The organism is Candidatus Nitrosopumilus sp. (genome assembly GCF_040878665.1).
GTDB lineage: Archaea > Thermoproteota > Nitrososphaeria > Nitrososphaerales > Nitrosopumilaceae > Nitrosopumilus.
Map to the genome: position 1 here is coordinate 227481 of NZ_JBBDLU010000006.1, position 48471 is coordinate 275951.

Consider the following 48471-nt stretch of genomic DNA (forward strand, 5'->3'; position numbering starts at 1 on the left):
AATTTCCTGAAGGTTATTCATTAGAATGTATTGCCATAGAAAATCCAAACGAACTTTCTGTATTGATTACAAATCAACCAACAGAATCTACGAAATGGATGAGTGAATCAGTTAACCCTTCTGAAGGAAACATCTTCTTACATCAAGTAAATGAAGGTGCCATTATTTCAGAAGATAAGATGGCTAAATTGGGTACTGCTGAAGAAAGAATTCGAACAACCATAGATGGAATCAACAAAGCAAATCCTTCTAGAAATGCACAATACTATTCAATTAATGGTATGTCTGCATACGGTGTAGAATCTTGTGAAGGTTGTGGCACTCAAATTGCGGACTTTGGTAATGGTGAAATCATTACTGCGGCATATGATACAAAATCCAAACTAAAAATCATTGGTGAAAATGGTGAAAGATATTCCTTTTACGGAAATGTTCCACTTGATGATTTAGTGAAATTAGGGAATTCACTACAATAGCCCCTTTCCTTTTTTTCTAAATTGAACTGGAGTTCTTCCACAGATCATAAAATACTTCTAATTCTTTGGCCTATTTTCCGAGAATACACATCATTAATCTTGTTTTAATTCCTTGAGTTTCTGTTAAATCTATTTTTATGTGTACGGGTTCTGTTTACAATCACAATCATCTTGAATGATGCATTCTATCATAGATTCTATGGTTTTGTTTTTCTTGATTCTGTTTCTGATTCTTCTTACACCTTCCTCTTCAGTAGATGCTGTCTTGTATTCAATTACAGAAGTGATTGCAGTTAAGAAGATGTTAGCAAGTGCGACCTTACATTTGTCCATATAAAAAAATATTCATACGTTTATTTAAGAATTTGAAACAGGTAACTTGAGTTACCATATAAGTACATCTAGATCATCAAAAATAAAATACTTTTTTTCAGGAGAGGGCTTCAATTAAATGTCTTTGAAAGATTTGCAAGAAACGTTTCAATCAATACTTTCCTTCCATCTTTTTCGTGCGGATAGATTCCCCAGATGTCTCCCTCCAACAAAAGCGCAGGTTGCTCTTTGCCAAAAAAACATCCACTGTTTCTATTGGTTCCAAAAACTGTTCTTATCCTGTACTTGTGCCATACAGATGGAAGCAGTGCTTTTGTGTATGATTCTGTTAATTCTGCGTTTGTCATGTCTGCAGTGTCTATAATGCTATACTCTAGACTGTTCTGTTCAGAAAGCTCTTTGAGAGTAGATTCTACAAAGTTAAGATCTGTCCTTACGTTTGACTCCTTGCTGCTTCTGTACAATGTTGCTTTCAGAGGCATACTATACCCATACCACACATACACTACACTGACTGATAAGTTTTACTGAGCAGGAATTGGCTCTTCTATTGCCTTTTTCATGGCATGCTTCCCAAGTTCATTATCCAAATCTTTGAATTTCTGGATAAGTGCACTGTTTGGATTTAATGCATACAGTTGTGCCTTACCATATTTTCTTGTAGTTTTTAGAAACTCAAACTCTAAAATTCCATCCCAGACCTTGTAAAATGTGGTTTTTGAAATGCCTGTTTGCTCTATGATCTCTTTTTTAGAATAATCACTCTCTCTGTTATCCAGAAAAAAGTCTATTATTCTGAGTTTAGGGGTATCTCCCATATACTGTAGGAGTAGTGATTGATCTTTCATAGTAATATTATGATTTTAAATGTATTTAAATGTGAACCAACAAAGGTACTGTAAGTGAACTAATGCTAACCGATGAAGAAATCAAAGGTAGAATAATACGAAAACTCTACAGACGTGGAAACTGGGGTGCAAGCCACACATCATTTGAGAATCTCAAAAAAGGATTCACACAAAGAGATACCGGAAAACAAGGTTCCAAAAAAGTCGACAAGATGGGAGAAGTTCTGATCAAAGAAAACCTGATTTTATCAAAACCTACCGGATACGGATTAGAAGTCAGTCTAAATCCAAAAATGAAAGACAGAATCCAGGCGTATTTGGAGGAATAGTATAATTTTCAAGAAACAAGCCAGCCAAATTGTAGGAGAATTGAAAGAACAGCGAAAATATGACGATGAGGAAGTTTTAGAATATTTGAAAGTACATGAAATTACTGAATCCAAAGACATGCTGAAAATAATGATCCACCAGTATGCTTTACAGGTATGACCATGTATATGGTTACACTAGATGCAACAACTGTAATAATTATGAGAATTATCAAAAGTCTAGTTTTCATTTTCTTTAATCATTTACCTCCAAGATATCCAAATGCATTACTTTCTGGTGGAACAAATCCCCAGTTTCTTTCAATTAGTTTTGCACCAGTGTCTTTTGCCACACATGCAGGATAGTTATCAGCTCTTGGTTTTGTGTTGTCATTTTTTAGAATTAAAATCAAATTATCTCGGCACCAAGTGTCTTGTCCATGAACGCCCGCTTTATGTTGCGCCAACGGAGTTGAACCGTAATCAATTATAGATATTCCATAAACGCCCTCAGAGCCTGCATTAAAGCCATATGTTCCCATCACTGTTGGAACAAACGAAGTGGTAATCATCTTAGACCCTACACATTCATTGACAGTGCCATTTACCACATTAGAATATTCAAATTTGGCAGAATTTGCAGAGAACATAACCGAATAGTCTTTTTCTGTCATATCTCTATTGTTTACATTATAGTGCATGTCGATTTGTTTTCCAGTAAAGAATGTCTTTGACTGTCCATCTTGCGTCCAGAAAAAGCCATACTCTAAACCTCTGTAATTTGCAAGAAATTCCTTTGAAGTGCAATTGAGTTTGGAGACTTGGGAGTAAAAAGACACTTCATAGTTGTTATTGCCTACAAGTAGGAACAGTCCCCTGTCACCGATCTCATATGATGGACAAGGAGTACCAAGATGCATGATGTTTTGATTACATCCAATTGCCAAGACAGATTTAGACATTCCAAAAGAGTCTTGTTTTACAACTTCTTCAATTTCCATTGTGTATAAAGGGGCATTGCCTTCAGATTGTTTTTTGTCAGTTATAGTACCAAGAACAATCATGTCAAATTCATCAAGTACTTCCTGAGCAGTCATTGGCATGACAAGACCATATGCAACCGATGAGAAAATAACAGTGAGAACAATTGCAAGCAATATCAAAAGACTAGTTTTCATTTTCACCGCATCTTTTGCATCTGTAGTCAATATCTGATGGTTGTTCTCCTGAAATTAACTCAAAATCTTCTGAACCACAAACTTTGCATTTTCTTGGATTATATTCAATGTCTAAAAATTCTTTTTTTCTTTTCAGATATTCTTCTTTGGAAATTTTTTCTTCAATGTATTTTTTTTCTAAAATTCTTAATGCCTCATCATTTTGTAGTTTTTCTTTTTCGTTTATTGGATCTATACGTCTGTAATTTAACACCGAATCTTTATGAATTACGGTATATTTTTTTGCATACTTTATGATTAACCAAAGAATTATGAACCATATGACTAACCCGTATGGAAACGGAAGTGTCATTTGCAACGCAAAGAAGCTTGCAATACCAAGTAAAATTCCAATTATGATAGTTTTCATTTTCTTATTCTCTGTTTTCGCCTATAAACGAAAATAATTCCAACTGCCAGACTTGCAATTATCACTATGATTATCAAAATTGTAATGTAAATTAATCCAAAATCATATAAAATTGAAGGCATCATGTTTGGAAGGGGTAACTCAGCATATTGTGGTGCATTATCTTCATTGACCTTAATTACATCAAATTGACCGTTATATTCTCCAGTATTGGGTGCTCTTCCTGAGAAAAAATAATACTCGTACACATTTCTGTGTGACATTGATTCATCAACCCATTCTTGCAGGTTATTGTCTTTAATTGCTTGATTTAGTTCCAAATGTTTTTCCTCCATGAATGTAGAACCTTTGTAAGAGTAATAGTCAGTCCATTTGTCTAATTCGTGCTGTTGATATTTTCCATTAATAATTAGATCAAGACATGGCGCATCAGACCAATCAGTATTGACAGTACAATCAGCAAAGACATAAGGAATTATAGGTACAATAGAAACTACAATAATTACCAAAAGACTAATTTTCATCACATATTTTTCTAAATAAGACATTCATAAAAGATTCGAAGAACTTATGAACTTGTGAATTTTGAAATTATGTGTGAATCAATGCAGGAATATCTGCAAAGACCATCCGCAGGGAAACAAGAGCACCATATACCAAGATGGCGGAAGTTTTTGCAGAAACTGTGACTATTATTTTGAAGAATGGATAATCAGATGCCCGTGTTGCAATACCTTGGTACGGCATTCCACTAGAAACAGAAAAGGTCAGGAAGGATTGCAGAGAATATGAAATATTTTATGATTTTCTTGGTTTTACTAGCTCTTCCTGTAATTATCCCGACTGCATTTGGAAATTGTATATCACTACCATGTGACGATTCTGGGATGAAGTTAGGAGAGCCAAATTACAGATTCATTGATTTTTCATATGCAAATACGTTTGAAGATTCTATCAAATTCATTTTGGAAAAAACTGCATATGGACATTGTACATCATTTAATGCTGAAATTACTGACGAAGATGGTAATCTTGTATGGGGTGAAAAATCGTTTGCTCTCTGTGATTCAATCACAAGCCCTTCTTTAATTACATCACAAATCAAAATTGGTTACAATGAAGATAATCCTATAATCATAAATAAGTCTGGAAAATATTTCATCAAAGTACAAATCGATGATGGAAGTATAGAACGAGAATTTGTGGTAAGGCAAAATCATTCAGGTATTTCACTTGATCGTCTAGGTTATCCCGTTCCGTGGGAGCTTAGCCCATTAAAACAATTCAACGCAGGAGTTCCATTTGATGAAATACAATGCAAAGATGAATTGACATTAATCCAAAAATATGACGGTTCACCTACATGTGTAACGGAACAGACCAAGCAAAAATTGATTGAGAGAGGGTGGGCAAAAGAAAATAAAACAATCCTTACCTTCGATTATATAATAAAAAAAGATGACGTTACTTTTGGAAGCCAATATCAAATTTCAGGTGGGATAGTTGATGCGATTACATATAATAAAAATTCTAATTCATTAATTATTGCATTATCAGAATCTGATAAAGGATATATTCAAATTATAATTCAAACTGGAATTTTGCATCAGCATAGACAATTACCCTTTGATTATTTTGTTCTTGTAGATGGTGAAGAGGTATCTTTTGAACAATTTTCTCCCATTATTTTGAAAATTCCTTTTGAGAAAGGTGTGCAACAAATAGAAGTTATCGGGGTAAATAACACATAGAAAATGAAAACTAGAACCAAGTTAACAATAATTGGAATTATCACAGGTTCCATTTTAGCAACTTTTGCAGTAATTCCATCCTTGGGAGTTTTGTGGTGGTCATCATACGATCCAAGAGAAAATCAGAAAATGTTTGGAGATCCAACAAACCCCAAAATCAGTTACGAGGGAGAACCATCAAGCAGAACATTACTGCCATACACTGAAAATTACAACGTTCCATTTGATTACGAGGGCAAGATAGACTATGATGTATTGATCAAGAAACTACTCCCACCACTATTCCAAGAAAAACTGCATGAGATTGGAGTTGATGTTGAGACGTCTCATATGGTTTTGTTGCGTGGTGCTCAGATATCCATGTATCAGGAACAAAGCTATCAGTGTGGTTATGTAATTGATGATGACAAACAGGTGTACTGGCTTGAAGGGAGAATAGACAAATCAAGAATATACGATGTAGATGTGTTTACAGAAAACCCAATGCCCTGCAAGCCAAATCATGGAAGTTGCTTCTGTGATGCGCAGACACTGGCAGAGGAACAGTTACTGGACTGAGAAAACACCGTTGACTCCAATAGAGGAGACCATTGTAGTAAATTACATTCATGACTATCTCAAAGACAATACCAATCTTAATTTTTACAAATACCAAGTAGGAAAATACCACATGGATTATGGCGATAACGATGTCATTTCTTTTTGTGGCGTTTTTGATGGAAAGAGTCGCAGTAACTATTTTGTTGGCTCTGTAAATATGGTAACAAATGACAATGATTTTGGCATGGAGAAGACTTTCACCACTATGCATAATACCCGATGATGCAAAATGGAATTCTTTTGATTAAATGAAAACTAGGCTTGATACTGTTGGCACTACATACACATTCTCACTAGATGATGTTGATGCTTATAATTGTAAAATAGGTCAAGATCACATGAAATCCCCTCCAAAATAGGCACAAATATCTGGTTTTGTACAAACTTTTTTCGCTATTATACTGTGATTTTGCTGAAAAATAAAATGAATCTATGGTATGATATGTTCGAAGCACTTTTCAATGATGAATAATTGCATTTCATACAGTATGAAGTATTCTGTCCTATTCTTGATTGGATTTACTCTCTCATCGTTTCTTATCTCAGATATTTATGCAGACTCTGTTCCAAATGATGACTATCTAAAGTTTGATCTTGATGATTTTTACATATATGCCGATAACAGGCACATTACAGACATCATACTTGATTGGAACGGTGAAACTTTACCTTATGGCACTATTTCATTTGATGATACAGTAAACACTGACATCAACATAATGATTCCAAAAAATATCCCACGTAAGACAAATCTTGATTTTGGCTCTTCTATGGCAGTATTTTATTCAGATACATTGATAGTGTCAATCAAAGAAACTGAAACGGATTGCTTTATTCATCTCAGAATACCTGTCAATAATGCAGATAAAATAAACATTGATAGTATTTCTGTAGCTGCTGGTAGATTACAATCAGTAACTGTAAATGATCCTAAATGTGAATCTATTTACAAAAATTATTCTGATACCTACAAATCAAAACTAATCCCATCTCAACTTGATGTATCTGTTAAGATTCCAGAACCTGAACAGGATATCTCAGTGTATGAAACTTGTGGGGCAGGAACAATACTGCAAAACGATATTTGTGTAGTTGATGAATCACAAAAACAAATCACCGATTCTTCTGGAAAATGGGGAGCAAGTTCATATAATCATATGCTTGAACCGCCACTAAAACAGTTCAAGTCAGGGCATTTAGCTGATGACATTCAATGTAAAGATGATTTTTTCCTAATTCAAAAGTATGACGGCTCCCCCGCATGTGTCACGCCAAAATCAGCTCAAAATCTGTACGAACGTGGATGGACTCTTACTCTGCATATCGCTGTAAATCGAGGGGCTCCCACGATATATCTAGGCCCTACAGACATTCCTAGTGCAAACAATCAGTTTGCATTTAGATTCTATTCTCAAGTGTCACAAGACAAAGAACACAATGTGTTTTTCTCACCTACAAGTATCTTTACTGCGTTTGCAATTGCATATGAAGGTGCTAGAGACCACACAGCAGGCGAGATAAGAGATGTGTTTGGGTTTGAAGTAGATGATGCAAAACGAAGAGCAGGCTTTGCAAGCATGCAAAAACAGCTCAACATAAAAGAACAAAACAACACCCTGTCATTATCAAATGCATTGTGGATTGCAGAAAACTTTGAGGTGCTACCACAATATGTTGATACTGCAAAGACATACTATGGCAGCGAAATAGAATCAGTTGATTTTTCATCCAAAGAAAAGAGTCTTGACATCATAAACCAATGGGCAGACACAAAGACCCGTGGGAAAATAAAAAAAATCTTTGATGCATTGGATCCTAATACAAAATTGGCAATAACTAATGCCATTTACTTTAAGGGAAACTGGTCAGAACCATTTGACAAAGAAAAAACAGTAATGAGTGATTTTCATGTCACTCCCAAAGTAACAGTTCAAGTACCAATGATGGAATCAAAAACTACATTTTACAACATTGCAATAAATGATCTAGTGCAAATTCTGGAATTGCCATACTATGGAGACAGACTATCCATGATTATCTTACTGCCAAAAGATCCAACTGGAATGACTTCTTTGGAAGGAGATCTGTCTGCAGACAATCTAAACAAATGGAAAGAAGAGATGCACAAAAAGAAAATCAAACTGTACATGCCAAAATTCAAACTTGAAACAACATATGATTTGAAATATCTGCTGCAGGAGATGGGCATTCATGATGCATTTGATGATGCAGACTTTGGAGGTATTTCGAATTCTGGTCTGTATATTGACAAGGCAGTTCACAAAGCAATAGTTGATATCAATGAGGAGGGAACTGAATCTGCAGCGGTTACAGGAATACTTGTGGCAGAGTCTGGTCCATTAGAATTTACATTGGATCGTCAGTTTATTTTCTTGATTCAGGACAATGAAACTGGAAGTATTTTGTTTATTGGTAAGGTTGTAGACCCGTTACAGTAGAAAATGAAAACTAGACTTTTGATGATCACTGGAATACTTGTTGTGATACTGGTATCTTTACTAGCATCTGATCAATACTATTTGTCATTACAAGACCAAGAGATAAAGAAATCTGATTGGGTACAAAACTGTGTTCCTCCCAAAGATAATCAAGTAGTTCCTTCAATTGGATTATACAATCACACTCATTCTTTTGATTTGTTAACATGCACTTGGAATCCTACAGAGCATGGCACTCCTGGATTTTTGGAATCGCTTTACACTAGTTTCCTAGAGCCAATCTTTTTGGGTGTTGCAGATACTTTGGAAATCAAGTATGCCTATGCAGGTTGTGTTGCAACAATTCTGCCAGAACCGTGTTTTGATTCCTTTATGGTAAGTACAGAGCCACTAACTGAGAAATCCATCATGGAACAGTATGCCAGAAACATTGAGTTAAACTTTGGAGACTGGGAAATTCCAAATAGAAATTGGAGTACTGAAAAAATACAATTAAATCCACCTGCAACACTTTGTACTGAATTTATTTCAGATGGACAAACTCATTATAGAATGGCAAAATGGGTGGATGCTTACAAAATATCTTCATGGGAAGACCATTACAATCCATTACTTTGTGACAAATGGTTACCGCCAATTGATGATGGAATTAAATTGAAATGGGACAAAGATCTCTATTCATCAGATGATATAGCTAAAATTCAAGTTATTGACAAAGACATGAATCTAGATCCCACGATTAAAGATTCATTTGATATTCATGTATTCTCTGATACTGATCATACCGGTATTCAATTAACTGTAACTGAAACTTCGCCTGACACTGGATATTTTTATGGTGATGTTTTTTTGACAACTACAGGTGAATCAAGTGGCACTAGGCTACTAGTGGAAGATGCTATTTGGGCAGATTATAAAATGAACAGGGTATTTTCAAAAATAATCAACGAACAAAGAAATTCTAATGAGTTAGATATTCCATCTGAATCGAGCATGAGTTGGATTAGTTATGGTCATCAATGGATTATAACTATAATTTTCATAATCTCAGTTTTAATTGCAATATCTGCTGGAATAATTTTTAGTATTAAAATTTGGCGAAAAAGAAAATGAAAACCAATCTATTGATAATAATTGGAATGACTACAATGATTACAATCTCTGCATTGATAGTTGTTGGCATTGACCATGATAAATCCATAAATCAAAACAGTTCCAGCCATTTTGATTACAAATTCACGCATTCAGTTACATCTGAGGTTTATCTTGGAAAAACAATTTCTGAATGGCAAAATGAAAGTTTTGATTCTTTGATGTCTTTTCACAAAATTTATGGTGATGCCTTTTTTGAACAACTAGGATCACTTATGGTAAAAAATGAAATGCTAAATGAACTTGACAAACAAAACATTGATGTAATTAATCCTGATTTTAAGGTGCATTCAGGAATGATGCTTACGTCATTACCTCCACATGTATCCTTTGAAGCATTTGTAAACGATACTGATGGAAATACTTACAGATTATCTGGCATGACCAATCAAGCTAAGGTGTCAAAAATTGGAATTACACCACTAAAGTTTTTTGACACTAGTCAAGAATTACCATTTGATTCTATACTTAGTCAGAACAATACAATTGTAATTAAAAAACAAAATGATGACTCTGTTGCAATTCCACGTGACTTGATAATTTCTGGCAATAATGACATTACTGTAAATTTTCAAAATGATTTGCTAGTTCCAATTAGAATTCAAAGCGATGGCGGTGGTTGGAAAGATCCTGTTTGGTATGGCCCTGTTGTTTTGCCACTTACTACGGCATCTATGACTTTTGATAGATATGGTGTCTATGAATGGCATGCACGAACACTGCCTGTATCCGGAAGTATTGCATCTGATCACATGGGAGGAGGGCAAATCGATATTATTCCAGATAATACAAGTAAACTGACCTTTCATGATAAACAGCAAATCGGTGCTGCCATACTGAAAAATTCGGAAATCCCTTGGCGGGCAATGGGCTCTGGTAATGACAAAGGAATCACACTTGACTTTAATCGTGCAATCTTAGATGCATTACCAAATGCTAAAGAATACTACAAAGCAAGAGCAGAACAACTAATTCCATTTGATGTACCAATTATAATTGAAGAGCCAGATTATAACGATAATAGAAAATGAAAACAAAACTTTTGATAATTATTGGAATTTCAGTAACCGTATTTTTGATTGGCACAATAATTTATCCCTACATTAATGAAACATCATTTGATGATGACAATCCCCATGACATTCCAACTGCTTTGTCCAATATTCCTCAAATTCATCAAAATGATATGTTTTGTTGGACACAATGGCACATGCAAAATACCATAATTGATGAAGAGAAATTAATTTCATCCTTAAGATCCACAATTTCCATGTTTGGTTCTGATTTTGATGTTCCAAATAGAGAAATTACAATTAAAAATAATGATGAGGAAACTATCATTTCCATTGGTGGCTCGTGGACAAAAGATCAAATCCATCATGAAAAGTTGACCTCAATTATAAAAGATCATATTGGTGATTCTCAAATAATTCGCGATGATATCGTCATGTGTACATGAAATATGGATTATCTGGGTTTTTGATCGGATCGCTGAAATAAATAAGCTCGGAAAGTACAACACTTTAATTATAAAGTTTATTATATCAAAAACATTAGAAAAATTTCAGAAATTAATACAAAAAAACTGTATTTTTCATTAATTTGCTATTTATAAATAAAATCTCAAAAATGGACAATATTGGTTTATTTCGGTAAAGATATAATGAAACAAATTTTTTGATTAAATATGTCATCAGGACAAATGCCACCATGGCTTCAAGAACAACTTATGAAACTACAACAGTCTCAACAAAACCTCCAATCAGTAATGACTCAAAAACAACATCTTGAAATTGAGAAAGCTGAAACAGAAAAAGCTCTTGAAGAATTAAGAAAGGTTACAGATGGTGAAGCAGTATACAAACAGGCTGGAACAGTTTTAATTAAATCCAAAAAACAAGAACTAATTGATGAATTAGAAGAACGAATTGAATTGACTAAAACACGTGCTACAGTTCTTGAAAAACAAGAAACACGTCTTAAAGAATCTCTCAAAGAACAAGAAAGTAAAATTACTGAAATGATGAAAAGTGGTTCTCAAAAACCTTCCTCAGCAGAGGATAATCCTAGAAAATAATTTTCACGCCCATTTCATATAAGATATTAACAATTCACTTCAAACATTATGTGTGAAATTAGACCAACTTCGAATTATTGTAGATGAAAGAGAACGTAAAAGCGGTATCCCAGATCTTCTCAAATCTGTTGGTTTGAATCTAGAGATGAAAACATTGCCTATTGGAGATTACATTGTAGCTCCAGAAACTGTTGTTGAAAGAAAGAGCATTCGTGATCTTATGGCATCTGTTTTTGATGGACGACTCTTTGATCAATGTTCTAGATTAAAGGAACATTTTGAACATCCTATTGTTCTCATGGAGGGAAACGTTGATGAAATTGAGGAAATTACTGAAAATCCATTGATCTTTTATGGGGCTCTTTCTACTGTTGTCCTTGATTTTAAAATTCCAGTTATCCCAACTCCCAGTGCATCTCATACTGCTAAATTGCTAGTATCAATGTGTTCAAGACAAGATTCTCAAAAAGGACCATTTTTGAAAAAAATTAAAAAATCAAACGATTTAGAAAAACAACAACTATCTATTCTTTGTAGCTTACCTGGAGTTGGAGAAAAATTTGCAGTAAGAATGCTTACAAAGTTTGGAACTCCTTTGAATGTTTTTAGTGCAACACTGGCTGAATTATCAAAGATTGAAGGTTTAGGTGAAGCCAGAGCAAAAAAGATCAAAAAGACTATGGACACTCAAAGTAAATTTCAAAAATCTTCAAACCAAAAAACTCTGCATGATGTATAATATCATTACATAAATTAACAGATCAAATTTTTCATGCTAATTTACTCTTGAGTAATTTCCTTTTTAATGGCGTTCCACATATTGGGCATTCTTTTCCTGAAGTATGGTTAGTTCTACATCCAGGACAATAATGGATCCACATCCCTATGTCTTCTATTCCTTTTGTCATAATCGGTGATATCTTCAAGCCTAAATTCTTGGATACATTTGAGATTGCATAATCATCGCTAATTATTTCACCATTCAACTCTATGCATAACGCAATAATTGAAATATCTTGTTTTGATAATTGAGGAAAATCGCCGGTGTTCTTTGAAGCTTTTATCGCAGTTTTTGTTGATTCTGGATCTGGCTCTCTAATTTTTAATCTGTTGGTCTCGAGTAGAGTTCCTAATGCATCGTGATTTTTTTTAATATGTTTTATTTCGTCATACACTAATGATGTTGTATAACAGTCCTCAGATGAACTAAATGGAACTCCTGCATAAAATGCACTTGCATCTAAAATCCTAAAACCCAAGCTTGCTCATCTGTCTCAGTCCTCGTTTTTTTAATCTTACAAAGACTGCTGGTTTTTTGTATTTTTTGATAGTAATTGGCTCTTCATATCCTACTGTTTTTACTACCTGCGCATCCATTGCTATGTTACAATCATGAGAACATGTTATTTCAATTTTCTCATCTGGTACAACTAACGATGCTAATCTATACACTGGTGCAACAGGGGTGAGAATTAAAACATCTAAACTTTCATGTAAAATTGGACCTCCTAATGAAAATGAGTGTCCCGTAGATCCACTTGGAGTTGCAATTATCATTCCGTCCATTTTTTGTTTTACAATATCATCTTGAAATTTTATTTTAATCTCTGCAGTTTTAGTTAAATTTGTTCTAGTGATGTAAATTTCATTTAATGCTGGTGGAAATTCTTTTCCTCCACACGATGCAACAACTCTTGTCCTTTTATCTAAAAAGAAATTATCTTTTAAAATTTCATCTATTGCTTTATCAATTTCTTCAATTGTAATTTCTGCTAAAATACCTCTGTTTCCACCTACGTTAATTGTTAGAATAGGTGTTTCATTATCTAAATTTCTAAAAACTCGAAGAGTTGTTCCATCTCCCCCAAGAGTTATAGCCAAATCTAGTTTTTCTTTTTTTAATTCTTCTAGTGTTTCTATTTGTTTTGCTCCTTCTACCTGAATTGGTGAAATTGTAAACACTGTTACTTTTTTTGCCAAAAGCTTTTTTGTGACATCTATTGCTGCTTGTTCTGAATCTTTAGAACCAACCTTACTTACAACTGCCACTTTTTGTAGTTTCAAGCAGTTCTTCTGAATCGTATTTACATAAAAATGATATTTTTCATCGAAAAACAATTAAGTATGAAAACAAATCAGTACAAAGCATGGATTATGCACATCCTGAAGTATTAGTTGACACTGAATGGGTATCAAAAAACCCTCCTAATGAAAAAAGGAAATTAGTTGAAGTTGATTATGACCCTGTAAATGGATATCAAAAAGGTCACATCAACGATGCCAGTTTAATCTGGTGGAAACGTGACATCAATGATCCTGTTACTAGGGATATTATTGGTAAAAAAGCATTTGAAGCACTAATGTCAAAAAATGGAATTACTGCCGATACTGAAGTAATTCTTTATGGTGATTTTAATAATTGGTTTGCAGCATTTGTGTTCTGGGTTTTCAAAATTTATGGTCATGAAAACATAAAGATCATGAATGGTGGACGAAAAAAATGGGAATTAGAAAATAAAAATTATACAACAGATGAACCTAAAATTGCACCAACAAATTACATTGGACAACCTCCAGATGAAGGATTGCGTGCATATCTGTTTGATGTTAGTAGAGCATTAGGGAAAGAAGATACCGTAATGGTTGATGTGAGATCTCCTGCAGAATTCTCTGGTCAAATAACGGCTCCTCCAGAATATCCAATGGAGCATGCACAAAGAGGAGGTCACATACCTCACGCAAATAATATTCCATGGGCAACTGCAGTTAATGATGCTGATGGCACATTCAAAACTGTAGAAGAGTTGCGACAAAACTATGAACCAAAAGGTGTTACTCCTGATAAGGACGTAATTTGTTATTGTAGGATTGGTGAAAGATCTTCACATAGTTGGTTTGTTCTAAAATATTTACTTGGTTATCCAAAGGTTCGAAACTATGATGGTTCTTGGACTGAATGGGGTAACATGATAGGAAATCCTGTGGAAAAATAAATTGCTTTTAGACCTTCCCGTTCTTGAGAAAGGTACTTTTTATTTTATCAAAGACGGCGAATCTGATATCATAATGGAAGATAAAACAAAACGTGGTCTTGAAATTAAAGAAACATCTATTGATGAAAAATTAAATGTCAAAGCTGATAAAGGAATGATTCATGATATGGACGGTATTGGTCATTGGGTTCCTATACGATGGTATTTTTCAAAAAACGAATACAATTTGCCTCAAGTAGTTATTCATGCAGAAGCTATGGAGAAAAAATATACCGAACTTCGAGAACTCACATGTCCTGACGATGACTGATAACCTTTTTATCTAAAATCAAGTTAGATACGTTAGATGTCTTTACTACTAAAAGATCGCGTCTGGTCAATGGAAGCACCTACAGCTAAACGTGGTGTATATCCATTACATGGATTCAAACTGGGACTATACAGATTGCCAATTAAACTTGAAGAGCCTGTAGAACTAAAATCGGTTCATGACGGTCTTAAAAAAGCATTTGAAATGGATATGTATGCTGACAGAATTTTTGCAACATATCGCTGGAAGGAGCAAAACATGGATGATCCTGATGCAAAAGGGTATGAAGAAGTTGATTTATCAGTTACCGTAGAAATTGTTACTGGTGAAGTTGTAGATATTATTTACCAAATTTTCCCCATCGAGAAATTTGGTGATCCTAATTGGGTTAAAGATTATAGAAAAAAGGCTGATCATTTTGCAAAAATGGTAATTGATACAATTTTACGAAATACAATTTTGGCAGACAAGATGATTTCATATCTTGTAAAGACAGAAAAAATATCTGAAGTAGCAGCTATACAAAAACTTGAAGAAATTACTCCTTTAGCTAAAATTGTTCTTGGCGCAAAACCAAAACCTGTTGAAGCCAAAGATGAAGATGCTGTAGAAGATGACGAATCAATTGAAATCCCAGACGGTGCTAAACCAGGCCCAATTGACGTTGATTTCAAATCCAAAGTTAAACCATCTGGAACATATGAAGCTCCTGAACATACAATCAAAACTTGGGGACGGAAAGGTACCAATAATGGAATCTTGGGTGTTTGGGGTGAATTTGTTTCAGTAGATTATGATATTTGTGTTGCTGATGGTGGATGTATTGAAGCATGCCCAGTTGGCGTCTATGAATGGTTTGATACTCCTGGAAATCCTGCATCTGAGAAGAAACCATTAATGTCAAAAGAACCTGATTGTATATTCTGTCTTGCATGTGAAGGCGTTTGTCCTCCTCAAGCAATCAAGATTTTTGAGCAAAAATAATCTGAATCTTTTACAAGTATAAATAGCGAATAATGATTCTGTGAATTTGGGACATGGTATTAAACCCCTTCACTACATTTGTATTTGATCTTTTTATTTTTTCGGCAATCATAATCACTGCATACACTGTTAATTTCTATTATCTTGCTTTTCTCTCTCGAAAAAGAAAAGATATCCCATCTACTCTTGATTGGGGAACTCCGTCTGTAACCATTCAATTACCAATATACAATGAAAAATATGTTGCAAAGAGACTTGTGGATGCTGTTTGTAATTTGGATTACCCCAAAGACAAAATGCGAATAATGGTTTGTGATGACTCTGATGATGATACTGTTGAATTACTTGAAGAGGTAGTTAATGATCATCAAAAACAAGGATTTCAAATTGAACACATAAGACGTGGAACAAGGAAAGGGTACAAGGCAGGTGCATTAAAACATGCAATGCAAACAACTGATACTGATCTTGTTGCTATCTTTGATGCAGATTTTATACCTCCAACATGGTTTCTTAAACAGGCAATCCCACACTTTTCAAAACCTGGGATTGGTTTAGTACAGTGTCGATGGGGACATGTGAATGAAAACTATTCCACTATTACTCAAGTTCAGGCACTTAGTCTTGATTTCCATTTTCTTGTAGAGCAAAAAGCAAAAAGTAACTCTCATTTGTTTATGAACTTTAATGGCACTGCTGGAATTTGGAGACGCGGCTGCATTGAAGATGCTGGAGGATGGCATACTGCTACTCTTGTTGAAGATCTTGATTTGAGTTATAGGGCACAAATGAAAGGATGGAAATGTGTATTTTTACCTGATATTGTAGTTGATGCAGAACTACCTGCACAAATGAATGCTGCTAAAAGACAACAATTTCGTTGGGCAAAAGGCTCTATTCAATGTGCTGTAAAATTACTCTCTGATGTTATGTTACAACGTAAAATAGCTATTGAAGCAAAAATTCAAGCATTCATCCAGCTCACTCGTCATATTGTTTATCCTCTCATGCTGATACAATTCTTAGCATTGCCTATTCTCTTGGCTGGTCAAATCAATCTTTATGTGGTAAGTTTTCTTCCTGCATTAACTATAGCAACATATCTTGCAATGGGTCCAGGTGCATACATTGTCATAATACAGAGCATGTATGATAAATCATGGAAATCAAAAGCAAAATTACTTCCAGCATTATTGGTCTATAATGCAGGAATGTCTGTTAACAATACTGTTGCAGTCTTTGACGCAATTATTGGTAAGAAGAATGAATTTCTGCGAACTCCAAAATATGGAATTGTTACAAAAGACGATGATTGGAGAAATAAAGCATACAATTTACCATTTACACAAACCACACTTTTAGAAATATTTTTTGGCGTTTATGGGATTATGGGAATTTTCGTCTCTATATTTTCAAATAATCCTATTTTTGTACCTATTATTCTTCTGCAAACTATTGGCTTCTTCTACATTGCTTACATGAGTTTGTCTCATACTAGATTTAAGAAAAATAACTCTCATAATGTTAAACGTTTAACAAAGAAAGAAAAAACTGCTAACCGTATTTACAAACTTGCAATGGTTGGAATCCTTGGGATAATTGTTTTTGGTGGATACATGGCAATTTCTGGTTACAATACTGACATTTACCCTCTAGATAGAATTCGAGGAAATCTTGATGGTGCCAGATCTTCTTCTGATCCTGATGTAATACGTAATCATTTGGTATCGATTCAGACTGATTTGAATATAGTGATGAAAAATATTCCTGAAACAACTGACGCAAGTGGAAAAGTTATTGCAAAAAACCCTGTTTGGATATTTGGTACTGAATCTACTAATTTTCTACGAATTCAAAATGATGTAGATGCAATGTTTGCAGGATTGGACGAAATCGCTTCTGTTTCTAAAGATAATGCTGCCTATCATACAGGAATGTTAGATATCAATGACAGAGCACTATTACTGAAAATCAATATCATGGATGCAACTCCTTACATGTATGTGAGCCCTGCAAATATGATGTTTAGTGCCATTTGGATTGCAGCAATTATTGGAATCTTTGCTATATTGAAAAGAAAGAAAGAGCAACTTAAGAAAATTGATGTAATTAATAATGTCCATTTAGAAACAAATTAGTTTTATTTCTAAAAATTCCATTGAATTTTTATGTATCTGATAGATACTCTAATTGATGCCTGAATTTGGTACACTTGCCATGGTAATATTGGCTGTTGCAATTATAGGCATCATAGCCGTAACTGCAAAATCGAGATTAACTTCAAATAATACACATATGAACGTCAGTGATAAAACAACAATGTCTCCTAATCTCTACAAACTTGCAATGGTTGGAATCCTTGGGATAATTGTTTTTGGTGGATACATGGCAATTTCTGGTTACAATACTGACATTTACCCTCTAGATAGAATTCGAGGAAATCTTGATGGTGCCAGATCTTCTTCTGATCCTGATGTAATACGTAATCATTTGGTATCGATTCAGACTGATTTGAATATAGTGATGAAAAATATTCCTGAAACAACTGACGCAAGTGGAAAAGTTATTGCAAAAAACCCTGTTTGGATATTTGGTACTGAATCTACTAATTTTCTACGAATTCAAAATGATGTAGATGCAATGTTTGCAGGATTGGACGAAATCGCTTCTGTTTCTAAAGATAATGCTGCCTATCATACAGGAATGTTAGATATCAATGACAGAGCACTATTACTGAAAATCAATATCATGGATGCAACTCCTTACATGTATGTGAGCCCTGCAAATATGATGTTTAGTGCCATTTGGATTGCAGCAATTATTGGAATCTTTGCTATATTGAAAAGAAAGAAAGAGCAACTTAAGAAAGAGGATGAAATTGGAATTTAAGAAATGTTTAGATCTTGTCTAATCTCATCCACTGCTCTGATTCCATAAATGTCTCTCACTTGCTGAATTCTGATTGATTCTTTTAGCATGTCTCTTCCTATGGCGTTTGTCAAAATAGAATAAACATCACTGAATCTAACTTCCCATTTGTCTGCACAATCTAGTATTTTACTTACTGCCCACTGTCTTACTTCATGAGGCAATGGAATTTTTTCTCCTGATTCTATTGACAATCTATCAAATAGATTAACAATATCTGCAGTTTGTGATGCCATTTTTTCAATATCTTGTATTGCGCCATATTTTGATTCTGCATTCATTCTGATATTTGATTGATATTCTGACAGTTTCAATAGGGCCATCACTTCTTTTGATGAATCATTAGATGCCTTGCTTGTTACGTTTTTAATTTTTTGAATTTCATCAAATAATTTTTCAGATTTTTTATGAAATTCTATTGTTGATTCGTCTTGTCTTTTTAACGTGTCTGAAACTGAAGATATTTTTTGATCAATACTATTTGTTTTATCAAATACATTTTGTTTGAAATTGGAAACTTCTTCTTGGACTGATTTGAGTCCTTCACCTACAAATGCAGTGGAATCTGCTCTTTTTGCTAGCGTTCCTATCTCTGTCTCAATTCTGTCAATTTTTCCGTTTAAATCTTTGATTGATTCTAGGCTCAAATTGTCTACTGAAATTGCTTTTGATGATACTGTATCGAATTGCTGTTTTAGCCCATCAATTATTCCTCCTAACGAATCAATTTTTGATGCTTTTGATGATATCGTATCAATTGTAATTTTTATTGCATCTAGTTCTGAACTGAGATTTGAAGTAGATGATATGCCATCTGTAATTCTTCCTAGTTCTTGTTTGAGACTTTCAATTATTTGAGAGCTTGTGTCTAATTTTGCAGTTTTTCCTGAAATCTCCTCTATGTTGTTTTTTAGATTATCTATTTCGGAACTAATTCCTACAAGTGAATCTGCTTTTCCAGATACTTTTCTGAGATCATCTCTTACCTCATCAATTCTTTGAGCAATTTTGATTATCATCTGCGAATTATTTTTTATTGAATTCATGCTATCCTCTACCTGTTGTGATAATTCTTGAGGTTTGGTTGTTTTCTGTAATTCTGAAATTCTATTGATTTCCTGTTCTAATTTTGAAGTTTGATCATTGATTTTGTTTACTAGATTTGATTGGGCCCTTACTTGATTTAATCCTGCATATAGTTTCTGAGTGTCATCTTCAATTATGTTGATTTGTTTTGATTGTTTTTGTATGTATTCTAATGTTGATGTTAGTGCGTCAATCATGCCTTTCATTGATACTAGCACTTTTTGGTTCTCTCCAAAAATCTTTGACATTACTTTGATCTCTTTTTGTAATGCTTTATTGGAGTCTGAAACTGATGCTACTTTTTTGAGTAATATTGATGGACTAGGTTCTTTTTTCACCTGTTTTGATGTTTTTTTCTTTATCCCACTAGTAGCCATGTAAACTCAATTAAAAATTTAAAGATAAAAAAGTTGGGTCTAAAATAAAACATGTAAAGAGTTACTTGTTTACAACTTCTGGTTCGTGAAGTAACTCATGAAATGTCTTTTCAGCTAATCCGTTGGCTGTGTCGATAAATCCTCTTGGACAATATTCACATTGAATCATATAGTACGGTATAGTACCGTACTATTAATAATAAGGTGATTACTCAATAACCATTATACAGTCAGATACCCCAGGTCATATCTCTACATTTTATTCAGTTTGACCTAATCATCATTCTGCATTTGGACTATTGTATTTGGGCATAAAGAGGTTAAACATTACGAAAATTATTGAGCCTATTATCTGTACAATTAATTGATAATTATTTTTAAATCCATAATTAATCGTTTTTAAATGAACTTGATAATTTGATAATGTGCAAAACATCCAACTTCAATTGGATTCAAGTGAAATTCAGAATTCCATTAGTAATGTTGTAACTCGCTTAACTGAACAATTTACTCCTGAATTACATCAAAGTTTTGTAACTGATTTAGCATTCATTATGATCATTGGCGCAGTTGTCACACTTGCTTTTTTCAAAATCAAACAACCTTTGATCATTGGATATCTTTTTGCAGGAATGCTCATTGGACCTTTGTCCCCATTTTGGGCTTGGATTTTACCTGAAGGCGGTTCTACATCCAATGCTTTGGATAGTATTGGGATATTATCTGATACAACGGCATTAAATCTTTTTGCAGAAATTGGAGTTATTTTACTTCTTTTTGTAATTGGTATAGAATTTCCTTATGGAAAAATCAAAACCATCGGTCGTATAGCAATTGGAGTTGGGACTGTTGGATTATTCTCTACATTAGGTGTTTTATTTTATGCTGCTAGTGCACTTGGATTGAATTTTATGGACTCATTATTTATTGCAGCTGCACTATCTATTTCTAGTACTGCAATAATTGTCAAACTTTTAGAAGAAACTGGAAAAATCAAAAATCAATCATCTCTCCTTGTACTTGGTATTTTGATTGTAGAGGACGTTATTGCAGTAATTCTGATATCTTCATTACAATCTATCGCTCTAGTAGGTACTGTATCAGTTGAGGCTATTATTATAGTTGTATTGGTAGCATTTGGTCTAATTATTGGAACATTTACTGTGGGTACTCGCATAATTCCTCCATTAATAGATAAAGTTGCTTCTGCAGAACGTCGTGAAATTTTGTTACTTAGTGTTCTAGGTGTTTGTTTTGGCTATGCATTACTTGCAAATCTTGTAGGATTGTCTGTTGCAATAGGTGCGTTTCTAGCTGGAGTGCTTATTGCTGAATCTAAATCTGCTGAAGTTGCCAAATTAATTTCTAGTCCAATAAAAGATATGTTTGTGGCTATTTTCTTTATTTCAGTTGGTGCATTGATGGATGTTTCACATGTTGGAAATTATATCTTCATAGCAATAGCTCTGATTGCAGTTGCTACCGGTATGAAATTTGGAGGCAACATGATTGGAAATCTGATTTTCCGACAAAAACGTAGTAAGGCTCTACGCTCTGCATTTACATTGGCCGCTCCAAGAGGGGAATTTTCAATTGTTATAATCAAAGTAGGTGTTGATGTTGGAGCAGTCAGTGCTTTCCTATTCCCACTTGTTGGTATTATTTCTATTATCTCTGCATTTATTTCTCCATTTTTGATGAAGACTGGAGATAAAATTATCCCTATCTTGGATTCGAAAAAAAATGTCTGATGAATTAAAACAATTACTAGATAGAGTCCATCCTGGTATCACTACTTTTGATTTTGATGGAAAAAATACGCCCTGTATTGAATTAGACGAAAAAAAATATGATGCGATACTGCCAAAAGTTGCCGGACAACCATTATCTATTAACACTGATCTCAATATTCTTCATGATGGATTTGGAAATGTTTTTGTAGAAATAACGTTAACTTTTTCAAAAGGCAATATCGTGGAAACATTTCTAGTTAACGCTAAAACGGATTTTGAATTTTTTACATCTCTTGCAAAAACATCAATGCTTGCACTTGCTTCACCAAAATCTAATTATGGAAAAGACAATGTGTTCATGATTCAATTACCTCGTCCCGAAAAAGCTCAAGATGCACTTGAAATAATTCAAAATGCCCTAGTTTCACAAAATTGAGTGGTGCAGTTACCGGGATTTGAACCCGGGTCACGTACTTGGCAAGCACGAGTACTAACCAGACTGTACTATAACTGCAACAACCCTAAAGGCTGAATTTGGATATTAAACTGTTTTTAACTATTTCAAATAAGATATGTTATGGATGAAATCATTCTCAAAAAATTAGAACAAAAAATTCGTGACACTATTTCAAATAAAGATGATATCAAACAACTGATTCACTCTTTCTCGATCATCGATAATTCCAAATCATTCGCTTTGGGCATTGTTGTAGGTAGAATCTACAATGCATTTTATTATCAATCTAAACGAATTCTAAATCGAGATCCAACTAAAGAAGAATTTGCAGAATTTTTAGAGTTTATCAAAACCAAGAAATTAGATTTAGAAAATTTATGGTGATATCTTATTCCACTCAATCACTTTGATTAGAGGAGTACCTGGTAATTTTACACATGATCCAACAAGTGCTTTTTTTGCAGCTGCCAGATTAACATCTCCATTGACGTACATTTCCATAATACATTGTCCTTGTCTAACTCTTGCAGCTAAACTGACTGCTTTTCCCCATGATCTTCTCATTCCTTCTGAAACTCTATCTGCACCTGCAGTTGCAATCTGTTTATTTTCTCTAAGGAGATTATGCGGATAAATTCTAAGACGTGAATAATAACCTGATTCTCCAGTTGTTTTCTCTAGTGTTTTATTGGCAGCTAATCTTGCAGATTCAATTGCCATATGTCTAATCTGAATTTTTTCATTAATTAATAATTGAACACAATATTGGTAAGTGCCTCTTTTACCACCTTGAAATTTTGCAATTTTGATTTGTGGTTTACCTTTGATGTATTCTTTTCTGGTAAATACTTGACCTGTTGCTGTTCTGTAATTAGCACCATGCATGATATTTCAAGCCTGAATGCCCATATTTTAACGGTTAGACTTGTCTGCATTCACTATCTCCAATGCTTATATGGAAATCTGATATTTTTCTCTTCATTATGGAAGAAACTCCTCTAGTTATTGGCGAATTAGTTTCAAATCAAGGATGTATTTCTGATAAGAATATGATTCATGAACTTGATCTAAAAGGATTTGGTGAAATTGAAAAAGAGAAATTATTCTTAAAATCATTTGAAACACTCTATTTGCTATATACAAAAAGATTGATTCTAAAAAAGAACAAAAAACAAATTGATTTTGATTCTTTTATGAGTATATGTCAAAACACTGATTCTGAAATTCTTACTAAATTTTTGATATATCGTGATCTGCGTAATCGAGGATATGTTGTAAAAGATGGGTTTGGGTTTGGTTCTGATTTTAGGGTATATGAGAGAGGGCATTTTGGTGAAAAGGGTGCAAAATTCTTAATCTTTGGTCTTAATGAGGGACAACAAGAAAAGATGGGAACTTTACAAAAAAAGATTGAAGATATTACTCAAATGGGAAAAGAACCAATAATTGCTGTAATTGAACGTCGCGGCGAAGTGATTTATTACAAAATCAACAAGATGAATTTTTATGAGAACAAATCTAGATTGGAAGAATCATTTCAATTTTAATCTTGCATGATCCATTCTGGTGAATATTTTAAAAGACCTTTTTTATCTGCATCCATAAAATCATATACTTCAACATAATTTGTTTTATTCTTCCAAAGATCTTCAAAATCTGATATTTTTCTTTCCACTCTTGATTTATCATTCCATGATGTAAATACATCCACCGATTCAAAATCTCTTGATTGACTGACTATTGTCCCATTGGATGTTCCTGTAAATGCTACTACATCGTTTTGTTCATCCCTGAAAATTCCTATCCTTTCTGAGAATGAATCTGACACTTGATCTGAATTTGGAATTGCTATTTTTAGTTCTACTTGTCCATTATCTATGATGTTTTTTATGTTGTTTATTTTGGAATTTTTCATTGATTTTTTATTCAATGATTTATTGTATTTTTCAGAAAAAAGTCTTGTCAACAAGATTAATTCTGACGCTCTGAATTTATGCCCAGTGATCATTCTTAATTTTGCTTCTCCTTCAGCAAATTTGTCAAATCCCATTGCTATCGTAGATAGTGTATGAATTGATAAAAAATCCACACATCTGTTATATTCTATACAGTTACTCAAGCAAGGCAAGAAAAATTCTGAAACTATATCGTTGACATCTGAACGATATTCTTCTTTTAACTTTATTTCTCTTAGACCCAACAATGCCTAACTGTGATTTTATTATTTAAAGAAACACTTTAAGATTTCTTTTTAATTGAAACTTTCTCCCAAACTATTTAATCAAATTAGATTGGGCAGGACTTGTTTTGTTGAATGTTTTATTTTCCGTATACTGTTTGAAGAATAGAACTATTCCTAGCAACTTCTTGAGTAAACTGAACATTTATTGTAATTTTATTGCCAAAGTTAATGTTAACATTATCAAACAATGATTTGTATTTAGCAATATTTTCACCACTTTCATTTTCATACGTTCCTACTTGCACTAACAATTTGTTTTCTATTAAGAAATTGATTTTTTCATATCCTGGCGTTTCTTGAATCTTTAGTTTTTCTAAAATTTCTGAAATGGTCCATGGTTCGCCAATAGATGCATTAAGAATTTTTGACATTTCATCATCACTGAATGCTTTTAGAATTGATTGACTCATTGATGGGTCTGATATTGTAAATCTTTTTTCAATTTGGTCTTTTTTTGATTTGATACTGCATATATTGTCCAAGAATTTCTTTTCTAATCCCTCAGCTCCTGCCCCAAAAAATTCTCTTAATACATAATCCATTTTCTCAAATTCTTCCATAGCAGTAGTTATGGATATGCCAAATTTTTCAAATAATCTGTCTTGTATCTTTTGTATTGTAGTGTTGCCTAGATTCTTTACAATGATCTCCTTAAGAGTTGTTGCAAAGATCTGATCTACTCCTATCATGATTTCCTGAGGTAATACTTTCATATTATTATTTCGTGCTTCTGTCATCTTATTACCTCTGATAGATTACGAATGTGACTTGTATCATTTTTCACTGCTAACTCTAGCGCCCTTTCCATTTCATTTTCATGCGAATCTGCATTTCTTTGATTATTGTTTGTTATTTCACATTCCTGTATGATTGGCAATTGTTTGAAATTTATGTACTGTTCATAGGTCACCACACATGAATAATATTTGTCATCTTCTTTGAATCTATACTGAATTTCAAATGGCATAGGTAAGGTATCATTTGTAATGAGTATCTCTGTAACCATTTGTTTTATTTCGTGAATGTTAAATGGTTTGTTAATTACTGGTATCTTTAGTACTTTGAAAATATTTGCGTTTTGTGCATTGATATCTCCGGTCATTATTATTATTTTGGAATTTGGATATTTCTCCTTTATTTTCTCAACTGCATAATGTCCATCATACTTTGGCATATCTAAATCTGTAAAAATAACATCTGGTTTGTGTTGTTCATACAATTTTACTGCTTCTTTACCATTGTTACCTTTTGCAAGAACGTCTATTTTGTTTATTTTTAATAACTCTGAAAAAATATCTGCAATGTCTTGATCGTCATCTATTACTATACAATTAACCATTACGATATTGACTCCTCTTGATCATATAATTATCTCATGTTCATACTTTATATGATTTTCTTATATCTGAGTTCCCAATTTTGGGAATTTTTGACAATGTAATTCATTGTATTGACACACATTTTGATAAATGCTGCAGGTTTGTAATCCTGCTATTGAATACAATATTATGCAAAAGCATACCTAGTCAATCTGAAACTTTGTTTGTGATGAAAAAGATAACCCAGTGTACAACATGCATGTCAAATGAAATTCTATGCCTGTTTCATTCTAAAATGGTAAAAACAAGTATGCTCAACGATGTTCAAAAATGGCTAAAAGATAGCGAAGAGTACTGAATTCTTCAATCCATTTCGTCTCATGGATCCCATATGTGATAAAGAACTGATACGTTTGTACGAGTGTCGTTTTTATCAAATCATTTTAAAGCATTAATTCTAACACACAATATGAGACCAATCTGGACATTTACCATATTATTATTTTTAGGACTTTTAGGTACTCATGAATCATTTGCTGATGAAACAAAAACTCTCTTTGTCAGTCCAAATTTAGTTGATTGTGTTGGGGTTAGTCCACAAAAATGTATGCAAGTTAGAGAAAATCAATACTCTGAATGGATAAATTTCTATGGCAGTATTGATGGGCTTTCATTTGCACAGGGAACATCCTATCAAATCTCTGTTAAAATTACAGATATTGTAAATCCTCCAACAGATACCTCAAGTAAAAAATATGAACTAATCGGAATTATAAAACAAGAATCAACAACAAAACATTTTCCATACAAAAACATGTGTGCACCTGGATTTGTCCCACTAGGTGAAATCTGCGTTCTCAATGACCGATGTGGTGTTGGAGCTTATCCAGGAAAAGTATGTGTAATGGATGGCGTAACACAACCATACCTTAGACCGCTACAACAAGGAAATGCAGGAATTTCTGCCAGTAATGTAATTTGTGCAGAAGGCTTGCTACAGATATTCAATTCTAATGATGCAGCACCAGCATGTGTCAAACCACAATCCATCTCAACACTAAAAGAGAGAGGATGGCAAACATTCATGCCCGTTTTTGCATGTACTCTTGAATATGCACCAATCTGTGGTGTGGATGGAATAACATATGGAAACAGTTGTATGATCAAATATGCACATATCCCATCAAGTCATCAAGGTGAATGCTCAGACATTACAAAACCTACAGACGGAATATTTGAAAAGACTCTAGAATATACTTTACACCCCGTAACGATTGATGAAAACAAGGGATACTTTGTTACTGAGATTGCAAATAACATCTACTGGTTAGTTGGTGGCGGTTATCAGACAATGTTTGTAACTACAGGACAAGGGGTTATAGCAGTTGATGCTCCGCAAGCAATTGGAGAAAAATATCTTGATGCAATCAAAGAAGTTACATCAGAACCTATTACTCATATGATTTACTCTCATAGTCATACAGATCATACTGGTAACGCAGGCAAGATATTTTCCTCAGATGTTACATACATTTCGCACAAACAGACGGCAGATGTACTAAAACAAGAAAATAATCCTGACAAACCAATACCTTCTATAACATTTGATGATGCAATGTATTCTTTGACTGTAGGTGATCAAACTCTGGAATTACATCATCTTGGAAACTTTCATTCTAATGGTGATATTTTGATTTTGGCACCTCAACAAAAAGTAGCAATGATAGTTGATTTGATACGTCCAGAGCAATCTCCATACAAGGCATTTGGTGTAACTCCTAACATTGATTTGTATTTAGACACTCATGATACTTTACAAAATTATGATTTTGATGTGCTCATTACTGGTCATACAAACATGCTTGCAAACAAAGATCATATCTCTACAAACAAAGAATTTACTCAGAGTGTTATGGATAACGCACAAGAAGCACTAGATTCAGATGACTCTACTCCGTTAGATACTTGTATCACAAATACAATTACTCAATGGACAGGAAAACTTGGAAATCTAGATGCATTTATGGCTGATCATTGTACTGCAATGATAGAATACTTGAAATTTAAATAATTCAATGTGGGCAGAATAGCTCAATAGGTATTGGCATTGCAATAATAGTTGTTGGAGTCTATTTGGTTAATATGGTACAGAACCCACTAATAGAACAAGAGATTTCAAAGTTGAATTAATTCTTGAAATTTGGAGGAAAAGAAAATAAAAAATTAGTTGCTTCCGATAAGAAACACAACCTGTACTGATGTTGTGATATCTTGTTCGGAAGAAAACACTGGAGTTGATGACATTATCTTTGATTCTGCCATTGCAAAGTCTCCACTAAACACTGGTTGTGGGTATGGCATTCCAAATTCTGAAAGTGAAATACTCTTTACTCCAATTACCGTGTGGTCAAGTGGAACTAGTGCCTTTGTTGCCTTTGACTCTGCATTTGTTATGGCTTGTTCTAACAAATCATCTTTGAGATCCATTTGTTTTTGTGGGGATAGGGAATAATACACAGAATCGACTCTGTTTACTCCTGCATCTACACCATTGTCTATGATGTCTGCTGCAAGATTGAGTTTTTCTGTTTCTACTGAGAGAATATTTGATACGTTGTATCCTACAAGTTCTCTTGTCTGAATTCCCAAAAACTCATCGCTGATGTATTCGTAGACAGGATAAATATTCAAAGAAGATGTGCTAATCTCTGATTCTGTAATTCCAACGGATTTTAGTGCTGAAATTACATTCTTCATCATCTTGGAATTTTCCTCTAGTGCTTGTTTTGCAGTAGGTTTCTGAATTTCTATGCCAAAATTGACAGTTAAAAGATCAGGATCTACTGATGCTGTTGCCATACCTGTAACTGACAGGGTCTTTTCCAACGAGAGAATTGATGCTGGTTGTGCATTTGCTTCAGGATACAATGCTCCAAAGGAAACAGACACTGCAAGTACTGCAAGCATGGCAATAACTAGCTGTTTTGATTTCTTCATGGTCTTAGATAATAATATTTTGAAGATAAGGTTTGATTAAATTTCAATTTAACGAGAAATCTTAATAATACAAGTTGAAAGAATTATGTTTCAATGAGTTCTGATGACATTCCAGATTTATCGGACAGAGTAGATATTTTATCTACTGAAGATGAAAAATTAAAAACAATTGGAGAAATACTGTCATCTGATTCAAGTAGAAATATTCTCAAGATTTTGTTTAACGAATCACTTACTGCAAATCAAATAGCTCAGAAAACAGAAATGTCTTTACCCTTAGTAATTCACCATTTAAAAAAAATGCAATCGGCTCAAGTTGTAAAGATCGCAAATGTTGGAAAAAACTCAAAGTCACATGACATGAAATATTACACAATTGACAAATTTGCAATTGTAATTCTTCCTACTGCCATGACCCAACCTGCAAAGAAAAGCAAATCATTGTTTAATTCCTTTACAAGAATTCATAGGCTTGCAACACTTGGTGGTGTTTCAATTGCGGCATGGTTTTCATCACAATTTCTTCAAAATCAGACTAGTGTTCCAGAGACAGCACAGTCCAAGGCTTCATCAATGGTATCTGAATCATCAGAGTCTATGATGATGCGTTCAATCCCAGAATCATCAGAGAATATGCAAGATGTATTGTCATCGAGTTCATCTGATCCACAAATTGGAATTTTATTGTCTGTGGTTGCAGTTCTTTCAGTCATAGTTTCAGGACTAATAATTGAGTTGATAATCAAACAAAAATTAAACAATGCAAAGTATAACTATTAGATGCAAGAAAATGAAAATTATAATTCCAAATTGATTTCAAACCAAATGGAGTTGGTACTAAATTACGTAAAAATTATGCTACGTTTGAAACTAGAGATCTGTAATTTGTAATACCTGTTCTGCATAAAGAATGAATTTGTTCTTCTGATTCAAAGTGACATTTGTTACAACTGAATTTTATCGGGTTGTTACAAATTGAGCATTTTTTACTCTCTTCTAGGTCGATTCCACATCTTCTACAACTATCAATTCGCATGCTAATACTACGTATCTTTTGATCATATACCTTGGTCAGCTAATCAGCTTACTTGTAATCTATTTCTTTTACCATATTCTATCTGTAACTAGTACTAATTATAATCATGAAATCACAACAAATCTCAAACTGGGATAAAATGGTACATGCTCCATTCAAAAAGGTCGTAAAATTTGACCTCATCTGCATGGGAATAGGTGTAGTAATGGGAATTGGTGCTGGTGCCTACCTTGTTGCTAGTGGAATTTTAGGCTAGCAACAAACTTTATTTTTTATATGGTTTGCAGAACTGGTAACATGCAATTTCAAACTGTAGACGCTTCATACACATCAAAAGAAGGCTGCAGATTAGTTTGGAAAGGAATAGATGATGATGATACAGATATAGTAATTCTAAATAAAACTGAATTAGAAAATTTAGTTGAGATTTTACAAAAAAACTCTACTGGTGAAGTTGAACTTGAAGATCAATCAAGTTTCATCAGAGTTAATTCAGATGTCACTCAATTCACACTAACAAATCATAGGTTACTTGAGGTAAAAACAACTGTTCTTCAAGAACAGATTTTAGAATTTGCTAAAATTCCTCATGAACCGCAATATGTTTACATTGGAACTAAAGAGTTTTACCCTTCAGTTTGGATTCATGATGATGAAAAAATATCAAAAGAATCTACTGAAAAAACTCACAAACAATCATTAATTGAAGCAATCCTATTTTCTGAACCAGAAAATCTCAGACAAGATCTTTCTCCTACCGACTTGTTTAGAGTATTTGCTACTAGGCGTTCTACTAGAAAATTTGAAAAAACTAAAGTTGAGGATTGGAAAGTTGACAAGATCTTATCTGCCGCAGATGTTGCCCCAACTGCTGGAAACTTTCAAGGTTTTCAAGTATTTTTAATTAAAAATAAAAAAACAAAAGAAGCACTTGTAGAAGCTGCCAACAAGCAACCTTATGTTGACGCTCCTGTAGTTTTGGTCTTTTGCACTGATCCTTCTAGAGTTAAACTAAAGTTTCCCCCAAAAATCTTGGAAAAATTCTCATTACAAGACGCAACAATTGCAGCATCTTTTTCATTATTGGCAGCGTCAGGTGTTGGACTCAGTACAATTTGGATTGGGATGTTTGATGAGGATAAGGTAAAAGCCATTTTAGGCACAGATTTGCAGCCTTCATCAATTCTTTGTATTGGATATCCTGACAAGAAAAAGCCTCCAAAATCTAGAAGGAAACTCAAAGAACTAATCAAAGTAATTGAATAGATCTGTAATCATTTTTATCCAGTATTGAGGACTATTATCAATGACTGATCTCATAGATGAAACTGCAGATTATGTTTTAGAGCTTGCAAGCTCTCAAAGATTAAGTATTCTTATTGGTCTACTCAATGAAGATCTTACTCCTACAGAATTTGCAAAAGAAATTGATGCTACAAAACAAGAAGTTCATCGTAACTTTCTACGATTGGAAAAAACTGGATTGATAAAAAAGAAAGTGAGTGGCAAGTATTCTCTTACTACATTTGGACAGACAGTTTGTACTCAGGTCCCATCACTTGTATTTTTGACACAGAATAGAAAATACTTTGAAGAACATACTTTTGGTGGAATTCCTCATAAATTTCAAATGCGATGTGGACAATTAGCAAATTCTCAGTATGTTAAAGGTGTATCAAAGGTTTTAGAACAATGGAAAGAAATCTACAAAAATTCTGATGATTACATCTATGAAATCCTATCTGATGTTCCACTTGATTTGATAGAACCACTTGTGAAAAAAATCAAACAAGGTGTGAAATTCAACTATGTCTTTTCAGAATCAGCTGTAGTTCCAAAGGGTAGAAAAGCACTATTGAAAAAATTAGGATTTGATAAATTAATCGAAAAAGGTTTGATAGAGCGAAAGATGGAAAAAAATGTCCAAACAGTTGTTGTACTTAATGAAAAAGAAGCATGTCTGATGTTTCCTTCACTTGATGGTGAATCTGACATCAGTGAGATGTTTTATTCAAATGATCCAATGTTTCATGAATGGTGTCTTGATTATTTCAGATACTGTTGGTATGGTTCTGATGTTTTCAGAGAAAGTAAACTAAAAGAATAATTTCAAACCATCTGTAATTTAATGCCTGCTGTCTTTGGATTCTAAATTGGTCTGTGCCTAAAAATCCTGATTTTTACTGATGAATCATCAGTGTTCACTAAATACAAAAAACCAATTATTTTTCCATGGTGGGTATATGGTTTACAATTTTAACCATTGCATTTTCTATTATTTTTATCCCCATGGCATATGCCCAGACAAATAATCAGATAACTCTTTCAGGGGATCTTGCAAATAATCCTACAGCTCAGGATATTTTAGACAAAATTGAGAAAAGTAAAAGATGGATTAAACAAATACAAGAAAGAAATTTTGAAGCATCAGAAAAACAACGAGATCTAGAAGAGAAAAGAGCAGAAGTCTTACAATATCTACAAGATGACTTGGAAAAATGGGATGAGGTGTGGAGCTATTACACATTTGATAAAATGTTAGAGCGTGCACTTGTAAATCATCCTGCAAATTCAACTGATACAATTTATGATCATCCCTTGAAATTTACCGCATCCAAAATTAATGCAGGCCGTGCTGCTCTGGCCTTGGCAGTTGAAAATGGTAGCGGATCTGAAGAGGCAAGAAATGCTTTTGTCAATGCCGCAAAGATAACCCGTGCTGAGATGATATCTGCCAACGCATTGTATAATGTTCTTAGTGGTAACGCATACTATAACCAACAAACTCTCTTCGAGTCGGATGGCCAGTTTGAGTCTCTTTCAGGTGAATCATTACGAAAATACTATCAAGACTATAGGACAAATCCAGAATATCTCAAAGCAAACCCATTTGACAAAATCTCATGGGAAGAACTTGGAAAGAATAATCCAAACACTGAATGTCGTGATGGGTATGTACTAGTTTACAGAACCACTTCTGATGATTATGTTTGCACTACCGAATACACTGCTGAAATGTGGATACGCCATAATATGGGTCGTATAGTTGATGAGGGTTCCTCACAAGTACAGGCAGTTGACATTGAAAAGCTAGAGCATGACCGAATTGCAGAAAAAGTCAATACTCTAAACTCCAAAGTTTATTCCATACAGGAGTATTATGAGAAAAAAATCTCTGAGACTGTGTTGAAATATGATTCGTTATTTGTTGATATTCAAAACGAAAAAATAAAACAAGAAAAAGCAGTACTTGAGAGACTCAATAGTGGTGACATCTCAAATGATATGGCAAGTGAAGAAATAATTTTTGTTCGAGAAAACTATGTAGTTTTAAAAGAAAACATTGAAACTGAAAAATCTCAAATCTTGGAATTGTTTGAGGCCCAGCAGAGTTCTGATATTGAAAGCTTTGTGCAAAACTATGAACATGACTTTGGAATAGAGTTTGTATGGAATTCTGATACAAATGCATTTGTGATATCTTAGCATACTTTATCAGGGAATATTATTTTAATTTCAAGTACGGTGGAAAAATGAAAATAACCCTACATGATGATCATCTGAGGATCAATCTTAATGCTTTGGAAATGATTGGTTCTGCAAAAACATCTTTTTTCATTCCATACGAGAGTATAGTGTCAGCATTTTCCGAATCTCCTCATGGTGTTGCAGGATTCAAACTAGCAGGAACAAACTTTCCTAAACTAATTGAGCTTGGTACATTTCTTAGTGGTACGCAAAAACAATTCTGTTATATCAAACGAAGAAAAAACAACTTTCTTGTTTTTGTACTAAAGGCTAATTTTTACTCTAAAATAATCTTGGAATTGCAAGACAGTGAAGATTTGGCAAAGAAGATCAATGAAAAGATGGGAGTGCCAAAATGAATCTGAAATTACACTGCTTGAAGGACATATTATTTTCCATTGATTGCAATTGTAGAAACAATAACTGTGACATGAGTCATTATTGCAAGGAGGAGAAAATAAAATCTAAATTATGGGGTCTCATTAGAAATGTCATTTATGGTGGCATACATACAAAACTCATTTTCATCAATCTTGACAGATATGTCATCTATTGTAGAATAGTATTTCTTATTGTATTCAGCATCCAAGTCTCGTGTAGTCAACAATCCATGATATATCAGGTATGAAATATTTTCAGACAATGAAAGACTGCCGATTTTTACCCTTGCTGCAATCTCCCACAGTGTAAGGGGGTAATCAAATGCAACATCCAAGATGTGTTTTTTGAGAGGATCATCATATGCATCTAAAATTGTATTTTTGAGTGTCTCATCTTTTATTTCTATTTTATGTTTTGGTTGGGATTCTAAATGGCAAATTTTGTCTAATGTTTTTTTGATTGTGGATACCCCGTTGTCTCCTAGAATTTTTTTTGTGACACACTCAAATTTTTTAAATTCTTTCAGTGATGATGAAAGTGTTATTTGATATTGCTCAAACAGATCATATTTTATTTTAGTAATGTCATCATCGTCTACAAAATTTCTAAAGGTTTTCTCAAAAGGTGTGGCAAGGAGAGTTTCCATTGCAGTCATGGATAAACTATCTCTCCTAATTTTGGTTTTGGTAAACGTGACAAGTTCACCTGAAGTCTTATCTGACTGACTTTAGTTGACATGCTAAATTCTGCCTTTGAAATTATTTTGTCAAACACTCTTACACGTTTTTCTGATTTTGTATATCCCACTGGCAAGATGAATCCGTCTTCTAACAGTTCATTGAACTTGCGGTATGCCGAAGACAATGACACTCCACACTTTAGCAACAACTCATCTTTTGCAATTGGTTTGTCAATATGCAATAGAATTTTACGCTTTACTGGATCACTGTAAATATCTATGATCTTTTCTGCTAGGCTGTGCTCATAAAGCTCAATCCACAAAGTATAGTCATGATCCTTGCTTATCGTTAGCGCTGATTTTACTGCATGTCTTGGAAGTTTGTTTTCACATGCAAGCATTGTTCTTTGACCTGGTTCCAGGTAGTTGTTTGCATTTCGAATTGTATCCATGCATAAAAGCTGGGAAAACGAGTTTGGCATTGTACCATAATATAGGTCAAAATCTTACTTAAGATATTCTACTTTTTGTCATTTTTTAAAAAAAAATTATTCCTTATATAGTAGCAAAAATTTATGCGCAAAAAAGGGGATTATCCCCTTCCGACTGCAGCATATTTGCCTTTTCTGCCACGAAGGAAGAACATTGTGGCAATTCCTCCAAATATTCCTGCAGACAAGATGGATGCTCCAACTATTCCATCTGCTGCAAATATGGGAGTACCTGAGCCTGTGGCGTCTTTTTGTGTTGCAATTGCTACTTTGGTTTTAGAGTCCTCCATCCCTTGATACAGTCCCTTTTCAGCAATATCATACTGTGCAAAAGCTGGCTGTAACATAACAACCATCAACACAAACGATATTCCTACAAACAAAACAGATTGTTTTTGCATGAGATTCTAATTGCACTGATATAATAAAAAGTGCAAATCATTTTCTCAATAAAAATAATTTCTTGTTGTTGTTTTATGTGATTGCAAGTATAATGATTTATGAACAAAACACATATCATATTTTTAATATTGCTAATATCTACTTCATCCATACATACAGTATATGCAGCACAATTAGATGCTACAATTGCCAAAGATTCGCAGGAATTTGTTCCCTCATTTCAGTTTATGCGAGTAGTTACAATTAATCATGATGGTGATTCAGAATTGTATAGATTGATGGGAAATAACGTAAAAATTTCTTTTGATATTGATAAAACAAATGCACCTTCTTTAATTTCGCAAATAAACTCAGATCTGAAAGAAAAATCATTTGCAAAGATAACTGACATTTCCGGAACCTACTCTGCAATTGTCTCTGTGCAGGAAAAATCAATTGGAATAGAATACAAAATAACTCTAAACCCCACAATTCAGAACCACTATGTGGGAGATTCTGACACTTTGGATTCACAATGGAGAGGATTTGCCATTAAAGAAAAGATTCCTGTAAATACAATTTATGGAGAATATGATATCAACTCTCCAAGCAGCGCTCTTGCAGTTTCTAGTATGAACGTACTAGATTACTTGTCTGGTAGTGATGCATTAGCAATACTTGAAACTCCTCTTATTGATGCAAATGGAATATCTGAATTTCCTCTATCAAAATGGGAGTCTATGTTTGATCCTACTGCAAAGATGAGTGAGACTGTGAATTTCGGCTTTTCAGGTAATGTAATCACAAATTATTCCATGGGAATATGCACCGTTTATCTTGGATTGTGTGAAGACAAGCGGGTATATCAAGAATTCAGTATTGATGGAGAGAAATATTCTATTCGTTTAATGGAGTCTCAAGATGATGCAACAATTATCATTGAAGGATATGTCAACGAGTCTCAGATTGGAAAAGTAGAGATATTTACAATTCAGGATAGTGCACCAATAATAGTGAAGGAAAGTGACATGCAGGTAATTACGATGTACGGTATGGCGGGAATTGGAGTTGGTGCAGCTGCTGTATTTTTTGTGATTAGTGACAGAAAAATAAAAAGAACTAGTTCAGTGCAGACAGGAATTGATCCTATACATTTGGAATCAGTACCAATATCGAGTTCTGCCGGAGGATATCAGACAAACAGAGGCACTTCACAATTAAAACAGTGATGTACATCTAGAAAAAGGGAATCTTAGGAAAATTTCTCAATACGAACAATACCAATATCGCTAACATGTGTCACTATAGCATAATTAGAAAATAGTGTTCTTGCAATCTCTTCAAGTATGTCAAGCATTTTTGCTTCTTGTAATATTATTTCAATTTTGATGTTTTTTTCGTTTTGTAGTCCTTGTCCTCTAATACCTTTTGTACCGTCTCCTTTTACCTCATAAAACGTATATCCTGAAACGTCATGCTTGTGAAGAATGTCAATAACATTTTTTTGTGCAAGAATCTCACAAATGATCGTCAGTAATTTTGCATCATATAGTTTCATTTCAAGTATCACCAAGATAATTTAGATTCATTAATTCAATGTTATGAAAGGTAGTTGCCAATATCAACATTACTGGAAGCAGCACCATTATGATGTAAGGAAATGTTATTCCTAATGCAGATGTAATGTATAGACTTGGTTTTGCCTGCGGAATTGTATGTCTTAGAACTGCTGGTGCTGCAATAAAAGATGCACTTGCAAACAACAGTCCATACATCACCGCACCACCTATGCTTAATCCAAGATATGTGGCAATCAAAACTCCGATGATTCCATTTATTGTAGGAATTGCCAGTGCAAACCCTATGAGAAATACTCCGCCTTTTTTTATGTCATCTAGCCTGTGGCCTGCAATTATTCCCATCTCAATTAAGAAAATCACTATTGCTCCGATGAAGAGATCCTCAAATACAATTTTTATCGGTGCAAATCCATCAGTGCCTATTGCATATCCTATGACTATACTTCCAAGCAATATGACAATTGCCTTTCCTGTGATTGACTCTCGCAGCACCTGAAGTAATTTTGTCTTTTGTTCTGTGTCTATGACAAGATCATCCGCATTGTTGCTTTTTACAAATGTCTGTTTTTTAGCCTGTGTTTGCTTTGATACTGCCATGTTTGTCAAAAATATCGCAAGGATAAACGCGATTGGCTCAAGCACTGCAAGTATTGCAGTAATATATCCCTCAGATGTAATTCCTTGATTTTTGAGAAATGATAGCCCTACAGAAAAAGTTACGGCCCCAACTGCACCATATGTTGATGCCAATGCATACGAGTCAAACAGGTTGAATTTTCCGAGTCTTCGTAAGATTTGATAGTGGTAAAGCGTCATAAGTATGGATAAGCCAACTGCAACTACTAGTGGTACAAGCATGCTTTCAAATCCTGTCTTTCTCATTTCCAATCCTCCATGCAACCCAATTGCAGCCAGAAGATAGATCGGCAGAAACTCCGAAATTGCATCAGGGATTTTCAAATCAGACTTTATTCTTGCTGCAACAATTCCAAAAAGAAAGAACAGCACCACAGGTGTAAGTATGTTTGCTTGAACTAGTTCTAAAATATCCATTATATCATCTCAAGGGTAACAACACCATCTGATTCTAGGGGTGTTAAAACTATTTGTCACAAGAAGGTTTTTGGAATTATTTAATCTGAACATATCATTACTCATAGACGGGTGAATGGTTTTGACGTGATTGTGTATTTTTAGAATTTGATTTGTAACGATTCATTTTTTTCAAGTCTTTGATCGATTTTCTGTCGACTTCTTTCTTTTTTGGAGCATCTTGTTTTGTATTTGCGTGAAATTCAGATGAATTGTCGTTGATGTAGATATAGTGCTCACTATGTGGAGGTATGATCCTCACCGTATGTTTTTTCTTTTTTGCGTTCATTTTATATCAAAATCAGATTATTGGTTTAAATTGATCAAAAAATTACATTACTCGTAAAATTTAGAATGTGTTGTTTAAGGAGAATGGTTTGTTAACACATCAATGCGTATTTTTACTTAGATTTAAGTGTAAATGCTCTTACATGGAAAATTTATTTAAATCATGATTTATTTTTTTATGTTGATTTAATGTTTTAGATTTATAATTTGGGTTTGCTGGGTTGATTGGAGATTAATAGTTGGTAATTACAGAAAATATGTCTGAAATTTTATCAGATATGAGAAAAAATGATCCAATCTCACAATGAATTAGATATGTGGGCATGTAGTTGAGTCCATCATAGATTCCAGTCGATAGAACTAATTTTCTTAAAATTATTAACAACAGTTCAATATTCTCAGAGAACTAAATCGTTCTGTGTTGTTTTATCATGCGTAAAAAACCGGAGTGTTGAAATAACAAAACGTGCTCCCATCGGGTTTTGTCAGATCAGTTCAACACTCCCCATTTTTGTTTATAAATAAAAACTCTGTTTGTTTCAAGTTTATGATTTAATCACTTTAGACTTCAAATATTTTATTAAAAATACATGAAATGATGTTTTGCATCTATTTTTCACTAGTAAATTCTTTCAAATTGTACAACTAGCCTGAATTCGTTTGAATTTTCATCTGCAAATAAAATATGGTTTATTCCAAACGGCGCAGTTCCAACTCCATACTTTTCCTCAAATTTTGAATCAAGATAGTCTTGATAGAGAATTTGATCTTTAACTGAAACTTCCTCCGGAACATGATCATCAGACAAAAATTGCTTTTTTATCAAGACTTCTCCGATAATTGGAATGTTAGCAAAATCTTTTTCTTCAATTTTTACAAACAAATCAGTAGGATCTTTTGGATCCATCACATACACATACAAAAACAGGTCATCTGCAGGAGGGTGTCGAAAATTATAATCAATATGATACACATTGCCCTGAAATTCTAAAGAATAGTATGAAGAATTTGCAATACCCGTTTGCTCTTCAGATGTTTTTATTCTGAACTCTTTAAACAATCTTCGTTCTTCTTCTGAAATATTAGAATATCCTTTGTTTGGAAATGAATCATACCTTCCAACATCATTTATTGCAGACAGCAAACTCGGAAATTGTTTTAGATCATTTTCGCTTACCAAAAGTGTTTTTGCGAATTTTGAATTTCTTGATTTTTCTTTAAATGAAAGTGAATCATAATCAAAGTCATTTTCCAAAGATGCGATAAGCACATGGTCTAATGGTGGTGGTGGAAAAACAGAACCTGTAGATGCATTTTCATATGTGTTATCTAAAAGCAAAAAATAAGAAAGCAGGCCAACTGAAATTATTCCAATTATCAAAACTCCAGTAATGATTAGGTTTCTAGTTTTCATTTTACTTCACCGTACTTGAAACCAAAAACAAGTCATCATAGCTACTCTCTGGGAAATAGTTTGAAACTATGGATGTTTTTATGGAATTCAGATCTGGTCCTGTAATGACAAACGTAAATCCATCGAGAATAAATTCAACGTTATAATCACGAAATCTTTCTGGTAGACTGTTGTTTTTATCCATTGCACTGCCTCCAATTCTAATTATTGTGTCATCAATCTGCCAAAACTCTGAATTTGGTTTTGTAACATCCAAAAAAGACTTCTGATCTTGTGCAGATACGTTTCTTACCTCAAAGGAGATATTTTGGTGGGACGGTGCTCCAAAGTCAGTATATCTTGCATTCACCTTGTTATGATCAGGATAGATTTCTGCCAAGACAAGCCCTGCAAAGTCCACAGGAATCATTGGATGATGAGGGTTTGTTTTCTTGTACGAGTCAATTAGCATTTGAGAGCCCTGACGAATTTCTTGCATAGACATGATACGTCCAACTCCAATGACGCCATTTTCCTGCATGGTCCAGACAGGTGGCTCTACATACAGAGAGCCGTTCTCATCAATGGACAAATCAAGATATGGCAAACCCAAAGGAGAATCATTCATCACAGGGTATGGATACATCATTGCGCCATCAATCAGTCTATACATACTTCCCCAGCAAGGATCCTCCATTCTTTGACGACTGTCATCTGGCCAGTATTTTATCTGGCAATGAACACCTACTGATAATACACTATACGCTCTGAATGCAGAGACGTCATCTACTGTACCGCCCAATGCTTCTGGAAGACGAATCAAAATGAATTTCTGAAAGACATCCCTATTTTCAGTATCTTCTGGGTTTGGATAGTAGAAAAATTCCATAGTGTTTGGTTTTATTGATTTTATTTGGGACAAATCAACATCAGATTCGGAATTAAAAGGGACAGGATAAACGGTTCTATCAAGGGAACCACTGTTAGAATTTTCACGTACCGTGAATGTCTTTTCTAGGTAATGAGATCCTATAGTTATTCGAAATAGATACCGTCCAACATCATCAATAACAATTGGAACTTGTTCAGTTGAAATCAAATAATAATATCCGCCAGATTCTACAGCAAGGCATTGGATCTCAGAACTTGCTTCCCATATGGAAGAACCAGTGTGTACATCAAGGATTCTAGCATCAATGCTTTCACTGGAATTAGCACATTTGCTATCATTGTTTATTTTGATAGAAATTTCCAAAGGAGTCGATGGGCGAAGTGAATTATCTATTCCAAGAATTTCATATGCAGTTTCTTTGACAGGAATTATTTCAATCAGACATACATCGTCATTTCTTACTCCCCCCTTTTCGGAACAAAGCCTGTCCATGTTCATATAGTCAATTGAAAAAAATACAAGCAGTGATGTAACAGCAATTACAGAAATTATCCAAAGTCTAGTTTTCATTGTAACTCCTCAAAGTTGCACAAGCATCCAGAGTATTTTTCATCGCATTGGTATGGTATTTTGTTGTCAATGTGGAAATAATATACATCAAACTGATTTACAGTTCCTTCTAGTGTGAGTTGTGTACCGTTTAGTGCAGTAACAATAGTGCACATGGCAATGTTTGGTGGGTTGCTCTCCTCAACTCCGCCTGTTCTAATATCCATACATGTTTCCTCAATCACAATGTCCCTGCTATGAATCACTTCATTGAATTTTTTGTTGATGGCAAAAGCGCCAGTCTTTTCCCAGTCCTCAAATGATGGATTTATCTGCATTTCAGTCCATTCCTTTGGTACTGTGGAGATAAAACCACATGACTGGCTGCTTCCCCTAGAACCTGAATTCTCCAACCTGTTTACTCGCTCAAAAGTTATGACATTGGCATCTTGATTGATTGCACACAATTTTTCACTGTTAACAGAAATGCTAAAGCCCAAAACATGAGATGGATCACGGATTGTTCCCTGCATGTATCTTACCTTGGTCACGTTTTCGCGCAATACTTTGTCAGGTTCTGGATTTGTCATCATCTCGCTTACAAATGCACCACAAAACGCAATGTCATCACTTTCAAACTTGTGGTTGTATTTTCCAATCACAAACTTTTCTGGGCCTCCAGCCATGTTGATGCTGCTTAGGTATTTTTGCACGATGCCTTCGACAAATTTCTGCTCTTCAGAGTCAAAATATGACAAAGTGTTGATATTTTTTTCTGCAATCTTTGTTTCAAGTGAGCATATACACGAGCCCATGTTTGGCCGGCAAGGCATCGGGTTTTCTTCAGTAATCTCGTTTCGACTCAGAGTGTCCTTGTGGACACTGCTCCAATACCAGTAATCATTGCCGTCTTTTGCCATGACATATCCGCAATAGTCAGTTGTTGGAGGGTAAGATGCACGGGATATTCCTTGAATGAACACCAGATCATCAAGGGAATATGATATGTCTTTTTCATTCAGTTTGCTTGCAAAGTCATCAAAGGATGTCTGATATCCTATTTTCTCATAATTAATCAGACCATACTTGTTGTGTGGCAAACTCATCTCAAGAAAATTCAGATTGTCATGAAGTAATAATGAGACAAGCATTAATGAACCAAGAACTGCAAGAACAATCCCAATTATCAAGAATCTGGTTTTCATTTTCTAATTCTCTGTTTTCTCCAAACAATGAAAACAATTCCAACCATAGCTCCAACCACTAGCACTAGAATCAATGTTAAAGCAGGATTACATTTAAAAAATAATAAAACATCATTGTCAAAAGAATCATCAGGAGATGCCCTCAAACCAATACTGCAACCAATTTCAATTATTTCACTAGGTGCATCACGAAAGTCAGCATAGTTTACATCAATATTTTTTTCTATTTTTGATATGTCAAGAATTGCAACATAGTCTGGCTTTTCAGTGCTGATTGGATGTGGCTTTACATCAATTAGAGTGATTGTATATGGTGTCATGTATGTAAGAGGGTAACCAATTTCAAATCCTCCTCCAATTTTATGAGTTTGATTGCTAGTGTGAATCATGGCTACAACTTTTCCTTCCCAAATACATGTCACATCCAAAGGGCATCTTGAATCCTCTATATCATAAAAATACAGATTCAAATTTTCATAGAGAACAGTTTCACCAAATTTTATTTCAATTTCTTCTGCAAAGGATTCAGTTATGGGTATAATCATTACACATGCAATAACTATCAATAATCTAGTTTTCATTTTCTATTACCACTCAACAAATGCTAAATCCAATTGAGTATAGATGTTCACCATATTGAATTAATCTGAATCTATCTGAATTCAGACGGTCTTGTGATTTTTGCTCAAACCATTCTCGATACTGGTTCTGTTGATCTTCTGGTAATCCCTTGCGTGCAGATATTGATTCTTTTATTGTCCCAATATTTTCAATAGCATCTTTTATTTTTGGAACTGATTTCATGTCCTCCTCATTCAATATGATGAATTTTTCATCGTCTGTGATAGAATCTTGTGGATAAACTCCCATTCTTTTTGGGTTATGCTCATCAGATGTCCAAAAATGAACACCATCTATAGAATATACTCTCTCATTGTAAACTATTAGTGGCGCAATAAAGTGATTCGTGAATCCCTGTTTTGCAGGATCGGCGAATCTTTCCTCATAGTCACTGTCTATTTGTATAAAATAGTCACCTTTAGAATCCTCATATTTTTTTATTGCCTTGTCCATTAAAAAAAACTCATATTCTACAAAAGTTACAATATCCAAATAAGCCGATGAATGTTTGTTGTATGGGAATTCAATTGAATGCACAGCAGAGATTAGTTCTTGTATGTTTGGAATTTCTTTTAGATCATCAGATGTAATTTGCAATATGTTAGTGTCATTCAATCCGTTCTCATCATTTTTGTATCTTTGAATGTCTTGTTCAGTTGGAAGATCTAATGTTAGTGAGGCACACATATTTTCTGGGTATAGTGATATGTATCCGTCCTCTATTCGGACAATGTTTTGTTTTATCAAATCAGGGTTGACAGCTATTTCATTCAGACTTTTAGTTTCAGCCCAACCTCGTTCTATCAAATGTTGTTTGGTTACAGGTTTCACACATGTAGGTGAGCCGTCATATTTTGTAACTAAAATTAAAGATTCTTTGCACATGATGTCATCAATAAGAATTCCAGATTCAAATTGTTTTAAAGGAGATATACTCCACGGAACAGGATAAACTGTGGAGTCAAGATTTCCGCCTCCATGATTTTGCATAACTACAAACTCTCTTTGAATACTTCCATCATCAATTTGCACCTTGATGAAATAATTTCCAGACTCGTTAATGATTATGTGGTTATCCTCATTGTAACCAATTTTGACTTGGGCTGTAACTAAAGAGTGATTGTAATTTGGATCACACAAAGCAAAAGACGCTTCACTCCATACAATATTTCCATCCTCATCAGTTATTTCTGCATTGTAGGAATTACAAAACTCATAGGATGTCTTTTCTAAAATAAATTGAATTGACTCACCAATTTTGTTTGCATATGAAAAATCAATGAATCTATAGTTTTCATATTGGTTTTCATCAATTACCAAGACATCAAATCGAGTATTGAGTAACGTTTCACCTTGAGGATATTGTGCAGTTAATTTGATCTTGTGTTCTCCTAGTTGAGTGTAATTCAGAGCAGTTATTGTGACATTCAATAGTTGTGGTTCGTCGGGTTTTAGAATCATGTGAAACGGATCAAGTTCAATTTTCATGTCAGGCAGCATAGATTGACGAGTGTCAGAAATTGCATATTCTATACTGTGAAAAAAATTAACAGGGAGACTTTCTGAACCATGCGAACTCACTGTAAGTGGAAATGATACAATACCCCCTTTCTGTATTGTTATGTCAGGCACTCCGCCATCTGCAGTTATGAAAGAATTTTGTTTGATTGTGCCCTCATCTAACCAGATACTGAGTTGAGGGATGGTCCTTGCTTCTATTTCCTGCAAATGAAAGGACAAAAATGAAATTCCAATAATCCCTAAAACCACAAAATACTTCATACCGTATGAAATCTCATTCCATCATTGAAAAGTGCTTCGAACATATCATATCATAGATTCATTTTATTTTTCAGCAAAATCACATAATTGTGAAAAAAGTTTGTACAAAACCAGATATTTGTGCCTATTTTGGAGAGGATTTCCTGTGATCTTGACCTATTTTACAATTATAAGCATCAAAATTAGTCGTCAGTAGCAAGATCATCTAAGAGTTTAGAGTATTTCTTGATGAGTTCATCAGTAATTTTCTCATGTTCTGGACTCATACTTAATCATCCTTTCTGAGACATATAAAAACAACTGTTTCATAATAGTTGGTTCAAGGTCACGTCGATGTTTCTTGATCTCACTTAACATTTCCCTTAATTTTGTATTTTCTTCTTCTGGACTAATATCTAATTCATAACCATTGTCACGTAGAAATGTTCCTGCTGCAACGATCGAGGTTCTCCTATTACCATCAAAGAACGCCTGAGTCCAAGGAATTGCAGCTATTATGGCAGCAGTTTTTTGAATCAAATCTTGTTCTATATTCCAGAAGTACCATACTCACTTACTTTAGGGAATACCAGAGCAAGATTTTGAGGAACAGTTTCAATGTAGATTTTTTTGCCAGTTCTTTCCTTTTCTCTTAAGAGAACTTTTTTATTTGTTTCAATTAGAAAATTTTCATCTATTTTCATTACAATCTCATTGTCAGATGCCATGATTTTCACATAAATTACAACGTTATAACTTCAACTCTAAGCATCACTGAACTATCTAAAAATGATTGATGGTATTATTATTACACCAACAATGATTCAATAGTCGAGTTTTCATTTTCTATAATTTCCTCAAATATTCCTTCGTTACTTCCGCATTCCCATCCTGTAGGATCACATAGATTTGCATCATGATTAAAACAAGCAGTCCTATCACTGGTACATGGCAAAAGAGATAATGTTGTCTTGTTTTTTACAACAAATTGTCCGGTAAGCCTCCTCTCACTATGACTATCTTGGGATTTAACTTCTAAAACATACATGCCCTCTTCCAGATCTATACTATTATGTGACGGAAATTCTGCATACACAAACACCAAATAATAATCATCTTCAATTAGATCTTCATAGTTAGTATCACACTTACTTGAAAGGGATTCTTGCCAGAATGTTTTAGACCCATCAGTATTCATTATCTTGGTATTAAACACATCACCACACGTTTTCGCATATCGCGATACTGTAAAATTAATTTCTTCATTTACGTCATAAACATAATTATTCCATTCCCATTGTATTCCATCTATTGTGAAGCGATCGTCCGGTATTGGAGTTCTAATTTCATCATGATGGAACAGATTTGTATTTGTTGTAGACTTGACATATACAAAAAACCCTGAGATTACTATTATACATATCAGTATAACAGGTAGTATTATTCTAGTTTTCATTTTTAAGAACCTCTTGAAAAAATAAACAAAATCCACATCACTACAAAAAAAGGACTAGTCAAGCAAACTACGTACCGTGGGGGAAATCTAGACACAAATCGTCCAATTACAAAAAACACACCAACCAGTGATATCGGAATGCCCACCAGAACTGCACTCATATTATAAAATGCAAGATTTGGAATGGACCTCATTTCATTTGGCTCCATGTTTGCACGTTCAAATTCAACAATTGATACTGCAGTGCCAAATATTACCAAACCAGATACAAACAAAACAACCCCGATTTTCAAAAGTCTAGTTTTCATTTTCTACAAATTCACCTACGTGAGGAAAATTATTTTCATCTGCTTTATCGTTTGTTGTGTAATTAACACTTGAATCAAATGAATGCATAACATGTGCGCATTCTCCATTTATTAAGATAAGGGGCGTCTCACATTGAATTTTATCACATGTGTGCAATGTGTCAGGACCAATGAAATAATCCGAATATCCATCATAATATACAATCTCATAATCTATAGAGGAAGGAATTTGTGAGATTATCTGTTTTTCAGGATCAGATCCTTCAAAGAACTTGTGCAAATCAAGAATTATTTTATTTTCTTCTAGTCGGATATCACAAATGTCATATTCTGTTTTTTCTATATTGGATTTGATTTCTTCAAACTGTGATTCGAGTCTGAAGTCAGTATTTCCAAATATTTCATAAGCCAATACAGAAATCCCAATTAAGAAAAGTACAATCCCCGTAATAATCAAGATTTTTGTTTTCATTTTCTACTGTAACGGGTTTACAACCCTTCCCATAAACAAAATGTTTCCATTTGAATCATCTTGTATTATGAATACAAATGGATGATCTGCCCTGAATGTGTTTGGAGGCCCGGATTGTAGTCTTGCATTAATTCCTGTAGCTGCTGCAGCCTCTGTACCTTTCTCATCAACACTGACAAATGTTTTGTGTATTGCACTGTCAATGAATATAGGATCACGCTCAGATATTCCGCTAAAATCAGCAGTATTACTATCAAATGCAACATGTATTCCCATTGTAAACAATATTTTTTTCAAATCATACTCTGTTTCAGTGGTGAACTTTGGCAGGTACACTCCTGACATTTTCTCCTCAAGGCTGTCTCTCCACAATGTAATATTCTCCACTGTCATTTCCTTCTCAAGTGCATCCAATCCATCAATCTCCTTTGGAAGCAACACGAGCATGGATACTTGGTCTCCCTTGTACGGCAATTGTATCATCTGCAGAAGATCATTTTCTGCATAGTTTAGTATTGGTTTGTCCAAGTCCATCATCTCCACTCTTACTGTTTCTGTTTCATTGATGTGAAAATTAGCCTTTTGTGTAAACGAAGGGTTGAACTGACGAACCCAGTCTCCCTTGAAATAAATTGCATTGGTGATTATTAGTGCCGTCATCTCATCGGTATCATCAGGCTTTATCAGTTCGTCTATCTTGTTTTGTGTCTGGGATTTTATCCAGTCATTAATCGTGTTTGCCCCACTGTCTGTAACAAAATCTACCTTGTCTACTCTGCTGTCATAGTATGTCTTTGCAGTATCGATGTATTCTTTTTTTGGCTCAAAGTGATTTGCAATCCATAATGCGTTTGCCATGTGTAGTGTGTATTCTGAGTCAGAACCCAGTATACCGGAATTTCCAAAATTGTTTAGAAAAGACCGGAATTCTTTTTTTCGTTCTTGTTCATCTGATGTAAATTTGAAAACTTGTTGTATCTCGTCTGCAGTGATTCCATTTGCCCCCTCATATGCAATGGCAAATGCAGTCATTATGCTAATTGGCGAAAAGAAGACATTCTTGCCGTCCTCTTTTGCAAAAGAGTAAAAGTCCAATGCAAATTTGTTGTTTGCATTTGCAATGTCATTTGGTAGAATGGAACTGTTTCTGATGATCGAGTCATTTGGCGTATCACTGGTGATGAGTACAATAATAATTATAGATAGTACTGATGCAGCAGCAATTACACAAATTTTTCTTTTTGACACAATTTATCGCGAAATGGTTTGCTTATAATGATTGATGAAATTGGGATTTTAATCCCTCTTTTTTATCTTGTTGAAAGAACTCTATAGAATAAT

At 34.1% G+C, this 48471-nt stretch carries 61 protein-coding genes and 1 tRNA gene (1 of these 62 cut by a window edge); 28 read left to right on the forward strand and 34 right to left on the reverse strand.

Annotated elements, in window-relative coordinates; genetic code table 11:
- Positions 1-476, forward strand: the 3' portion of a protein-coding gene (locus WDZ98_RS05965; protein WP_368058991.1) for a hypothetical protein. The gene continues 169 nt to the left of window position 1, outside the view; 476 of the gene's 645 nt are visible here — the last part of the coding sequence; the start codon falls outside the window, past its left edge; its stop codon occupies positions 474-476.
- Between the two features lie 135 nt (positions 477-611).
- On the opposite strand, the gene WDZ98_RS05970 is transcribed toward WDZ98_RS05965, so the two are convergent.
- The 3 genes from WDZ98_RS05970 to WDZ98_RS05980 all read right to left on the reverse strand — a co-directional run bounded on the left by WDZ98_RS05970 (position 612) and on the right by WDZ98_RS05980 (position 1657).
- Positions 612-809: a hypothetical protein gene (locus WDZ98_RS05970; protein WP_368058989.1), complete on the reverse strand. Its 198-nt coding sequence runs from the start codon at positions 807-809 to the stop codon at positions 612-614.
- A 110-nt stretch (positions 810-919) separates the two neighbouring features.
- Positions 920-1291: a hypothetical protein gene (locus tag WDZ98_RS05975; RefSeq protein WP_368058987.1), complete on the reverse strand. Its 372-nt coding sequence runs from the start codon at positions 1289-1291 to the stop codon at positions 920-922.
- A 42-nt stretch (positions 1292-1333) separates the two neighbouring features.
- A complete protein-coding gene (locus tag WDZ98_RS05980; RefSeq protein ID WP_368058985.1) occupies positions 1334-1657 on the reverse strand; it encodes a hypothetical protein in 324 nt (107 codons plus the stop codon).
- A gap of 62 nt (positions 1658-1719) precedes the next feature.
- Here WDZ98_RS05980 and WDZ98_RS05985 point away from each other — a divergent pair, with 62 nt between their 5' ends.
- Positions 1720-1986, forward strand: coding sequence for a hypothetical protein (locus tag WDZ98_RS05985; RefSeq protein ID WP_368058983.1), 267 nt, complete (start codon positions 1720-1722; stop codon positions 1984-1986).
- Positions 1987-2087: 101 nt separating this feature from the next.
- On the opposite strand, the gene WDZ98_RS05990 is transcribed toward WDZ98_RS05985, so the two are convergent.
- From WDZ98_RS05990 to WDZ98_RS06010, 5 genes are all read right to left on the reverse strand, one after another.
- The gene (locus tag WDZ98_RS05990) at positions 2088-2216 is read right to left on the reverse strand and encodes a hypothetical protein (RefSeq protein WP_368058981.1); all 129 of its coding nucleotides are present in this window, start codon (positions 2214-2216) and stop codon (positions 2088-2090) included.
- A 9-nt stretch (positions 2217-2225) separates the two neighbouring features.
- The gene (locus WDZ98_RS05995) at positions 2226-3173 is read right to left on the reverse strand and encodes a hypothetical protein (RefSeq protein WP_368058979.1); all 948 of its coding nucleotides are present in this window, start codon (positions 3171-3173) and stop codon (positions 2226-2228) included.
- On the reverse strand, positions 3133-3552 hold the full coding sequence (locus WDZ98_RS06000; protein WP_368058977.1) for a hypothetical protein: 420 nt from the start codon (positions 3550-3552) through the stop codon (positions 3133-3135). The genes WDZ98_RS05995 and WDZ98_RS06000 overlap by 41 nt, the downstream gene beginning before the upstream one ends.
- The gene (locus WDZ98_RS06005) at positions 3549-4076 is read right to left on the reverse strand and encodes a hypothetical protein (protein WP_368058975.1); all 528 of its coding nucleotides are present in this window, start codon (positions 4074-4076) and stop codon (positions 3549-3551) included. The genes WDZ98_RS06000 and WDZ98_RS06005 overlap by 4 nt, the downstream gene beginning before the upstream one ends.
- Before the next feature lie 67 nt (positions 4077-4143).
- Complete coding sequence (locus WDZ98_RS06010) at positions 4144-4299, reverse strand: hypothetical protein (protein WP_368058973.1); 156 nt, start codon at positions 4297-4299, stop codon at positions 4144-4146.
- Positions 4300-4340: 41 nt separating this feature from the next.
- On the opposite strand from WDZ98_RS06010, the gene WDZ98_RS06015 reads away from it, so the two are divergent.
- The 9 genes from WDZ98_RS06015 (at position 4341) to WDZ98_RS06055 (ending at position 12330) form a co-directional block, all read left to right on the forward strand.
- Positions 4341-5303, forward strand: coding sequence for a hypothetical protein (locus WDZ98_RS06015; protein WP_368058971.1), 963 nt, complete (start codon positions 4341-4343; stop codon positions 5301-5303).
- 3 nt (positions 5304-5306) lie between these two features.
- Positions 5307-5861 (forward strand): hypothetical protein, encoded by a 555-nt coding sequence (locus WDZ98_RS06020; RefSeq protein ID WP_368058969.1) that lies wholly within the window; start codon positions 5307-5309, stop codon positions 5859-5861.
- A gap of 10 nt (positions 5862-5871) precedes the next feature.
- Positions 5872-6126 (forward strand): hypothetical protein, encoded by a 255-nt coding sequence (locus WDZ98_RS06025; RefSeq protein ID WP_368058967.1) that lies wholly within the window; start codon positions 5872-5874, stop codon positions 6124-6126.
- A 265-nt stretch (positions 6127-6391) separates the two neighbouring features.
- On the forward strand, positions 6392-8362 hold the full coding sequence (locus WDZ98_RS06030) for a serpin family protein (protein ID WP_368058965.1): 1971 nt from the start codon (positions 6392-6394) through the stop codon (positions 8360-8362).
- 3 nt (positions 8363-8365) lie between these two features.
- On the forward strand, positions 8366-9475 hold the full coding sequence (locus WDZ98_RS06035; RefSeq protein WP_368058963.1) for a hypothetical protein: 1110 nt from the start codon (positions 8366-8368) through the stop codon (positions 9473-9475).
- Complete coding sequence (locus WDZ98_RS06040; protein WP_368058961.1) at positions 9472-10545, forward strand: hypothetical protein; 1074 nt, start codon at positions 9472-9474, stop codon at positions 10543-10545. The genes WDZ98_RS06035 and WDZ98_RS06040 overlap by 4 nt, the downstream gene beginning before the upstream one ends.
- Positions 10542-10973 carry a hypothetical protein gene (locus WDZ98_RS06045; protein ID WP_368058959.1) on the forward strand — a complete coding sequence of 144 codons (432 nt, stop codon included), beginning with the start codon at positions 10542-10544 and terminating at the stop codon, positions 10971-10973. The genes WDZ98_RS06040 and WDZ98_RS06045 overlap by 4 nt, the downstream gene beginning before the upstream one ends.
- Before the next feature lie 228 nt (positions 10974-11201).
- Positions 11202-11591, forward strand: a complete 390-nt coding sequence (locus WDZ98_RS06050; protein WP_368058957.1) for a prefoldin subunit beta — start codon at positions 11202-11204, stop codon at positions 11589-11591.
- A 52-nt stretch (positions 11592-11643) separates the two neighbouring features.
- Complete coding sequence (locus WDZ98_RS06055) at positions 11644-12330, forward strand: ERCC4 domain-containing protein (RefSeq protein WP_368058955.1); 687 nt, start codon at positions 11644-11646, stop codon at positions 12328-12330.
- Between the two features lie 31 nt (positions 12331-12361).
- On the opposite strand, the gene WDZ98_RS06060 is transcribed toward WDZ98_RS06055, so the two are convergent.
- Both WDZ98_RS06060 and WDZ98_RS06065 read right to left on the reverse strand, forming a co-directional pair.
- The gene (locus WDZ98_RS06060; protein ID WP_368058953.1) at positions 12362-12850 is read right to left on the reverse strand and encodes an NOB1 family endonuclease; all 489 of its coding nucleotides are present in this window, start codon (positions 12848-12850) and stop codon (positions 12362-12364) included.
- Entirely contained in the window at positions 12840-13655 is an 816-nt protein-coding gene (locus tag WDZ98_RS06065; RefSeq protein ID WP_368058951.1) for an NAD(+)/NADH kinase, read from the reverse strand. Before WDZ98_RS06065 ends, WDZ98_RS06060 begins: the two co-directional genes overlap by 11 nt.
- A gap of 83 nt (positions 13656-13738) precedes the next feature.
- On the opposite strand from WDZ98_RS06065, the gene WDZ98_RS06070 reads away from it, so the two are divergent.
- From WDZ98_RS06070 to WDZ98_RS06090, 5 genes are read left to right on the forward strand one after another with little or no spacing between them, the layout of a single operon-like run.
- Positions 13739-14584: a sulfurtransferase gene (locus tag WDZ98_RS06070; RefSeq protein ID WP_368058949.1), complete on the forward strand. Its 846-nt coding sequence runs from the start codon at positions 13739-13741 to the stop codon at positions 14582-14584.
- 1 nt (position 14585) lies between these two features.
- On the forward strand, positions 14586-14894 hold the full coding sequence (locus WDZ98_RS06075) for a hypothetical protein (RefSeq protein ID WP_368058947.1): 309 nt from the start codon (positions 14586-14588) through the stop codon (positions 14892-14894).
- A 36-nt stretch (positions 14895-14930) separates the two neighbouring features.
- Positions 14931-15878, forward strand: coding sequence for a ferredoxin family protein (locus WDZ98_RS06080; RefSeq protein ID WP_368058945.1), 948 nt, complete (start codon positions 14931-14933; stop codon positions 15876-15878).
- 53 nt (positions 15879-15931) lie between these two features.
- Complete coding sequence (locus WDZ98_RS06085; RefSeq protein ID WP_368060940.1) at positions 15932-18016, forward strand: cellulose synthase family protein; 2085 nt, start codon at positions 15932-15934, stop codon at positions 18014-18016.
- A gap of 55 nt (positions 18017-18071) precedes the next feature.
- Positions 18072-18767 (forward strand): PEFG-CTERM sorting domain-containing protein, encoded by a 696-nt coding sequence (locus tag WDZ98_RS06090; protein WP_368060942.1) that lies wholly within the window; start codon positions 18072-18074, stop codon positions 18765-18767.
- Here WDZ98_RS06090 and WDZ98_RS06095 read toward each other — a convergent pair.
- Complete coding sequence (locus WDZ98_RS06095) at positions 18764-20269, reverse strand: chemotaxis protein (protein WP_368058939.1); 1506 nt, start codon at positions 20267-20269, stop codon at positions 18764-18766. The genes WDZ98_RS06090 and WDZ98_RS06095 overlap by 4 nt on opposite strands.
- Positions 20270-20694: 425 nt before the next feature.
- Here WDZ98_RS06095 and WDZ98_RS06100 point away from each other — a divergent pair, with 425 nt between their 5' ends.
- The gene (locus WDZ98_RS06100; RefSeq protein WP_368058937.1) at positions 20695-22020 is read left to right on the forward strand and encodes a cation:proton antiporter; all 1326 of its coding nucleotides are present in this window, start codon (positions 20695-20697) and stop codon (positions 22018-22020) included.
- Positions 22013-22438, forward strand: a complete 426-nt coding sequence (locus WDZ98_RS06105) for a hypothetical protein (RefSeq protein ID WP_368058935.1) — start codon at positions 22013-22015, stop codon at positions 22436-22438. The genes WDZ98_RS06100 and WDZ98_RS06105 overlap by 8 nt, the downstream gene beginning before the upstream one ends.
- Before the next feature lies 1 nt (position 22439).
- Here WDZ98_RS06105 and WDZ98_RS06110 read toward each other — a convergent pair.
- Positions 22440-22516: transfer RNA gene (locus tag WDZ98_RS06110), tRNA-Gly, on the reverse strand.
- Positions 22517-22579: 63 nt separating this feature from the next.
- Between WDZ98_RS06110 and WDZ98_RS06115 the strand changes: the two genes are divergently transcribed.
- Complete coding sequence (locus WDZ98_RS06115; RefSeq protein WP_368058933.1) at positions 22580-22843, forward strand: hypothetical protein; 264 nt, start codon at positions 22580-22582, stop codon at positions 22841-22843.
- On the opposite strand, the gene WDZ98_RS06120 is transcribed toward WDZ98_RS06115, so the two are convergent.
- On the reverse strand, positions 22835-23344 hold the full coding sequence (locus tag WDZ98_RS06120; protein WP_368058931.1) for a 50S ribosomal protein L16: 510 nt from the start codon (positions 23342-23344) through the stop codon (positions 22835-22837). The genes WDZ98_RS06115 and WDZ98_RS06120 overlap by 9 nt on opposite strands.
- A 98-nt stretch (positions 23345-23442) precedes the next feature.
- On the opposite strand from WDZ98_RS06120, the gene endA reads away from it, so the two are divergent.
- Complete coding sequence (gene endA / locus WDZ98_RS06125) at positions 23443-24006, forward strand: tRNA-intron lyase (protein ID WP_368058929.1); 564 nt, start codon at positions 23443-23445, stop codon at positions 24004-24006.
- Here the strand turns inward: endA and WDZ98_RS06130 are convergent.
- The 3 genes from WDZ98_RS06130 to WDZ98_RS06140 all read right to left on the reverse strand — a co-directional run bounded on the left by WDZ98_RS06130 (position 24003) and on the right by WDZ98_RS06140 (position 26040).
- Positions 24003-24659, reverse strand: a complete 657-nt coding sequence (locus WDZ98_RS06130) for a DNA repair helicase (RefSeq protein ID WP_368058927.1) — start codon at positions 24657-24659, stop codon at positions 24003-24005. The genes endA and WDZ98_RS06130 overlap by 4 nt on opposite strands.
- Positions 24660-24778: 119 nt before the next feature.
- A complete protein-coding gene (locus WDZ98_RS06135; RefSeq protein ID WP_368058925.1) occupies positions 24779-25438 on the reverse strand; it encodes a transcriptional regulator in 660 nt (219 codons plus the stop codon).
- The gene (locus tag WDZ98_RS06140) at positions 25435-26040 is read right to left on the reverse strand and encodes a response regulator (protein WP_368058923.1); all 606 of its coding nucleotides are present in this window, start codon (positions 26038-26040) and stop codon (positions 25435-25437) included. Before WDZ98_RS06140 ends, WDZ98_RS06135 begins: the two co-directional genes overlap by 4 nt.
- A 449-nt stretch (positions 26041-26489) precedes the next feature.
- On the opposite strand from WDZ98_RS06140, the gene WDZ98_RS06145 reads away from it, so the two are divergent.
- The gene (locus WDZ98_RS06145; protein ID WP_368058921.1) at positions 26490-28091 is read left to right on the forward strand and encodes a DUF4377 domain-containing protein; all 1602 of its coding nucleotides are present in this window, start codon (positions 26490-26492) and stop codon (positions 28089-28091) included.
- Positions 28092-28243: 152 nt separating this feature from the next.
- On the opposite strand, the gene WDZ98_RS06150 is transcribed toward WDZ98_RS06145, so the two are convergent.
- A complete protein-coding gene (locus WDZ98_RS06150; protein WP_368058919.1) occupies positions 28244-29017 on the reverse strand; it encodes an SIMPL domain-containing protein in 774 nt (257 codons plus the stop codon).
- Between the two features lie 93 nt (positions 29018-29110).
- Here WDZ98_RS06150 and WDZ98_RS06155 point away from each other — a divergent pair, with 93 nt between their 5' ends.
- The 6 genes from WDZ98_RS06155 (at position 29111) to WDZ98_RS06180 (ending at position 33940) form a co-directional block, all read left to right on the forward strand.
- Positions 29111-29797, forward strand: a complete 687-nt coding sequence (locus tag WDZ98_RS06155; protein WP_368058917.1) for an ArsR family transcriptional regulator — start codon at positions 29111-29113, stop codon at positions 29795-29797.
- Between the two features lie 362 nt (positions 29798-30159).
- On the forward strand, positions 30160-30309 hold the full coding sequence (locus WDZ98_RS06160) for a hypothetical protein (protein ID WP_368058915.1): 150 nt from the start codon (positions 30160-30162) through the stop codon (positions 30307-30309).
- Positions 30310-30350: 41 nt separating this feature from the next.
- Positions 30351-31319 carry a nitroreductase family protein gene (locus WDZ98_RS06165; protein WP_368058913.1) on the forward strand — a complete coding sequence of 323 codons (969 nt, stop codon included), beginning with the start codon at positions 30351-30353 and terminating at the stop codon, positions 31317-31319.
- A gap of 40 nt (positions 31320-31359) precedes the next feature.
- The gene (locus tag WDZ98_RS06170) at positions 31360-32160 is read left to right on the forward strand and encodes a helix-turn-helix transcriptional regulator (protein ID WP_368058911.1); all 801 of its coding nucleotides are present in this window, start codon (positions 31360-31362) and stop codon (positions 32158-32160) included.
- A gap of 182 nt (positions 32161-32342) precedes the next feature.
- Positions 32343-33539: a hypothetical protein gene (locus WDZ98_RS06175; protein ID WP_368058909.1), complete on the forward strand. Its 1197-nt coding sequence runs from the start codon at positions 32343-32345 to the stop codon at positions 33537-33539.
- 47 nt (positions 33540-33586) lie between these two features.
- Positions 33587-33940 (forward strand): hypothetical protein, encoded by a 354-nt coding sequence (locus WDZ98_RS06180; protein ID WP_368058907.1) that lies wholly within the window; start codon positions 33587-33589, stop codon positions 33938-33940.
- Positions 33941-34050: 110 nt separating this feature from the next.
- Here the strand turns inward: WDZ98_RS06180 and WDZ98_RS06185 are convergent, their stop codons facing one another.
- From WDZ98_RS06185 to WDZ98_RS06195, 3 genes are all read right to left on the reverse strand, one after another.
- The gene (locus WDZ98_RS06185; protein ID WP_368058905.1) at positions 34051-34617 is read right to left on the reverse strand and encodes a hypothetical protein; all 567 of its coding nucleotides are present in this window, start codon (positions 34615-34617) and stop codon (positions 34051-34053) included.
- On the reverse strand, positions 34614-35093 hold the full coding sequence (locus WDZ98_RS06190) for a hypothetical protein (protein ID WP_368060944.1): 480 nt from the start codon (positions 35091-35093) through the stop codon (positions 34614-34616). The genes WDZ98_RS06185 and WDZ98_RS06190 overlap by 4 nt, the downstream gene beginning before the upstream one ends.
- Before the next feature lie 140 nt (positions 35094-35233).
- Entirely contained in the window at positions 35234-35533 is a 300-nt protein-coding gene (locus WDZ98_RS06195; protein WP_368058901.1) for a hypothetical protein, read from the reverse strand.
- Positions 35534-35662: 129 nt separating this feature from the next.
- On the opposite strand from WDZ98_RS06195, the gene WDZ98_RS06200 reads away from it, so the two are divergent.
- Positions 35663-36742, forward strand: a complete 1080-nt coding sequence (locus tag WDZ98_RS06200; protein WP_368060946.1) for a hypothetical protein — start codon at positions 35663-35665, stop codon at positions 36740-36742.
- 23 nt (positions 36743-36765) lie between these two features.
- Here the strand turns inward: WDZ98_RS06200 and WDZ98_RS06205 are convergent, their stop codons facing one another.
- From WDZ98_RS06205 to WDZ98_RS06270, 14 genes are all read right to left on the reverse strand, one after another.
- Positions 36766-37071 carry a hypothetical protein gene (locus tag WDZ98_RS06205; RefSeq protein ID WP_368058898.1) on the reverse strand — a complete coding sequence of 102 codons (306 nt, stop codon included), beginning with the start codon at positions 37069-37071 and terminating at the stop codon, positions 36766-36768.
- 1 nt (position 37072) lies between these two features.
- On the reverse strand, positions 37073-38146 hold the full coding sequence (locus WDZ98_RS06210) for a sodium-dependent bicarbonate transport family permease (RefSeq protein WP_368058896.1): 1074 nt from the start codon (positions 38144-38146) through the stop codon (positions 37073-37075).
- Between the two features lie 97 nt (positions 38147-38243).
- Positions 38244-38474: a hypothetical protein gene (locus tag WDZ98_RS06215; protein WP_368058894.1), complete on the reverse strand. Its 231-nt coding sequence runs from the start codon at positions 38472-38474 to the stop codon at positions 38244-38246.
- Between the two features lie 618 nt (positions 38475-39092).
- Positions 39093-39887, reverse strand: coding sequence for a hypothetical protein (locus WDZ98_RS06220; RefSeq protein ID WP_368058892.1), 795 nt, complete (start codon positions 39885-39887; stop codon positions 39093-39095).
- Position 39888: 1 nt separating this feature from the next.
- Positions 39889-41328 (reverse strand): hypothetical protein, encoded by a 1440-nt coding sequence (locus WDZ98_RS06225; protein WP_368058890.1) that lies wholly within the window; start codon positions 41326-41328, stop codon positions 39889-39891.
- Positions 41325-42512 carry a hypothetical protein gene (locus tag WDZ98_RS06230; protein ID WP_368058888.1) on the reverse strand — a complete coding sequence of 396 codons (1188 nt, stop codon included), beginning with the start codon at positions 42510-42512 and terminating at the stop codon, positions 41325-41327. The genes WDZ98_RS06225 and WDZ98_RS06230 overlap by 4 nt, the downstream gene beginning before the upstream one ends.
- Positions 42509-43093: a hypothetical protein gene (locus WDZ98_RS06235; RefSeq protein ID WP_368058886.1), complete on the reverse strand. Its 585-nt coding sequence runs from the start codon at positions 43091-43093 to the stop codon at positions 42509-42511. Before WDZ98_RS06235 ends, WDZ98_RS06230 begins: the two co-directional genes overlap by 4 nt.
- Before the next feature lie 13 nt (positions 43094-43106).
- Entirely contained in the window at positions 43107-44915 is a 1809-nt protein-coding gene (locus WDZ98_RS06240; protein WP_368058884.1) for a hypothetical protein, read from the reverse strand.
- 249 nt (positions 44916-45164) lie between these two features.
- Positions 45165-45434 carry a hypothetical protein gene (locus WDZ98_RS06245; protein WP_368058882.1) on the reverse strand — a complete coding sequence of 90 codons (270 nt, stop codon included), beginning with the start codon at positions 45432-45434 and terminating at the stop codon, positions 45165-45167.
- Between the two features lie 8 nt (positions 45435-45442).
- A complete protein-coding gene (locus WDZ98_RS06250) occupies positions 45443-45622 on the reverse strand; it encodes a hypothetical protein (protein WP_368058880.1) in 180 nt (59 codons plus the stop codon).
- Positions 45623-45702: 80 nt separating this feature from the next.
- On the reverse strand, positions 45703-46350 hold the full coding sequence (locus WDZ98_RS06255) for a hypothetical protein (protein WP_368058878.1): 648 nt from the start codon (positions 46348-46350) through the stop codon (positions 45703-45705).
- Between the two features lie 2 nt (positions 46351-46352).
- Complete coding sequence (locus tag WDZ98_RS06260; RefSeq protein ID WP_368058876.1) at positions 46353-46658, reverse strand: hypothetical protein; 306 nt, start codon at positions 46656-46658, stop codon at positions 46353-46355.
- On the reverse strand, positions 46648-47130 hold the full coding sequence (locus WDZ98_RS06265; RefSeq protein WP_368058874.1) for a hypothetical protein: 483 nt from the start codon (positions 47128-47130) through the stop codon (positions 46648-46650). Before WDZ98_RS06265 ends, WDZ98_RS06260 begins: the two co-directional genes overlap by 11 nt.
- Before the next feature lie 3 nt (positions 47131-47133).
- On the reverse strand, positions 47134-48378 hold the full coding sequence (locus WDZ98_RS06270) for a serpin family protein (protein WP_368058872.1): 1245 nt from the start codon (positions 48376-48378) through the stop codon (positions 47134-47136).
- Positions 48379-48471: the final 93 nt, after the last annotated feature.

Coding starts and splice junctions, on each gene's coding strand:
- WDZ98_RS06045 (WP_368058959.1), top strand. CDS start 10,542: ATGAAAACAAAACTTTTGATAATTATTGGAATTTCAGTAACCGTATTT.
- WDZ98_RS06115 (WP_368058933.1), top strand. CDS start 22,580: ATGGATGAAATCATTCTCAAAAAATTAGAACAAAAAATTCGTGACACT.
- WDZ98_RS05975 (WP_368058987.1), bottom strand. CDS start 1,291: ATGCCTCTGAAAGCAACATTGTACAGAAGCAGCAAGGAGTCAAACGTA.
- WDZ98_RS06000 (WP_368058977.1), bottom strand. CDS start 3,552: ATGAAAACTATCATAATTGGAATTTTACTTGGTATTGCAAGCTTCTTT.
- WDZ98_RS06210 (WP_368058896.1), bottom strand. CDS start 38,146: ATGGATATTTTAGAACTAGTTCAAGCAAACATACTTACACCTGTGGTG.
- WDZ98_RS06170 (WP_368058911.1), top strand. CDS start 31,360: ATGACTGATCTCATAGATGAAACTGCAGATTATGTTTTAGAGCTTGCA.
- WDZ98_RS06240 (WP_368058884.1), bottom strand. CDS start 44,915: ATGAAGTATTTTGTGGTTTTAGGGATTATTGGAATTTCATTTTTGTCC.
- WDZ98_RS06205 (WP_368058898.1), bottom strand. CDS start 37,071: ATGAAACTATATGATGCAAAATTACTGACGATCATTTGTGAGATTCTT.
- WDZ98_RS06220 (WP_368058892.1), bottom strand. CDS start 39,887: ATGAAAACTAGAAACCTAATCATTACTGGAGTTTTGATAATTGGAATA.
- WDZ98_RS06225 (WP_368058890.1), bottom strand. CDS start 41,328: ATGAAAACTAGACTTTGGATAATTTCTGTAATTGCTGTTACATCACTG.
- WDZ98_RS05990 (WP_368058981.1), bottom strand. CDS start 2,216: ATGAAAACTAGACTTTTGATAATTCTCATAATTATTACAGTTGTTGCA.
- WDZ98_RS06145 (WP_368058921.1), top strand. CDS start 26,490: ATGAGACCAATCTGGACATTTACCATATTATTATTTTTAGGACTTTTA.
- WDZ98_RS06195 (WP_368058901.1), bottom strand. CDS start 35,533: ATGCAAAAACAATCTGTTTTGTTTGTAGGAATATCGTTTGTGTTGATG.
- WDZ98_RS06190 (WP_368060944.1), bottom strand. CDS start 35,093: ATGGATACAATTCGAAATGCAAACAACTACCTGGAACCAGGTCAAAGA.
- WDZ98_RS06135 (WP_368058925.1), bottom strand. CDS start 25,438: ATGACAGAAGCACGAAATAATAATATGAAAGTATTACCTCAGGAAATC.
- WDZ98_RS06265 (WP_368058874.1), bottom strand. CDS start 47,130: ATGAAAACAAAAATCTTGATTATTACGGGGATTGTACTTTTCTTAATT.
- WDZ98_RS06080 (WP_368058945.1), top strand. CDS start 14,931: ATGTCTTTACTACTAAAAGATCGCGTCTGGTCAATGGAAGCACCTACA.
- WDZ98_RS05980 (WP_368058985.1), bottom strand. CDS start 1,657: ATGAAAGATCAATCACTACTCCTACAGTATATGGGAGATACCCCTAAA.
- WDZ98_RS06215 (WP_368058894.1), bottom strand. CDS start 38,474: ATGAACGCAAAAAAGAAAAAACATACGGTGAGGATCATACCTCCACAT.
- WDZ98_RS06105 (WP_368058935.1), top strand. CDS start 22,013: ATGTCTGATGAATTAAAACAATTACTAGATAGAGTCCATCCTGGTATC.
- WDZ98_RS06050 (WP_368058957.1), top strand. CDS start 11,202: ATGTCATCAGGACAAATGCCACCATGGCTTCAAGAACAACTTATGAAA.
- WDZ98_RS06035 (WP_368058963.1), top strand. CDS start 8,366: ATGAAAACTAGACTTTTGATGATCACTGGAATACTTGTTGTGATACTG.
- WDZ98_RS05970 (WP_368058989.1), bottom strand. CDS start 809: ATGGACAAATGTAAGGTCGCACTTGCTAACATCTTCTTAACTGCAATC.
- WDZ98_RS06095 (WP_368058939.1), bottom strand. CDS start 20,269: ATGGCTACTAGTGGGATAAAGAAAAAAACATCAAAACAGGTGAAAAAA.
- WDZ98_RS06235 (WP_368058886.1), bottom strand. CDS start 43,093: ATGAAAACTAGATTATTGATAGTTATTGCATGTGTAATGATTATACCC.
- WDZ98_RS06255 (WP_368058878.1), bottom strand. CDS start 46,350: ATGAAAACTAGAATAATACTACCTGTTATACTGATATGTATAATAGTA.
- WDZ98_RS06180 (WP_368058907.1), top strand. CDS start 33,587: ATGAAAATAACCCTACATGATGATCATCTGAGGATCAATCTTAATGCT.
- WDZ98_RS06070 (WP_368058949.1), top strand. CDS start 13,739: ATGGATTATGCACATCCTGAAGTATTAGTTGACACTGAATGGGTATCA.
- WDZ98_RS06020 (WP_368058969.1), top strand. CDS start 5,307: ATGAAAACTAGAACCAAGTTAACAATAATTGGAATTATCACAGGTTCC.
- WDZ98_RS06165 (WP_368058913.1), top strand. CDS start 30,351: ATGCAATTTCAAACTGTAGACGCTTCATACACATCAAAAGAAGGCTGC.
- WDZ98_RS06155 (WP_368058917.1), top strand. CDS start 29,111: ATGAGTTCTGATGACATTCCAGATTTATCGGACAGAGTAGATATTTTA.
- WDZ98_RS06040 (WP_368058961.1), top strand. CDS start 9,472: ATGAAAACCAATCTATTGATAATAATTGGAATGACTACAATGATTACA.
- endA (WP_368058929.1), top strand. CDS start 23,443: ATGGAAGAAACTCCTCTAGTTATTGGCGAATTAGTTTCAAATCAAGGA.
- WDZ98_RS06140 (WP_368058923.1), bottom strand. CDS start 26,040: ATGGTTAATTGTATAGTAATAGATGACGATCAAGACATTGCAGATATT.
- WDZ98_RS06230 (WP_368058888.1), bottom strand. CDS start 42,512: ATGAAAACCAGATTCTTGATAATTGGGATTGTTCTTGCAGTTCTTGGT.
- WDZ98_RS06010 (WP_368058973.1), bottom strand. CDS start 4,299: ATGCCGTACCAAGGTATTGCAACACGGGCATCTGATTATCCATTCTTC.
- WDZ98_RS06150 (WP_368058919.1), bottom strand. CDS start 29,017: ATGAAGAAATCAAAACAGCTAGTTATTGCCATGCTTGCAGTACTTGCA.
- WDZ98_RS06120 (WP_368058931.1), bottom strand. CDS start 23,344: ATGCATGGTGCTAATTACAGAACAGCAACAGGTCAAGTATTTACCAGA.
- WDZ98_RS06015 (WP_368058971.1), top strand. CDS start 4,341: ATGAAATATTTTATGATTTTCTTGGTTTTACTAGCTCTTCCTGTAATT.
- WDZ98_RS06260 (WP_368058876.1), bottom strand. CDS start 46,658: ATGAAAACTAGACTTTTGAAAATCGGGGTTGTTTTGTTTGTATCTGGT.
- WDZ98_RS06085 (WP_368060940.1), top strand. CDS start 15,932: ATGGTATTAAACCCCTTCACTACATTTGTATTTGATCTTTTTATTTTT.
- WDZ98_RS06030 (WP_368058965.1), top strand. CDS start 6,392: ATGAAGTATTCTGTCCTATTCTTGATTGGATTTACTCTCTCATCGTTT.
- WDZ98_RS06005 (WP_368058975.1), bottom strand. CDS start 4,076: ATGAAAATTAGTCTTTTGGTAATTATTGTAGTTTCTATTGTACCTATA.
- WDZ98_RS06175 (WP_368058909.1), top strand. CDS start 32,343: ATGGCATATGCCCAGACAAATAATCAGATAACTCTTTCAGGGGATCTT.
- WDZ98_RS06185 (WP_368058905.1), bottom strand. CDS start 34,617: ATGACTGCAATGGAAACTCTCCTTGCCACACCTTTTGAGAAAACCTTT.
- WDZ98_RS06160 (WP_368058915.1), top strand. CDS start 30,160: ATGAAATCACAACAAATCTCAAACTGGGATAAAATGGTACATGCTCCA.
- WDZ98_RS05985 (WP_368058983.1), top strand. CDS start 1,720: ATGCTAACCGATGAAGAAATCAAAGGTAGAATAATACGAAAACTCTAC.
- WDZ98_RS06090 (WP_368060942.1), top strand. CDS start 18,072: ATGCCTGAATTTGGTACACTTGCCATGGTAATATTGGCTGTTGCAATT.
- WDZ98_RS06250 (WP_368058880.1), bottom strand. CDS start 45,622: ATGGCATCTGACAATGAGATTGTAATGAAAATAGATGAAAATTTTCTA.